The organism is Halovenus amylolytica (assembly GCA_004015825.1).
In the GTDB taxonomy this organism is placed as follows: Archaea; Halobacteriota; Halobacteria; order Halobacteriales; family Haloarculaceae; genus Halovenus; species Halovenus amylolytica.
The window spans coordinates 110,201-166,065 of the sequence record SAYS01000004.1; the positions used below are offsets into that span (position 1 = coordinate 110,201).

Consider the following 55,865-nt stretch of genomic DNA (forward strand, 5'->3'; position numbering starts at 1 on the left):
GGAGACGGAGCCGTCGCCCTGGGCGGAACACCCCAGGCCCGTCGGACTCGTGGTACGTCACGCTGTATCTCGAACCGGACGTCAACGACGACGAACGAAGCTACGAGGACAGAGCGAGCGCACAGGAAGCCGCCCTGAATCTCGCCGGACGGTTCGCTGCCGGTGAAATCGACTACCGGTCACTGTACCAGGTCCCACGGGAAGCGTACTTCGACCGCCTCGACGAACTGACCGAACAGGACTAGCTACTGCTGGCTGCCAGTCAGGCGGTGGACGACCCTGCGGCGGAGGCCGCCGGCGGCCTGTCGGAGACTCACCCGCCAGGGCGTGCGTTTGCCATCGGTCGCCGTTCGACCCGCTTTGATCTCTTCGAGTATCCCCTCGGCGGTCGGCTCCGGCGGATCGACTTTCGTGACCGCCTGACCGACCATCTCACAGATGTGCGCATCGCTGCCGGCGGTCATCGGTAGCCCGCGTCGGCTCGCGAACATCCGTGCCTGCCGGTTCGAAAAGCCAGTCAGCAGCCGTGAGTTGTAGACCTCGATCGCGTCTGCGGTCGTGAGTTCCTGTTTCGAGATGTTCGCGAGCACCCCACTGCGCGATTCCTGGAACGGGTGTGGCACGACGGCGATACCACCGTTGTCGCGGATCCGGTCGATCGTCTCGGCAAATGGGAGCCCCGACGGGATCAGGGCGTCAGTGCCAAGCGAGAGAACGTGCCCGTCCGCGCTCGACACTTCCATCCCCGGAATCGCGATCACGTCGTACTCCGGGGCGAGCGAGACGGCGTCTCGGCTGGCACTGATCTCGTCGTGGTCGGTGACCGCGATGGCGTCCAGCCCGACAGCGACGGCCTGATCGAGGAGGAGTTCGACGGAATCCCGGCCGTCGAAGGAGGCCTCGGAGTGGGTGTGCAGATCGATCGAGAGCACTATAGGCGTTGTTGGGGGAAGCAGTATAAGTGATCCCCGATATTCGGGCGCTAGCTCGCCTGCGGTCCCGGTCGACGCCGGTACAGCTCCCGGTACCGCCGAATCTTCCGGAACAGGAGCGAAAACCAGAAGCCGTGGTAGACGACGATGAACAGAACGAACGATCCCAGCGTGAACGGGAGTATCGAGACGAGCGTGTTGTACAGCCCGTGGATGAACGCCGCGATGAGCAGCCCTTTGACGACGATCGGCCCGCGTTTGCTCTGATTGAACTTCGCCAGGCCGAGATAGAAGCCGGCCCACGCCGAGAAGACGACGTGACCCGGCCCGACGAACGCTCGCTGTGTGGCGATTGCGATCGCGTCTTGTTCCAGCACGATGAGTCCGTTCGTCGTCGTTTCGGCCCCGAAAATGAGGATGTACGTCAGGTTCTCGATCGCCGCGAAACCGACACCGGCCATCGCCCCGTAGACGACACCGTCGATCACCGTCCCGAACGCGTCCGATCTGTAGGCGTACACCCTGACTGCGAGCCACTTGACTGTCTCTTCGATGGGGCCGACCACGAGGAAGTAAAACAGCGAGAGACCGACGATACCGAAGATATTGAAAAACGGTTCGGTGATTCCGTTCACGACCCCGGCGATGCCCGCGAACACGACCCCGAGCAAGAACGTGACTGCGAGGATAACAAGTGGCTCGCGCGTCGTCGGGTCACGGTACCAGATATAGCCCGCGAGCAGGAGCGCCGGGACGGCTGATAGTGCCGAAAGGTAGCCGAGAATCGGCGCTTCGAGGACGAGCGCACCGGCGACGAGGAGTTGCCCGCCGAACAGTGCGACTGCGACGACCAGGAGGAGCCACCGTCTCGTCGACTGGAGTGCGTTCGTCAGTCGGACGGCGAACCGATCGAGCCAGGTCCGGACCTCCCAGGTCGCGATCTCGTGAAGATCGACCTCACCGCGGAAGGACTCCTGGACTGGGTCTCCCCTCGGCTTCGATCCCTGCCGCCGGCCCGAGCCGGCGGACCGACGGGGTGGGCCAGGTGGATGGCCGGGCAGTCGCTCGTCTCGGACTGACTGGCCAGCTGCACGATCTGTGTCCGGGTCTGGCTGGTCTGTTCCCGTTTCGGACTGGTCATTCCCCGCTGTGTCGTCGGAAGCCCCCGTCTCGTCGTCCGAGTGAGGGACCGGTTCCCCGGGTCGATCGTTCGACGGTCGGTCTCTATGGTCGTCCTCACCCGGCTCTGTCATCAGCTATCCGTAGGGATTCAGGCGTGTAGAAAGTTCCTATACCGGTGGACAGAACACTTGATAATTCGAGCGATACCATCGTGCCCGTCTCATATGTATCAAGGCTTCTGTCCACCGGTATATCGGACCCCCAGGGTGGAACCGACTGTCGCTACACGAGCAGTTCCCAGCTTCCCAGCAGGACAGCGAGAAAGATGTGTTCGCTGTCGATGACGAACCCGTAGAAAAGCGGCGTCCGGTCTCTGGTCGCGACGAGGCTGTAGCCGATCATGTAGCAGATGAAGGGGAGCAGGAGGACGTACTGGCGGTTGAGAACACCCGTGAGGAGGAACACCACGACGATCACACCGAGGACAGCACTCGCCGCGACAGCGAACTGTCTCGTGCGGGCGGGCCCGGCGACGACCGGGACTGACTTGATCCCCTCGGCGCGGTCACCCGCGATATCCTTGATATCGAACACGACGGCGGCGATCGTCAGGGCCGCAGTGATGAAACCGAACATGAAGAGGATGTCGAAGCTCCCGAGTACGCCGTAGTAGACACCGACGCCGAGTGGGATCAGGCCCCAGGAGAGCCCCACAAGCAGATTTTTCACCAGGAGGATCCGCTTGAGCCCGACAACCGAGTACAGCACCGCAACAGCGAGCGGAACGATCATCGCCGGCGCGCCGGGAATCCCTCGGACGATGGCGACAGCCGTCGCGACGAGATAGAGGACAGCACCGAGCGCCAGCAGCCAGACACCGTACTGTCGGACGAACGAGGCACGCTCCGGGACGTTCCGTTCGTCTTCCGCGAGATCGGTGAGGCGGTTGAACGAGTAGACAAACAGCGTGACGGCGAAGACGATAAAGAGAGCAGCCGGGTCGACGGCGAGATCGGCGAGTAGCATCGTCGAGAGGGCGACGCTAGTCGCCGACAGCGAGATGAGCAGATTCGAGTGAACCAGGAACAGCACCGTGGCGGTGAGAACTGCTCGTGGGTTCGTCGTAGGTGCAGGCATTGTGTCTCCGCGGGAAACAGCAGCCGTGGCGAACTCCGGAGGCGTAATTCCCGTGACGGCCTCCGAACGTAACGATCCCTGTCAGAGAGACAGGGTACTACAGGGAAATCACGTTCGGATCGGAGTCGTGCAGTCTCGGCCCGGCCGATAGCTAGCCGATCTTCCGCCACTGTTCGCCACAGCCCGGGCAGTGTCGAACGATCCCGATCTCGTCGGGGTCGTTTTTCGTTCCCAGTTCATCGCCACACGACGAACAGGTCAACCGTTCGTAGGTGTCCTTTTCGATATCACCGGACCGGAGCCCCTTCCGAATTGAATCCATGCGCGAGTGTAAACAGGGAGACACCAAAAACCTGCGGCAACCGTATGCGCGAATCGCGCCCCTTTTTACTGGGCTCTCGTAACCGAGTGCGATGGAGTACACGCAGGAACGGTTCGCCACGTTCCACGACTACGGGGATGCACAGCCGCCCGCCCCTGTCGACGAGGCGACAGTCGTCGTCCCGCTCGCGGAGCGCGATCACGCGAGTCCGGCGGCCAACCGCGCCATGGAGAAACTCGAAGCGGTCGATCCCGGACGCGTGCTGATCGCGCTGCGGGCCGACAGCGACGCGGTCAGCCGGATCGTCGAGTGGGTCGACTCCTTCGAGTTCGATGGAACGGTACTGTGGTGTACGGCCCCGGCGATCAAGACCGCACTCGAAGCGAACGGAATCGACAGCGCCGCCGGGAAAGGACGTGACGTCTGGCTGGCAGTCGGTGTCGCGAGCAAGTCAGAGTACGTCGTCGTCCACGATGCCGATGCGACGACCTACGACACGGCCCACGTCCCGAAACTGCTCTTTCCGCTCGCGAACGGTTACGACTTCGCCAAGGGGTACTACGCCCGCGTCGAAAACCAGCAGCTGTACGGCAGACTGTTCCGGCTCTTCTACACCCCGCTCGTGCAGGTGCTCGAAGCCGAGCACCACCACCCGTTCGTCTCCTATCTCGATAGCTTCCGCTACGCACTCGCTGGGGAGTTTGCGATGACGGCCGAAACTGCACAGTCAGTTCGCTCACCCAGCGGCTGGGGGCTCGAAGTCGGGACGCTCGGTGACACGTTCGATATCGCGGGCTTCGAGGGGACCGCACAGGTCGATCTGGGTATCCACAAGCACGAACACCGGTCTGTCGAGGGGTCGGGCGGACTCGGACAGATGTGTGCCGAGGTCGGCGAGACACTGTTTACCGTCCTCGAAGAGCAGGGGCTCGAACTCGACTACGACCGGCTCCGCTCGCAGTACCACGACCGCGCGGACCAGATCGTCGAGCAGTACGCGGGCGATGCAGCGTTCAACGGCTTTGCGTTCGACGAGCAGCGCGAACACGACCAGGCCGCAACCTACGCCGAGGCGATCACACCGCCGACGACCGACGACAGACTGCCTGCCTGGCAGGAGATTGCTCTCGACCCCGCAGAGATCGAAGAACACTCAGCGGCGGCGATCGACCGGGTGACAGCGGATCGAGTCGCCGAGCGAGACTGACATATATTACCCAGCAGGAACAGTGTCGCATATGGAGTGTACTGGTGACGATCTCGCCGGCATTGTCGATCTGTTTGGAGGACTTTCACGCGATACTCTCGCGACTGCACTCGTGGAACTCGCCTTCAAACAGGGCGAGGACGCCGAACCGTCTGCGTTCGAAGTGGAGATCGATGCGGCACTCCGGGAGTACGAACTGGTCGAACTCGAACCGACCAGGGAAGAGACGCTCCTCGTTGCGGGGCCGGCAGCCTTTCCGATGCTCCCCGAGGAGGCCGAGGACCTCCACCACATTCTCGACGCCGAACAGCGGGAGATCGACCGGGCGGAGGCCGGCACTGCAGCGGCCGACAAACTCCACAGGGACGCTGTCGGTGCGATAAACGCCGGCGACAGCGCCGAGATGCAGCGGCTGATCGATCTGAGCTACGATATCGAGGCGTGGGCACCGGTCGATCTCTCGGAGACACGGGATCGACTCGACGACGAACTGTCGACGGAGTAGTTATTTTACTGGCGCCGGGGCTGAGAATCCCGGCCCCTCCTCGTCGGTGGCCGAGACGTCTTCGGGTGCCCGCTCGATGGTCTGATACAGCTGGATTAGCTGGTCTATCGTCTGGTGAATGTCGTACTGTTCGACTGCCGCTCTGGTGTCGCGATCCGTTTCGAGACAGCGCTCGATCGCAGCGACCATCGCGTCGAGATTGCCGTACTCGAACCGTTCGCCGTTGCCGGACTTGATCGTCCGCTCGAACGGCGGGACGTCAGCCGCAGCGACTGGTGTCCCGCAGGCGTTCGCTTCGAGTGTCGACAGCCCCAGCGTATCCGCCGTGGAGGCAGTGACGAAGGCATCGATCGAGGAGTAAAACATCGGGAGGTCCTCGCGGGGGAGAAAGTCACGAAACGTAACGTTGTCCGGGTGGTTCGCTCTGAGTTCGTCGTGGCAGGGGCCCTCACCGACGATGACGAACTCGTACTCGGGCAGGCGCTCTGCCGCCCGGAGAATCTCGTCGACGTTTTTTTCCGGACTCACCCGACCGCTGTAGCCGACGACCGTTTTGTCCGGATACCAGTCCTCCTCTGTCGGCTGGAAAAACGCCATATCGATCCCGACGGGGAGCGAGATGTGATCCACGTCCCGGTCGATCTGGTCCGTCGACGCCGTCACAGCGTCGAAACTCTGGAGGAAGTTGTTCTCCACGGGAAGATACAGTTTCGCGAGCGCATCCGCGAGTGACTGGCTTTTGACGCCCTGGTGAAAGTACTCCTCGACGGGCGTGTGGTGGGTGTAGATCGTCGGAAGGTCGTGTTTCCAGGCGTAGTAGCGGCCGAGAATGCTAACCGAGGCCGGTCCGTGACAGTGGACGATATCCAGCTCCGGCAGTGTCGAGGGTCGCCGGAACAGTGGAATCCGGTACCCTTCGTACACCGGGTTCGGGAGTGATCGGACCGGAATCTCGCGATCGCCGGGCTCGTAGTCGCCGTCTGGGTAGACGACGTACACCTCGTAGCCCTGCTGTTCGAGTCGCTCGCGCCAGAGTTTGATCGTATACGTCACACCGTCGATCTCGGGGAAGTAACTATCTGTAAAAAATCCGATCTTCATCGTGCCACCTCTCTGTACAGCTGTTCGTACTCGGCTGCGACAGCGTCCAGTGAGAACTCCTCGCTTCGCTTTTTGGCCTGCTCGCCGAGTTGTTGCCTGAGTTCGGGATCTTCGAGTCGTTCGAGTGCGCGTTCGAAGCCGTCGACGCCTGGCTCGGAGATCTTGATGGAATCGTCACCGTCTTCCAGCCAGGCGAACGTCTCGATATCACGAACGACGACGGGTTTCCCTGCCGCCATCGCTTCGAGCAATGCGATCCCCTCGTTTTCCTCGTGTGTGGGGAAACAGAAGATATCTCCCGCGGCGAACGCGCCGCGGATATCGTCGACGAAGCCGGTGAACGTACAGTTGTCGGGGGACTCTTCGATCAGGCGTGTCGTCTCCCGGCCTTTCAGCGAGAGATCCAGGTGGCCGAACCAGGCGAAGTCGAGCTCCGGCATGCGGCGGGCCAGTTCGACGAACGTTTCGAGTCCTTTCCGTTTGATGACGTGGCCGACGAGGAACACCGTCGGCGATTCGAGGTCGTAGCGCTCTCGATACTCGGATTCGAGTGATTCGAACCCGTCGAGTTTCTCCCGGTCGACGCCGTTCGAGATGACGCGTGTCGGCGTCTCGGTGTAGCGTTCGAGCAACTGCTGGTTGTACTCGGAGGGACAGACCAGCTGGTCTGCCAGACTGTATGCTCTCTCGAGATACGGCTTGAGCGGTTTCGCGAGCGCGTTCGTAAACCGAAAACTGTCCCCGAAGTCCTCGGCAGTCACGTGCGTATGTGCAACGACTGGGACTCCGTTCGCGTTCGCTCGCCGTGCGTACCAGACAGAACGTGGCCCCATCACGTTACAGTGAAAGATATCCGCGCTCAGGTCCGGTTCAGTCGTGTACTCCACACCGAGCAGGTCGAACATTTTCCGCTGTTGGCTCACCGACTGCCGGATTCCGCCTGTGACGTGATCGCCGAACTCGAAGTAGTGGCTGATTGCCACATCGATCGGCTCATCGAACGGCCGGGTCCGCCACTGTCGGGACCCTCCTGACTGCCCGCGGGAGATACTACTCGATTTCAAGCCACGGAACCTCCATAAGTGGCGGAATGTACGTCTCGATGTGATGTTCCCAGACGCCCTCCTCGCCGAAGGCTTCCCCGTGGTCAGCGGTCACGACGACGTCCCCATCTAGCTCGTCGACGATCTCCGCGACTTCTTCGAGTGCGATCCGAAGATTTTCTTCGTACAGTGCGAGCGCCGCCCCGCGGGTCCCGTTTTTGAGCACGTCCGTCGGGCCGAGTTCGAGCCAGAGCCCCGCCTTCTGTGCGAGTTCGCTGCCGTCGAGTTTCTCCTCGACTTTCGGGCGGAGCTTGTCGCTGAGCGAACTCAGCGTCCCGTCGTTCGCGACCTCCTCTGCGTCCTCCTGATTTCTGATCCCTTTCTGGATCTGTTTCAGCTTGCGGCCCTTCCCGCGTGAGAGATACGGGGCGTGGGGCTGCATGTAGTGGAGCACCGTCCGCTCTGTCCGGTCGTCGGTATCCGAATGCCGTTCGAGTGACTCGGCCAGGCTCTCCGGGGGCACCGTTCCCAGATCGTCGTCCCAGCCTTCCTTCCAGACGTCGATGACGTCGCTGATATGCTCCGTGGCGGTCCACTCGTAGTCACAGCTTGCCCCCCACTTGAGTTCGTTGAGTGGGATTCCGAGACTGTTGATAAACGGATTGCCGGAAAAATAGGCGATATCGTGCTCTTCGGTAAACGTTCGGTAGGCCCATTCGGGTGTCGAGGACCCGATACTCTCGCGTTTCTCCAGGGTCCCATCGAGATATTCGTCGTACACCTCCGCGAAGACATCGTATCTGCAGGCATCGAGTACCAAACAGTAATCCCACTCTGACTCGAGAAACTGCTGGTTATCCATCGTGTAGAGTCTACTTTTCTATTCATCTTATATATTCTTATTGGTTGGCGGAAAGCCACTCTTCACCCCGATTCGGCCGAATATATTGGATTATTTAGATCTACAGGTAAAGATTCAAACATATCAGCACAGATACCGAGTTAAAGCTTTTCTGGCCCATCGACGACTCTTCTGTACTCTTCGAGCGAACTCCTGGTGGTTCGACGGATTTTCGCCGGGGAACGTGTACAGTTCCGGGGTAACTCCATATCTGTGTCCGACCCCCTCCGAGAACTGTCACCCGCCGGGTTCCGTGGGCCAAAATCACAGAGAGACACGGGGGAGAGTCAGGCTGGAGACACTGTCTGGAACCGACTCATACTGCCGGCTGTACATTCGTAAAGATATGCGCCACCCCGGGTGGTGCAATTCTTCAGTTTTGTACAGCCGGCAGTATCAGCCTGCGGGAGACACTTTTTGTCTTCGAAACGTTGATAGCGTGGCCGCGGTAGCATCTGATAGAATGGGCGTCGAGTTCGGGGAACGGCTTGAGCTGGATACGTCGGTTCGGCGGCCGGAGCGGCTCGTGCTTCTGTTCGGTCTCCTGACCGGGCTGTTGGGTGTCGTCCTGGCTGCAAACGAACTGGCGAAGGGGACAGAGCTGGATTATCAGGCCTACTACTTTACTGGCCGAGCAGTCCTCCAGGGCGAACCCTTCGTCGGCTGGGCGATTACCGATATTTCCTTTTTAACGGAGAAAGCGTACGTGTACACACCGATCACGGCACCGATATTCGTCGTCTACGGGATCTTTCCACGGTGGGAGATCGGCTACGTCCTCAACATCGTCTTGCTGTTCGTCGTCTTCCTCCAGATCGGTCGGCTGACTCTCGACTTTCTCGAAAGCCACGGCGTGACACTCCAGCGCGTCGACAGAGTGTTGATCCTCGGCTTCTGTGTGTTCTCGGGCCACAGCATCCTGGGAATGTACCGGGGCAACGTCGATCCGATCATCCTGCTGGCACTCGCTGTCGGCCTGCTCGCGATGGAAAACGGCGAACAGATCAAGGGCGGGACGCTGTGGGCGACGACGGCACACTTCAAACTCTTCCCTGCATTTCTCGGTGTGTGGATGATATATCGGCGTGCGTACCGTGCGATCGCTGCAGCGATCGTCACCGGACTGGGACTGATCGTTCTTGGTGTCATCGTCTTCGGCATCGATGCCCACATCGAATTCGTCGAGTTCATCGTCAACGAGCGAAGTCGAGAGGGTGCCTTCCTCGGGGGTCTCGATCCGGAACTGCAGTGGATCACACTCCGTCGTCCGCTCTCCCAGTTCCTGCCGCTGACTGGAAACCAGCTCATCCTCCTTTCGACGGCGCTGATCGCTCCGTTCGTCTATCTGGTCTACCGCGACGCCGAGTCAGATCTCGACGCGGTTGTCGCCTTCTTCGCGACGATGGTCGCGATGTTGATCACGGTCGTCCCGTCGACGCTCAACTACGTCGTCTACCTCTACTTCCCGCTGCTCGCGCTGATCTATCTGACCGAAGAGAAGACCACGAAGTACCTGTTTCTGGCTGGGCTGGTGCTCGTCAACCTTCCGCTGTATCCACAGCACATCGAGTTGATCGTCGACGCACTGCCCCTTTCGGCCGGAATCGGTGACCTCATCGTCGGGGCTGCGCGGGCCGTTCTCACCTACACGTCGATCCCGCTGGTCGGCTTTCTCCTGGTCCTGGCCGGCTGTATCCGGTTCGTCCGCGTCCCCGATCCACTCGCGTCGACGCCCGAAAGAGAGCGACTCTAGCCCGACTCAGGAGCGGAGACTTCGGAGATGTCTGCGGATCTGTCGTCGACCGCGGGCGGACATCGCATTCCGGACGTGTCTGTCGGCCGACTGGCCGAGCCACAGGAGTTTGTAGAAGTCGTCGTGCGTCTCGAAGTCGGGTGGCAGCGGTCGGTGCTGCTGGTATCCACGGGCGAGCGCCCGGCGGAGCTGATTCTGGTCGGATCGGGGGAACCGAAACCAGTCGATGAATCGGAGTTCGGCGCGCGCGAGTGCGTAGCCAGCCGTGGTGACGTGTGCGTTCCCCCAGTCGAGAAACGCGGTCACCGATCCGTCGCTGTCGACGAGCAGGTTGTCAGGGAACAGGTCACCGTGGGTGAGTACCGGCTGCCAGTCCGTCTCACCGCCGAAGACCGTCAGCAACTCTCGACCACGCTCGGGGACGTGGAGCCCGTTCGGCGGACGGAGTTCGAGACTGTCACCGGCCCGTCCGAGCCCACCCGTGCGGTCGAACTGGTGGGTCGCATGGAGTGTCCCGAGCATCGAACCGACCGCTTCCAGGATCTGCACTCGCTCCGTCAGTTCTAGCGACGGAAACGGTGTCGGTGGGTCACCGTCACAGAACTCGTACAGCGCCCAGTACGTCCCTTTACCGTCACGAAGCCGCCCCGAGGCGAGCACTGTCGGACACGCGATATCGGTGGTCTCGTCGACCAGTCGAACGACGAGCGGTTCGATCACGTCACCGGTCCGGATACTGAGACCGCCGATCTTGCAGACCGCGCGTCGGGGTTCGCCATCGAGTTCGAGCAAGTGTGTCTCTGCGATCCGTCCACCGGTCGCCTGTTCGGAGTCGAGGACCGAACAGCCAACTGCCGCGTCGACGATCCGTTCGACCTGCTCCGGTGGTGTTGCCATCGCGACTCCCTTCTCGGCAGGATGGATTAGTCCCGTCGATTTCAGCGCCAGAAACAGACTCCGACACACTAAAACCAACCCTGCTCAAATCAGGGACAAACGAACTAATTCATAGCTCTACAGAATGTTAAGTAAAAAACAAGTAGCAGTCGGCATCCTTTTCTGGGCACTGATCGCCGGTGCCTTTGTCACACTCGCTGGTATCGGGGACTTTCTGGAAAGTCTCAATGCGATCTCCGGGTGGGAGCTGGTCCAGATCCTCACCGCAGTCGCCGTGGGCGTGGTCGCGATGGGGTCGTGTCTCCACGTTATCTCGCTGAATATCGGACTCGGGTCGGGCTGGATCGAGACGATCTTTCTGAACACGAGCGTAAGTCTCGCCCACAATCTCACGCCTTTCGGTCAGGCCGGTGGCGCACCGATCGGTGCGGTGATCCTCTCGAAACGGTTCGATGGCAACTACGAGGAGTGTCTGGCAGCGCTGTCGATCAAAGATATCGTGAGCTTCGTCCCGTCGATTCTCGTCTTCATCTTCGGCGGTGGCTATTTCCTCCTGTTCGGGGAGACGATCCCCAACCAGCTCCGCCCAATCTTCGGAGCCTTTGCGCTGTTCGTCGTCGTCGTCGTCGGATCGGTGCTGGCCGTCCGACAGTATCCGGAGTTCATGCTGCGAGTGCTGCACTATCTCGTCGGCGGTGTCAACCGACTGGCTGGCTGGCTCCCGTTCGTTCCAAGTCTCGACAAATCGGAGGTGAGCGAGCGAGTGACGAATTTCTCGGACTCCATCGCCGATATCGCATCCGACCGAAAGACCGTCGTCGTCGCGAGCGCGCTGGCGACCACGTCGTTTCTCGCACAGGGGACACTACTCTGGCTTACGCTCGGCGCCGTCGACGTCACCATCCCCCTCCCACTCGCGATATTCATCGTCCCCGCCTCGCTTCTGGCCTCCGGACTCCCGCTTCCCGGCGGCAGCGGTGGTGTCGAAAGTGTCCAGATCCTCATGATCCTGGCCACGACGAGTGCCGCCTCTTCACCGACGATTACGGCTGTCGTCCTGAGCCGTGGGCTGGTGTTCTGGACACCGATCGTCCTCGGCTCGTTCACGCTACTCGGACTACAGTTGCAGGGAACGTTCGATTGAGATCAGGAGTCCGTGTGTGTGGCACAGACCCGTCGTAGTCCTTCCTCGAAATCGATCTCTGGCTCCCAGCCCGTCGCCTCGTGGAACGTCGAGTAGTCCGCACAGGTGTGATAGACGTAGACGTGTTCGGGGACCTGACTCTCGATGTACTCGGGTTCGATATCCGTCCCGAGTTCCTCGTTGAGTTTGTCGACAAGTGTATTGAAAGAGTAGGAATCACCAGTTCCGACGTTGTAGACGCCGTCTAGCTGTTCGTCGGCAGCCAGTTCCAGTGCGCGTACGACATCGGAGACGTGGGTGAAATCCCGGGTCTGGGTGCCGTCGCCGTACAGTTTTGGTGGGATGCCGTTGGCGAGATCGTCGGCAAACTGTGCGATAACGTTCGCGTACTCGCCTTTGTGTGCTTCCGCCCCGCCGTAGCCCTGATAGACCGAGAAAAATCGAAGGCCGGCCATCGACAGCCCGTAATGATTCGAGAAGTACTCGCCGTACCGTTCGCGCGCCATCTTCGAGGCCTCGTAACCGGTGTCGACAGTGATATCCATATCCACCGGCGAGGGCTCGGTCTGGCTCCCGTAGATCGACGACGTCGACGCGTAGACGACAGTCTCACAGCCGTCGTTGCGAGCCTGTTCGACGACGTTGACGAACCCCTCCACGTTCACACGAGCGCCGCGTGTTGGGTCTTCCTCGTGCATCGCGTACGACGACAGCGCAGCGAGATGAAAGACGACGTCGACATCTGTCGGCAGATCGTCTTCGAGCACCGACCGTTCGTAAAAGGTGACGTCGTCGACGAGGTTCTCGGGCGTTCCCAGCGAGCAGTCGTCCACGACGACAACGTCGTTCGACTCCGCAAGATGGTTCGCAAGATTCGAGCCGATAAACCCGGCACCACCGGTTACCAGTACGCGTTTCGCTTCCATGCTGATCATTCGCCTCCGAACCGGCAAAAGTGATTTCATACTGACTCCGATCACCGTGCTCGAATGTTGCCCGAGGGCCAGGTAACCGAGAGACTAACAATCAGGGAGCACATATCGGTGTACGGATGGATTTCCAGCGGGTCCGGAGCCACGAGCCGAAAATAGTGCGGGACCAGCCACAGGAAGCGGCGGTCATCCTCCCGGTCATCTCCCCGGAGACGGACCCGAAAATCCTCTTTACGAAACGTGCGGACCACCTTTCGGATCACCCGGGACAGATGAGCTTTCCCGGTGGCGGTAAGGAACCTGAAGACGACTCGCTCGAAGAGACTGCGTTGAGAGAGGCCCACGAAGAGATCGGGTTAGAGCCATCAGAGCCATCCCTCGTCGGCCGACTCGACGATATCCGGACGGTGACCCACTACTCCGTGCGACCTTTCGTCGGGGAGATCCCCGACAGGGAGTACGAACCCTGTGACGGTGAAGTCGCCGAGATCGCGCGACTCCCGATCGCCGAACTGACCGACCGCAGAAATTATCACAGCGAGCGTCGCGACCACCCCCACTACGGCGATATCCGACTGCACTACTTCTACGTCGGCAGGTTTACCGTCTGGGGTGCGACGGCACGGATGTTCGTCCAGTTTCTCGAACTCGCCACCGACTGGGAGATGCCAGCCGAGGCCGACCAGGAGGTCGAACCCGACGCCGACTTTCCAGTCTGAGTATGAGTTCCCAGACAATCGGCGTCGTCGGTGGTGGCGCGGTGGGACTCACCGCGAGTCTCGAACTGGCGAGACGGGACGTGGCTGTGACGCTGTTCGAACAGGGCAGACTGGGCAGCGGCGCGACCGGCCGCGCGGCTGGAATCTGTTACGACGCCTACGTCGACCAGCGTGACGCGGAGATTGCAGCCCGATCGCTGGATCGGTTCCGCGAACTCGGAGTCCTGACCGAACAGCCCTACGTCTGGTTTGCCAGAGCAGATGACGAGGTTGCAGCAGCGATCGAGTCCCACGTCGATGGGATGCAACGGGCCGGACGAGACGTCTCGCTGGTCGAACCCGCTGCTGTCTCGGAGCGGTTTCCGGGGCTGGTGACAGACGACGTGACGACGGCCGCGATTGCCAGGAATGCTGGCTACGTCGACACGACGGAATACGTCGAACTCGTGGCAGCCCGAGCAGCAGATGCAGGTGTGAGTATCGAGACGCAGACTCCGGTAACAGTCACAGAGCAGGGGACGATCCAGACAGCCGACGGGTCACACTCTTTCGATGCTGTCCTCGTCACGGCAGGTGCAGGCACAGTGGACGTGCTCGAAGCGACCGAGTTCGATCCCGCAGTCAGATGCTACCGGACGCAGGTTCTGGTTGCGAACTCGGCCGAGAGCGGTACGATCGGCGGAGTGCCGATGTTCTACGATGCGTCAGAAGAGTGGTACGGGAGACCGACAGCGGATGGGGTTCTGGCCGGTGATGGCTCGGAGCTGTACGCCGGGCCGCCTGCCGACTACGAACGGGAGACTGATGCCAGTTTCCGAACGGAACGGATGGCAGCGCTCGAACAGCGAATCGACGGGCTTGTGGAGATAAGCGACGCCTGGGCCGGACTCTGTACTGCGACGCCGGACCGCGACCCACTGGTCGGGGAGTGTCTGCCTGGCCTCTACGTCGCGACCGGATTCTGTGGCCACGGCTTCATGCGGTCGCCAGCGATCGGGGCAGCGATCGCAGAGCAGATACTCGGTGGCGATCCGATCGCAGGATTCGAGCCGACCCGTTTCGACGGGACCGAATCGATAGAGCTCCCGGTCGGCGTGACAGAGAGTGACGCTGAACAACAGTTCGAGTAAGCCAGCTACAGTTTGCTTTCGGCGTCTTCGGCCAGCTCTTTCATCCGCTTGCCGACGCGGCCGGCATCCGAGAACTCGTCTTCGCTCATCGCGTTTGCGAGTGCGTTGCCGAGGACGAAGACGGCATGCTTGTGCTCACTTTTCGACATGTGGACGTCGTCGGGTGTCACACCGACCTCGTGATACTGATCGAACAGACTCTCGTCGACCTGTTCGAGATCCTTGAAATAGTCCATGATGAGAACCATCTGTTCGTGGAGTTCGAGAAGCTCGTCTTTGTGCATGAGTATATATTAGACCGATAGTACCATAAGTTTGTTTGGAAGCCAATTCACAGGCTGTTGTGGATAGATGGTCAGAAAACGTACTCGTCTTCGTGACCCATCATGCCGTCTTCTTCGTATCCCGGCTCTTCGTCCTCGTCGATCGGCCCGCTCGTCTTGTAGGCTTTGAGTCCGGTCGACAGGAGGTCTTCGATCGCCTCCTCTCTGTTGAGAAACTCGCCTTGTTCGACGAGCTGGGCGATCTGCATTTCGAGATGTTCGGGGATCGTGATCTCTACCTTGGGCATCGCTTCAAACGTGCTAACACAAAGAACTATTTAAATCTGACGGGAATATGTGCAACTTACCGAAAAAGATTTTTCATAATCAAAAACATGGCGGACAGGGCCGCGACTAGCTGGATGGATGCGAGCCGATGATAAAAGTAGGATGTACATACTGTGGATGATCCCCCAGTCGTTTGCGGATCGTCCGGAGTATTCAGACAGCTGTCGCCGGCTCCCGAGTCCACAGAGGAGCGGGAATAACCGACGGTATCAAGCCTCCGGAGTCCTAACTGGAGGTAGATGGAACGAACGGTCGACGGGCAGACGGGGACGGCCGGGCGCGAATCGGTGTCCGTTCGCAGTTGTCCGCTCGATTCGGCAGCTGCATTCGCGTTGTTGGACGCCTTCGACCGGCCGCGGTTCGCATGGGCGAGTGAGTCGACAGTTACCGTCGCGAGCGGAAACGCGGCGACGATCACAGCCGATGGCCCACAGCGATTCGACACTGTTCGGGCGGATGTCGAGTCCCTGTTCGACCGCCTGGCGACACCGTCCGAGACTCCCCACGCCGCAAGGCCCAGGCTGTTCGGAGGGTTTGCCTTTACCGATACACACCGTGATCCCGGAGATGGCTCGCCCTGGGCGGGGTATCCAGGCGCGTGGTTCACACTCCCTGCCGTCCAGCTGACAGTCACACAGTCGGGGAGCTGGCTGACGACAGCCGCGGCTGGTCCTGCAAGCGAGGAGACCGCACAGAGCCGGCTGGAGCGGTGGCGCGACCGGGCCGGGACAGTACCGAGCCCGACCGAGCAGGGAACACCCGGCGTGCTCTCGCGCAGCTACGCACCACCGCTTTCGGACTGGCAGCACGAAATTGCCGAGGCAACGGCGAAAATCGAGGCCGGCGAGCTCCGGAAAGTCGTGCTCGCACAGGCACTGACGACCGAACTCGAACGACCAGTCGACGCAACAGAGATGCTCTCCAGACTCGGGGACTCCTATCCGGACTGTTTCCGGTTCCTGTTCGAACCCGGGACAGGTGGTGCCTTCTTCGGGGCGACGCCGGAACAACTGGTCTCGGTCCGTGGCGAGACCGTCGAGACGGAGGCACTTGCTGGCTCGATCGGCCGTGGCGAGACGACCGAGGAAGACGAGTGGCTCGCAAGCCAGCTTCTGGAGAGTGAGAAGAACAACCACGAACACGACATCGTCGTCGACACGATCCGGGACCAGCTGGAGCCGCTGACATCGGCCGTGGAGCCTGGCGAGCGAACGATCAGGAAACTCGCGAACGTCCAGCATCTCCAGACTCCGATCCACGCGACGCTGTCGGAGGACCGCCACGTACTCGACCTCGTCGAGGCACTCCATCCCACGCCTGCTGTCGGTGGATTGCCACCGGAGCTTGCACTCCAGACGATCAGCGAGACGGAGGTCTTCGACCGTGGCTGGTACGCGGCACCCGTCGGCTGGATCGACGCCGACGGCAACGGCACCTTCGCGGTCGCGATCCGGTCGGCACTCGCGCGTGAGAAGACTGCCACGCTGTTTGCCGGCGCCGGTATCGTCGCGGACAGCGACCCAGACGAGGAGTGGGACGAACTCCAGCTCAAGTACAGACCGATTCTCGACGAACTCACATGACGGCGCCGAACCGGAACACACTCTGGGCCGAGAGCATCGTCTCCGAACTGGTCGCAAACGATGTCGAATCCGTCTGTGTCGCGCCGGGAAGCCGGTCGACACCGCTGACCGTCGCAGTCGCGAACCACCCGGAGATCGAGGTGTACTCCCACCTCGACGAGCGGTCGGCGGCATTTTTCGCGCTCGGTCGGGGGCGGCGTACCGGAGAGCCGACCGCACTGATCTGTACGTCCGGGACAGCGGCGGCGAACTTCCATCCGGCGGTGATGGAGGCAAACGAGGGACGGGTCCCGTTGCTCGTCCTGACTGCCGACCGGCCACCCGAGCTACACGACAGCGGTGCAAATCAGACGACAGACCAGCAACGACTGTACGGCAACGCGGTCCGGTACGACAGGACACTCCCCGAACCCGAGGCGAGCGCACGGAAACTCCGCTCACTCCGGGTGACGGTCTCGCGGGCTGTCGGAGCGACGACGGGAACACCACCGGGGCCAGTCCATCTGAACGTTCCGTTCCGGAAACCACTCGAACCGACCCCCGTCGAGGGCGATATTCCGGAAGACTTCGAGCAGCGGCATCCGCTGGCCGCAGATGGCCGGGACGGCCCCTTCGTCGAGCGAACGGTCGGCGAGTCACAGCTGTCCGACCAGCAGATCGACCCACTGGCGGCAGCAATCGACCGCGCTGATCGCGGGCTGATCGTCTGTGGGCCGGCGGCCCGTCCGACGCCAAGCCCAGACGCTCTCGCAGCGCTCGCAGAGCAGACCGGGTATCCCGTACTCGCAGATCCACTCTCGGGCCACCGGTTCGGCAGGCACACAGCATCGATCCCGATCTGTGGTGGCTACGACTCCTATCTCGACGGCTGCGAGTGGCCGGATCCGGATATCGTTCTCAGGTTTGGGGCGTCACCGACCTCGAAGAACCTCCGGAAGTATCTGGCGGGAACCGACACTCGCCAGCTCGTCGTCGATCCGGCGGGCGGCTGGCGCGAGGCGGAGTTTACCGCGACGGATCTCGTCGAGGCAGCACCCACGCCACTCGCGAGAGCGCTCGCCGGCCAGCCAGTCTCGTCCGGGCTGAACTCTTATAGGGAGCGATTTACCGGGACAGAACAGCGCTACTGGGAGACAGTAGAGAAGGCCTGTAAAAAGCAGTGGTTCGAGGGAGCTATCCTGAACCGCGTGGCGGACCTGTTGCCAGACCCCGCGACGTGCTTCGTCTCGAACAGTATGCCAGTCCGTGATCTGGACCGGTTCGGAAAACCGCAAGATGGCGAAATTACTGTTCTTGGAAACAGAGGCGTTAGCGGGATCGACGGAATCATTTCGACGGGACTCGGTGCCGGCAGCGCGACGACCGATCCGCTTGTGATCGTGCTCGGCGACCTGGCCCTGTATCACGATATGAACGGGTTGCTGGCGCTGCAACGCTGTGGCGTCGACGCGACGATCGTGCTGATCGACAACGATGGCGGTGGCATCTTCCACAAGCTACCGATCAGCCAGTTCGACCCGCCGTTCACCGATCAGTTTCTCACCCCGCACGGCCTCGACTTTGCGCCGGTCGCCGACCTGTACGAGTTCGAGTATGTGACAGCAGCCGACCTCGGGGAGTTCGCCGATCTGTTCGAGGCCTCGGTTGGCACTGCTGGGAGCCAGATTATATCCGTCCAGACCGACTCGGAGCAGAGCCACCAGATCCGCGAACAGCTACACGAGCAGATCCTCGACGAACGGTCAGCGTGACAGTCAGGGCTGTCGGCTCGGTTTGATCGCCAGCCAGGTCAGGACCGAGAGACCGAACGGGAACAGGACTGCCGAAACGGCGAGAACGCCGTACAGTGTGAAGGGACTGACACCGACGACTCCGAACAGTCCAATCGGCAACAGAACCGACCAGATACCGAAGACGACGATCCCCACCTGCGGGATACTCTGGAGATACGCGATGACCATGATCGTACAGAATGCGACAGTGAGTTTCGCCGCGGTCGGAAATGGAGGGAAGAGCGCGCCAGCGAGTAAGATCGGATAGATGACCAACGTCGTCCCGAGGAGGACGATCGTCTGCTGTGAGTCGAACAGCCGGCGCATCTCGAACATCTCGTGGCCATCCCCGACAGTGTAGGATCGGTCTGTACCCCAGGTTTCGTGGGCGCTCTCGGCACCTGTCCCATCGGTCGACTGACTCCAGTTGGGACCAGCGTGCTGGGATGCCCGTTGCTGGCGAGTTCGGCTGTGATCAGTGGTCCCACCATAGCCGGTGCTTGAGTTCCCTCCGGCACCGCTGCTCCCAGTGTGGGTGCGATCGCTGGCCCCCCGGTGGTCGCGTCCCGTCTGATCCCGGTCAGCATCGACGCCTGGCGTGTCGGCCACACTGACGAACTGTTCGTGACCCAGTCTATCGTACTGGCTCCGTGTTTCGGCGTCCGTCAGCACATCCTTGGCCTCGATGAGCTGTTTCGTCCGCTCGCTGGCCGATCTGTCGTCGCTTACATCCGGGTGGGTCTCCTTGATCCGGTCACGGTAGGCTGCTTTTATTTCGTTCGTCGAGGCATCCCGGGAGACACCGAGCAACTCGTAGTAATCCTCTGCCATCTATAGGACGGGCGTACCTGTGATAACGAGGAACAAAATATAAATCTGTAGGCAATTCAGGCCCGGTGCCAGACGGTGTACTGATACTGGTGGCTGTAAGAAATGAACGAATTTCGACCCGACGTGGGGTGAGTCGAACAGCGTGCAGCGATCCTCGTGAGCACTCGTTCTCACGGTGGTCGAATATTTGTCCGAATTGACAGCCACCAGTATGAACCAGCCTCAGCCACGATCTTCGACCTCGTCACCGACCACTGCGTCGACGACCTCCTCGGTGTCGGGATCGATGAGCAACCAGAGTTCGTCTTCGTCCATCTGTTTGGCACGCTCGCGGAACTCCCGCTGGATATCCTCGGCGGTCTCCCGGACGTCGCTCAGTGTGATCGGCTTCTCGACGCGCATGAGCAGTTCTTTCTCCGAAACATCGACAGAGTCCTCGTACCGGTCGCGCTTCGATGCGATGTAGCCACAGTTCGGACACGCCCACCCCGAGACGGCCTGCTTTAGCTCGGTCACGTAGATCACCTGCAGTCCAGTCCCGCAGTCCGGACACTCGATATCGGTCTGCTCTATCGTCATCGTCCCCTCCACATACCTCGGTGGATGGCTTCGAGTACCTCGAATCTGTCGCCTGCCCGGTCGAGCGAAACGTTGATTATGCGAGAGAATAACATACAAATGAAGCCCTGGTGCGTGGGGCTTCCGACGGGAACCACCGTCGCTCGGCTCCGGATATTGGCACCGCAGTCAAATCAGCGGGTCGCGGGGCTGACCGGCCGGCAGTTCCGCGACACTTTTTCGAATCAGGAGAGGCCGTCACTGCCTCCAGTTCACGGGGGCGGTCTTTTACGAACGCTTACGAACCCGAGACTCCTACCTGCAGAGAATGAGTACGAAAGACCTCGACACAGACGAGGTCGCAGAGATCTACGACGAACTGCTCAAGACCTACGAGACGGAGTGGGCCTACCGTGGCCACCGGAGTCTCCATCTGGCGTACTACGACGACGACCACGACGAACCCGGCTCGGCGGCGATGAACACGATGCGGCTTCTCTCCGAGGCTGCCGAGGTCGATAGCTCGGATCGGATTCTCAACATCGGCTGTGGTGCCGGCGAGGACTCCGTCTGGAACGCACAGGCCTACGGCACCCCGGTCATCGGCGTCAACATCAGCGAGAGCCAACTCGAATTCGCCAGAGAAAACGCGGAGGAACACGGCGTCGAGGAACTGACGACGTTCAACTACGACAACTTCCAGACACTGGAGACGGTGGACGACGACTCCGTCACACTCGTCTGGGGTCTCGAAGCACTCTCACACTCCCCCGACAGGACGCAAGCCCTCGACTCCGCGCGGCGTGTCCTGACAGAAGATGGCCGCGTTGCATTTACTGATCTCTTTTTGCGGACGCCAGTCGAGACGCTGTCGGAGAGTGATCGGAAGAAAATCGAATACATTGACGATGCCCTCGGGCTTCGGATCGGAGATATCGACGGCTTCGAGACGACTCTTCGAGAAACAGGATTCGAGAACATCGAAATCGAAGAGCTGACCGATGGGATCAAACCCTGTACGAAGCGCCGCCGGAAGTTCGCACGCGTCGCGTATCCGGTCGGACGGGTCATGGAAAAACTCGGACTTACCACGAAAATGCAGATTAACGGGCTCGCGGCTTCGTCGAAAATTCACAAACTCATCCAAGCAGGCGTGCTCGGCTACTACATGGTGACCGCAGACCGGGCCGAAACGACCAACTGAACCCCTTAGACGTCGATACTGGTCGATTCGTCGACCCGTTCGAAGACGACTTCGAGGACACCGTTGTTGTACGTCGCGTCCGCCGAGTGTTCGTCGACTCGACCCGGGAGCGAGATCCGTTCGTTGTACTGCCGATCAGACGCGTTCGCATCGAGATGGAGCATCTCCCCGTCGCATTGCAGGCCGATCGCATCCTTGTCGACACCCGGAATGTCTGCGATAACGCGGATCTCCTCGTCGTGTTCGTGGAGATCGAAGTGGATATCTGTCTCACTTTCGCCAGTGTTGTGCCCGGAGTTGTGTTCGAAATTAAAGTTTGCCTCCGGACCCATCATTTCGTTCATCATACGCTCGATCTCGTTGAAAAACTCGTCGAACGGGTCGTCCCTGTCGTCGTCTCTCATACCAGTTTATACGCCTATACAGTTGAAAAACCTTCGGCAAATACCCGATTTGTCTGTCAGGAACGCGCCCGCGACAGATATCCCGACGCCTTTTGTATCCGACCATCCTATCTCGGCCATGGACGATCCGTTACAGCGTGTTGCGATCCCCTGTCCGGCCTGTTCACCGGATAGCGAGACCGTACACGAGATACTCAAGCCCGGTGGGCAGGCGACAGTGCGATGTACAGCGTGTAGTCACGTACACAAAGAACAGCTGCCAGAACAGCAAACCGAAACGAAAGACGTCGTGGTCTCACAGGACGGCGAGTCGTTTTCCGCGTCGGTCGAGGTACCGACCGACGAGTCGCTCGCGGTCGGTGAAGAGTTCCTGCTCGAAACGGACGAGGCGATCATGACGGTCCGGATCACGAGTCTCGAAATCGACCAGGGTCGTGAGGAGGAAGCCCCGGCCGAGGAGGTTCAGACCATCTGGACACGCGGCGTCGGCAACGTCTCGGTCAACGTGACCGCTCACCCGAAAGGTGGCGGCCACGACGAGACCCGCAGTTTTTCACTGCAGGTTCCCGGCGACTACGAGTTCACGGTCGACGAGACGGAGGAACTCGGCGGCGAGGAGTTCACCGTCGAGGGAATCCTATTGCGGGACGACGCGACGGGCTACGAACACGAGAAGCTGGATTTCGAGGGCGATATGGCGATTGCGAAAGATATCAAACGCCTGTACGCCAGAGATCAGTCGACCAGCGCCTGGTCGGCCTGGTGAGAACCGGCGAAAGACGACCAGTATCAATCCAGACCGATGGACTTCGACAAAAAACGCGACCAACTCGTCGAACGGCTCGAAACACACAGAAATCTCGGCGACCGGACACTCGATGCGATCCGGGAAGTCCCGCGTCACGAGTTCGTCCCGGCGTCAAAACGGTCCGCTGCGTACAACGACGCGCCACTGCCGATCGGCGAGGGCCAGACGATCAGCGCGCCACACATGGTCGCGATCATGGCCGAACTGCTGGAGTTAAAGGCCGGCGACGAGGTGCTGGAAATTGGGACCGGCTGTGGCTACCACGCTGCCGTCACGGCCGAACTCGTCGGCCCGGAACACGTCTACAGTGTCGAGTACCACAGTTCACTTGCCGAACGAGCCAGGGAAACACTCCAGCGGACAGGGTACGGCGAGGTTTCCGTCCGAACTGGCGATGGCCGGGAGGGCTGGTCCGAGTGTGCACCCTATGACCGCTCGTATCTCACCTGCGCGGCAGACACGTTCCCCGAGTCACTGCGTGAGCAGGTCCGGACTGGTGGGATCATTCTCGGTCCGTTGCGCGACGGTGGACAGCGACTCGTCAAAGGAGTCGTCCAGTCCGATGGAACGCTCGAACGCGAGACCCACGGTCGCGTCCGGTTCGTGCCGCTGAAGTAGTTCTCCGAAACCGCCCGCGAGCGGTTAATTCATTACTACTCGGCGACAACCAGTCGACATGGACCCTGCGGTACTGCGTGACGATATGGTAGCCAGCCTGGAACACGACAGCAAGGGCTGTGTCCAGAGTGAGGCTATCTCGATTGCGATGCGGGCGGTCCCACGCCACGCGTTCGTCGAGGACGACCGTGCGGCGTACGCGGACCGACCGTTCGAGCGGTTCGGGACGAGAGTCCTCGCGCCGAGTACGGTCGCCCGGCTCCTCGAAGCGCTCGATCCAGGGGAAGACGACTCAGTCCTCGTCGTCGGCGCTGGCGTGGGCTACACGGTCGCTGTCCTGGCGGAGATCGTCGGTGGACGAAACGTCCAGGCGATCGATATCACGCGACGACTCGTCTACGAGGCCCGGGAGAATCTCGCCGAGGCCGGCTACGGCGAGGTGCTCGTCGACCGGGGCGACGGAGCCGACGGGCTTCCGGGCTACGCACCGTACGACCGCATCCTCCTCGAAGCCGCGGCAGTGCAGCCACCCCAGCGGCTCGTCGACCAGCTCGCAGACGACGGGAAACTCGTGATGCCGCTGGGTGCGAGCAACCAGTCCATCGCGGTCGTCTCGGGCGACGGTTCGATCGAACGGCTCGGCGGCTGTGCGTTCGATCCCATGCTGGTCGAGGGCGAACAGGCCGACACCGTCGAGCGAAACCGGACCCACCGTGAGGACCGCGAGTTCGCCGAGCGGGACGCCCGCCGCCGCAAGGGGTGGGAACTGGACTGGATCGACTGGGACTAGGCGTCGATCACCAGCAGCCCCGTATTTTCCCGCTCGTCGACGTACTCACCGTTCGGTGGGCGGATATCGAGTTCGATCCGCCCCTCGTCCTGGTTGGGTCGGAGTTCGGGTGCTACCTCCAGTGTCGCAACCCCATCGGGCCCCGTTTCTGCCCGTTCGAACGAGGGGAGTGTCGCAGTATCACCTTTCGCGATCACCGTCGCCGCCTCGATTGGCTCACCGTCCGGGTCGACCACAGTCACGTTGACTGTCGTCGTCTGCCCAGGTTCGACGATATCCGGATCGGGATCGGTGTCCAGTTCTGTGGTGTTCAAGCTATCGAGTCCACCGATGACGTTCATCATGACACCCAGGCAGGCAACGCCGACGACCAGGGCGATAACGAGCCTGACTGGAAGTCCCTCGATTGCACGCTCGTCTTGCCAGAAACTTCGTGCTGACATGGACAGGTATGGGTCCATGCTGGTATATAAACGTCCGGAGAGTGGACAGCTTGGAGGTTGGTATTATCAATGAATACAACAAAATTATATCCGTATCAGTCTGGTATTCCGTACTGTTCATGAGCTTCAGCGATCAGTTACTCGACGACGGTGCGGAGATCTGGGCGGCACAGAAAGCACACCCGTTCGTGACAGAGTTGGCAGCAGGGTCACTCGACAAATCTGCGTTTCGCCACTGGATCGAGCAAGATTACAGATATCTGCTGGATTACGCACGACTGTTCGCGATTGCGGGCGCGAAGGCCCGCGACGAGCAGACGATGACCGATCTGCTCTCGATTGCACACAGCACGCTCGACAACGAGATGGATCTCCACAGAGAGTTCGCCGCCGAATACGGGATTTCTCGTCCGGAACTGGAGCAAGTCGAGAAATCCCCGACCTGTGAGGCCTACACGAGTTTTCTGCTCCGGACCGCCTACGAGGGATCGATTGCCGAGATCAGTGCTGCACTCTACCCCTGTGGCCAGGGCTTTCTGGATATCGGTGAACGTGCTGCGGAGCTTGCGGAAGATGAACACCAGTACACGCCCTGGATCGAGACCTACACCAGCGAGGAGTTCCGCAACGTTGTCGAACTAATGCGAGATTTCGTCGACCGCTGTGGAGACCGATATCCCGGTGAACACGAGAAAATGCGGGACGCGTTCCTGACGAGCGCGCGCTTCGAGTACCAGTTCTGGGAGATGGCCTACACGCAAGAACAGTGGGAGGTATGATTTGAGCGATACAGCCGTTTTCAGTGGTCTCGGCGGCCTCGCCACCAGCTGATTAGCTGTCTGCACTCGGTAGTGTGATTTCTTCGTCGTCAGCGTACACTGTCGGCTCTGTGAGAATCCCATCGAGGTGGATCGGCGCTTCGACGGTACCGCCGATCCCGTGGTCGTCACCGATCGCGACGTGGACAGTGCCACCGGCTTTCTCGTCCAGGAGGACCGACCCGACGAGATCCGTGACGGCGATGTTCGTCCCGATGCCGAGTTCCGCGAGGTTGTAGGCGTCGTCCCCGACTGCTTCGGCAGCCTCCTCGACCTCTCCGCGCAGTCCGTCGTCGTCGATACTGGTGACTGTCCCGTCTTCGACGCTAAACTCGATCGTGTGACCGTCTTCGAGCTGTCCGTGTGGCATCATCGTCCCGTCGACCACGACCCTACCGTCGGCCGTTTCGGGGCTGACGAACACCTCTCCGGCCGGGAGATTCGAGAAGTCACCGGGCTCGTGGACGATACCGGTGTCTTCACGCCATCCCCGGATCCCGGGGACGAACGTGATATCTGTCCCCTGTGGCGAGGTGACCCGGATCTCTTCGGCATCTTCGACCTGTGCGAGTACGTCTGCACAGGCCTGGCGGATCTGGTCGTAATCGGCGTCCATCCCCATGAGAAAAACGCCGTCCGTGATCCCAGGGAGCGTCGCCATCCGGGCACCGGACTCGCAAGCCTCGACGCGGGCGGTGGTGTGACTCAGACTCTTCGTAGTCGGTGCGAGGACGACGTCTGCGTTGCGGATCGCGGCCGCAACTGGCTCCGGCGGCTCCTCGCCGTGCTGGTTGCCCGGCGGATACCGCAACATGACCGTGTCATCCGTGATATCACTGCCGACAGTGTAGAGGGCTTCTGCGATGGCCTTCCGTTCGTCGTCGGTGACGATGGCACACGACTCGTCGGGATCGAGATTCAGGCACTGTTCGACCGCCGTCTTGGCCGGCGCATGCAGCGAGGCGTTGCTCATACAGATGCATAGACGACGACCGGGATAGGCGTTTCTCTCGTAGGTACTGGACTGCCGTGGAGGCCGCCACCTGCCTCAGACAAGAACGCGCTCCAGTTCGACGACAGTCCCGGAATCGCTGTCGGGATCGCTGGCGAGGTCGCCGAGACAGACTGCCGATCCGTTCGGCGTGTAACAGGCCACGAGCTCACCCGGCTCGGGAACTGCATCACCCACTGTCGCTGGTTCGGCGTCGATCACACCAGGTCCGTACACCGGGGCACCCTCCGCGACCTCCTCGGCAGCGCTCGGTGCAATCGTGATCCTGGGCAGCGTGACAAGCGCCACCTCGGCTGGTTCGACGATCTCTCGAAGCAGTGTCTCGTCGCCGTCTTCCTGCCAGAACGCGAGTGCGTCTGTGAACGCTTCCATGGTGGACAGATCGGTGTCGTCGAACTCTCCGGTCTGTGTCCGGCGCAGGTCACCCATATGCGCCCCCGTCCCCAGCGCGAGCCCGATATCGTGACAGAGCTTTCGGATGTAGGTGCCGGCCTCACAGCGGATCCGCAGCAGTGCCTGTCTGTCCTCGCGTTCGAGAATTTCGAGCTCGTGGATCTCACGGACGCGAAGCTGTCGTTTGACGGCACTTTTCCGGGGTGGCTTCTGGAGCAGTTCACCCTCGAACTCGGCGACGATGGCCTCGAAATCCGACGGTGCTGGTCCCTGGAGTTCGAGCACGGCGATATACTCCTTCGTGCTGTCGGCGAACAACTGCGCCATGCGTGTCGCGTCACCGAGCAACATCGGCAGGCAGCCAGTCACTTTCGGATCGAGCGTTCCGGTGTGTGCCACGCGGTCGAGCAATTGTTCGTCGGTTGCATCGTTGGCCAGCCGTTTCACCCAGTCTGCGATCTGGTGGGAGGTCGGTCCGGGTGGTTTGTCGAGATTGAGTACGCCGAATTCGAGCAGCGATTCGACAGCCCGCTCGTCCGGTGGCGCTCGGAGCGTCATGCAGTAAAGTCGTAGTCGACCCCGGTCACTGGCTGTTTGCCCTCGTCGATTTCGGGGTCGTAGGCGTCGATCGCCTGGCTGGCAATCGAAAGCGTCCCCTCCACACTCCAGCGGCCAGTGTTGATGACGATGTCGTAGATCGTCATATCGTGGATATCGATACCATAGTACTCGTCGTATCGGAGTGCTTCACTCTCTGCGCGTGCCTCGGTTTCCTCACGCGCTCTGTCGACGGATTTGTCCTCCCGATCGGCGATCCGCTCGGCACGGACCGTCGGTGGCGCATCCAGCCAGATCCGCAGATCGGCGTGTTCGGCAGCCATCCAGCCCGCGAGGCGGGATTCCAGGATGAGATCGTCGCGCTCTGCGGCGATCGACCGGAGTCGACGATCCAGATCACGGTCGATCTGGTCTTCCTCCTCGGCGAGTTTGTTCAGTTCCAGTGGCGTCAGCTCGCGCTCGGCAGCAATCTCTCTGAAAATATCACCACCAGAAATGTGCTCGTAGGATAGCTTCTCCGCGAGGTTTGCAGCGAGCGTGCTCTTTCCACTGCCCGCTGGTCCGGAGACGGTAATCAACATACGCTATGTGATGGTGGAGCCCTAAAAGAGGTTGCGAGATTGAGTTGCCTACCCCGTCGGCGAGGTCTGAACGTTCAGTGCCTTCCGCATGATCTGGCTGAAACTGAGCGAACAGAGGAAATACCAGACGATCCACAGCTGCATCGGACCGACGACACTGGTCGTCCAGCTGTTCACTTCACCGGCGAGCGGAATCACCATCGCAGGACCGCTCTGCGAGACGCCGACGTCGAGGATCATGTAGTACATCCACAGGAACACAGGGATAGTAAGCAGCATGATCCAGACCATGGGTCGGAACTGCGCTTTGAAGACGCCGAGGTTGTCCGTCATCATCTCCATCTGCTCTTCCTGGATCTTCTCCAGTGCCTCGTCGTCACCGCGCTCTTTGGCCTTCTTCCGGCGCTCTTTCAACGCCTGGGTTTTCTCCTGGTAATCGCCCATGACCTCCGTGTTCATCAGGTTGTCCTGCATGATCGCAGAGAACAGACCAGTCAGGACCGCGAGCACCATGATGACCAGATAGAACGGCATCGTGGATTCGAGCGGGCCGAAGAACAGATCCATCGTTTCGCCGATTGCACTCCGCGCCGACGGGAGCGCGTAGCCGGCGAACATCCCCACGACGAGGAGCCCGGCCATCTTGTCGTATTTTGTCCAGGACGTGTCCTCGTCGGCCATCGAATCTGGATCCGCGTCTTCGAGTGCGTCCCGGACGCCGTCCGGATCGTCGACGACGAATCCCTCGCCGTCGGCATCGGTGAGAAAGCCCTTCTCGATGAGACGACCCCACTCGCCACTCGTGATGTCGTCACTGACGGCGCTCCAGGTAACCACACCCTCCTCTTCAGCCACCTCGAGAACCGTCACGAGGGCATCTGTCATATGTTCGCCCTCGTCGGCGAGTTCGTCTACTTTCTGTGCTGTGCGTGGCATTACTGGTAGATAAATCGGCCGAGGATTATCAAGCTTTTAGTCCGAGTCCGTAATTCCCGGTCGCTGGCTGTTCGATCAGCTACGAATGATCGTCGATTGTCGCCTTGATGTCTGCCCAGACCTCGTCGGGAGTCTGTTCACCATCGATGGCGACGAAGTCGTCCCGGTCCTCGTAGTACTCGATGACTGGCGCCGTCTGCTCGTGGAAGACGTCGAGGCGGTTTTTGACGGATTCTTCCTCGTCGTCGTCACGCTGGATCAGCTCACCGCCACACCCGTCACAGACGCCCTCCTCCTCGGGCTGGTCGAACTCGACGTGGTAGTTCGTCCCGCAGTCGTCACAGACGCGGCGCCCGGTCAGTCGGTCGATCAGTTCCTCGCGGGAGACGTCAAGCGAGAGGATGACATCGAGTTCGGTCATCCCTTCGAGCTCTTTAGCCTGGTCGAGATTCCGCGGGTAGCCATCCAGCACGAAGCCATCTGCTGTCGTAAGCGCTTCCTCGACGATGGCGTTGACGACGGCATCGGGGACGAGATCACCGGCTTCCATGTACGCACGCGGCGTGTCGTGTTCGGTGTCCATATCGCTGATGTCCATATCCTTGTTCGCACGGAGCGCGTCACCCGTCGTGATGTGCTCGACGCCGTACTCCGAGGCGATGTTACTGCTCTGTGTTCCTTTCCCTGCACCTGGCGGACCGATAATCAGAACGTGTGGGGCTGCCATGATATGATCTTCTCAGCCACCGGTTAAATGACTGTTCAAATTGGTGCGTTTGGGTGTGTCGATCTGTGACCGAATGGCGGTATCTCACCGGTAGGGAATATCAGAAGTCCTTAACTCCCCTCGGTCAAAGGGCCACACGATGGACCATCTCCTCGTCCGCGCTGCCCGCGGGGAACCGACCGAGCGCCCGCCAGTGTGGCTGATGCGACAGGCCGGCCGCCACATCCCCGAGTACCGCGAGCTGCGCGAGGAGTACAGCTTTCTGGAGGCGATCAAAACACCCGAAATCGCCGAGGAAATTACCCTCCTTCCCTGGGAGTACTACCGACCCGACGGCGTGGTGATGTTCTCGGATATTCTGACGGTGCTCGAACCGCTCGGCTTCTCCTACCATATCGAAAGCGGTGTCGGCCCCGTCGTCGAGAACCCCGTCTCGGGCCCGGACGACGTCGACCGAACCTTCGGCAACGTCGCTCACGAACTGGACTACGTCGGCGAGTTACTCGTCCGCCTGAACCAGCGCGTCGGTGACGAAACGGCAGTGATCGGATTCGCTGGGGGTCCCTTCACCCTGGCATCCTACGCAGTTGCCGGTGGCCCGAGCCGGACGAATATGCCGCTGCGAAAGCTCCGTGCTGCCCATCCCGAAGCGTTCCGGACCCTGCTCCAGTCATTTACCGACATCATCAAGGAGTACCTGGCGTTCCAGATCGGCAACGGTGCGGACGTCGTCCAGCTGTTCGACACCTACGCGGGGACGCTGACGCCCGAAGATTACCGCGAGTTCGTCCTCCCCCTGCACCAGGAGATCTTCGAGGATCTGAACGCACCATCGATCGTCTTCGTCCGGCGGATGAACGGTCGGCTCGATCTGTTGAAAGAGAGTGGTGCGGATGCTGTCGGACTCGACTGGACGGTCGACATCGGAGAGGCACGCGAGCAACTTGGAGACGTTCCCGTGCAGGGGAATCTCGATCCGTCGTATCTGTTCGGCGACCAGGAGTTCGTCCGAGAGAAGACGCGGGAAATTATCGAGAAAGCAGGTCCTGACGGACACATTTTGAATCTCGGGCACGGCGTCAACAAGGATACGCCGGTCGAATCGGTCGAGGCGTTCGTCGAAACCGCCAAAGAGATCTAACTCAGTCGTCGCCGGTCGCTCTCGTTGGAGTGCCGTCAGCTGCCGAGGGCGATGGTGACTCTGATTCGTGTTGCGCTTCGAGTTTCGTCGCGATTTTGCTGGCCTCTCGGACTCGGCTCGGAACCCCCATCCGCGCAGTATAGTTCGTCGCGAGATCGATCCCCTCCGGTGTTTCCAGCTCTTCGAGTGTCCACCAGGACTGATCCCACGCCGGGAAGCCGACATCGAGGCGTGCGATATCGATGACTGACGCCTCGGCACCGACAACCCCCTCGAACTCCTCGCGGGCGATCTCGCCGAGACGCTCGTCGGAGCGCTCGACGAGCTCCGGTTCGTGCATGCCGCCGAGGAAGACGGTGTGGACGCCGTCCCGATCGAACATGCTCGCGTTCCAGGAGACGCCGAGTGTGTGTAGATCCTCGCCGTAGCCCACCTGATAGCCGAAGCCCTCCAGGTCTGGGTCCGCATCGAGGTAGACCAGTGCGAGCGGGTTGTACCGCAGTTCGTCGAGTTCCTCGGCTCCGGTCACGATGTTGCCGAGTAGCGCTGCGGTCACGTCTGCCGGCGTCGTGACCACGAGGTGATCCACGAACTCGGTGCCATTCGACGTTGTGAGTTCGTATCCACCGTCTTTTTCGGCGATGTCGATGACTGGGGTTTCCATCTCGATCCGGTCGCTGTACACTTCGGCGAGAGCGTTCGGCAACTGCTGCATCCCCTGTCGGAACGATACTGGTGGTGATTTCTGTCCACTGCCGACGCGCTTGCGGAACGCTTGCAGAAAGCTACCCGCCTCCTGTTCCCGTTCCATGAGACTGTCCAGCGCGTACGCGGCCGGCATCTCCGCGGGATCGGAGCCGTAGATTCCACCGTACAGCGGCCCGATAAACTTCTCGTAGGCTTCCTGGCCGAACTTGCGGACGAACAGATCCCGGGCGGTCTCCTGTTCCATGCCCGGCCGGGTCAAGGGTTCGGCGAGCAGACGAAGTTTGCCGCGCCAGGAGAGCAGATCGGTCTCGAAGAACTCTTCGGTGGACAGCGGCGCTCTCCCGAGTTCGCCGTCAGCGTAGACGAACAGCTGTTCTTCGCTGGCTTCGACGAATTCGTCTTCGATGCCGGCTGCAGTGGCCAGTTCCTCGATTCCGGGTGTCTTGCGCATCCGCTGTGGGCCGGCTTCGAGTACTTTCCCGTCGGTGTGTCGGGTGTTTATTACGCCGCCAGCCTCGTCACTGGCCTCGAAGGCCACGGAGTCGATCCCTGCCGCTGCGAGGTAGTGTGTCAGCGCGAGCCCTGTGATCCCAGCGCCGACGATTCCTACACGCATGGTTACTCTCGCGGGGCGTTCAGACACATCGTCCCTGGTTTGTCGCGGCACTGACACTGGCGGTACTGGTAGTACTCCGGTTCGAAATCCGCGATAAAGGGTTCGACGAGGTCGGCGAACAGTTCGCCCATCCGCTCGTCGTCGTGGGGGATCGGCACGCGGTAGAAGTCCAGCCCGGCCTCTTCTGCTTCCGCTTTCAGTTCCACGTCGAGTTCGGAGAGTGTCTCGCTCTGTTCGTGGAGGAAGCTGATCGGCTCGACGACGACGCGCTCGGCGTCGAGTTCCTCGATCAGATCCTCGACTTCGGGTTCGGTCCACGGAATGTCGCGGTTCTCGTGGTTCTGGAAACCGATGTGGTACTCCTGGATGCCGAGCACTGCACTGATGACCTCGCAGAACTCCTCGACGTAGATGTCGTATCGGCTGCCCTCGTTCAGGTAGTGCTGGGGCGTGCCGTGTGCCGAGTAGACGACCACCGTCTCCTCGTCGTGCAGGTCGAGGTCGTGTTCCTCGGCGAAGTCGGCGATATTTTCGGAACGGACGCGGTTGTAGGTCGGGTGTTTGTGCCAGCCAGTGATCGCCTCCTGTTCGACGTCCCAGCCCAGTTCTTCGACGGCATCGTCGAGTTCGTCCAGGGCGATGACGTTCGTCGAGGGGCCACAGAGTGGGTAGATCGGTAGTCCGACGAGTTTGTCGACGTCGTCGGCCATCGCCTGCGTTGCTGCATCCTCGATGAAGGGTTCGGTGTACTGCGTGCCGATATAGGTCGTGACGTCGTACCCACGGTCACGAAGCACTGTTTCGGCCATCTCGGCCTGGTGTTGTGCCTGCCCGTTGAGTGGCGAGCCGCCGATCTCCTCGTACTCCTCGATCAGGCCGGGTGCCCGTCGCTGTGCGAGTTTTCGGGAGCGTTCCCGTGCTGCCTCCTCGGAGTCGGCTTCCTCCAGGTCCGCGTTCGCGTAGAAGATCCGTTCGAGATAGTCGACGACGCGGTCCCGTTCCGGTTCAGCCGGTTCTCCGAAGTTCAGCAGGACGACACCAGTGCTCATAGCTGAGCCTTTGACCTTGGAAAGGTATGTCTGTCGTTTGCGGTGGATGGCGTCTAGGTGGGATTGACGGTGTGCTTGGGAATGCAGTGACAGGCTGGAGGAGGCTCGATGACACTAGGAATATGAATCTTCCTACGAACAGCAAGAAAGCCCCCGCGCGTTCGCCGGTTCCGACTCGCTGCGCGCTTCCCTCACTTCGTTCGGTACAGTGCTTACGTCGTCTCACTCGGCGAACGCACGGCCCCTTTCATAGTGTTTGTTGCGAGTCTTTACCGCCGTAGTGTAACAAGACATCGGTTACATGGCGTGAAACACCGATATTTGTAACGTGGTCACGAAAATTACCGCAACAAACACTATCAGTCCCACCCGACATAGCTTGGTTAGTCAGCTGATACGGGTGAGACTGGAAGGGGCGAGGGGCTTTCTTGCTGTCTCTAGGGCCCATTTTCACTCAGCTCGGCCAAATAACACGTATATCACATTAACAACAATTCGAAAAAGAGGCATACAGTATAAGAGAGTCGAGACAGAATCCGGCTTACGACCAGCCCTGACGCCATTTCCCCGCTCAAACCTGGTCCGGAGCATACGATGACCCAGGAGTCCACAATTTCAGACGCAGAACAGACCGCAGGCAGTGTCCTCGATGCAGTCCAGCGAGCAGTGATCAGCGACCGGGCGTTTCTCGAGACCGTGTTGCTCGGCCTGCTCGCCCGGGGGCACGTCCTGCTCGAAGACGTCCCCGGCACGGGGAAGACGCTCACCGCACGGAGTATGGCGACCGCACTCGGACTCTCCTTCTCGCGGATCCAGTTCACACCGGATCTGCTGCCGGCGGACGTGACCGGTACACACGTCTTCGACGAACAGGAGCAGCGCTTCGAGTTCAGAGAGGGGCCGATCTTCAGCAACGTCGTCCTCGCCGACGAGATCAATCGGGCGCCACCGAAAACCCAGAGCGCGCTGCTGGAGGCGATGGAAGAGCGCCAGGTAACAGTCGAGGGCGAGACGAGGGAACTCCCGACCCCGTTTTTCGTCATCGCAACCCAGAACCCCGTCGAACAGGAGGGCACGTTCGCCCTGCCAGAGGCACAGGTCGACCGGTTCATGATCAAGACGAGTCTGGGCTATCCGGAGTTCGAGGGCGAACTGACACTGATGAAACGGCGCGCAGACCGGAGGACTCGCAGCCCGACAGTCGAGTCGGTCCTCTCGACCGAGGAAGTCCGGCGTCTCCAGGAGACCGCCGAAACGGTTCGCGTCGACGAGGATATCATGCGCTATGCTCTCGAAATCACGCGGGCCACGCGGTCGGATTACCGCGTCCAGATCGGCGTCTCCCCGCGTGGCTCACAGCGCCTCTTCGAGGCGATTCGAGCCCGGGCGATCGTCGACGGCCGGGAGTACGCGACGCCAGATACGGTCAAGAAGATCGCAGAACCGGTTCTGGCCCACCGGCTCGTACTCACGCCCGACGCACAGGTAAAAGGTGTCGAGAAAGCAGAGATCATCCGGGATGTGCTGACAGAAACGCCAGTCCCGACGATCGAGTAACCCAATCTCGACTATCGAGTAATCGAGTGAGCCAATCCTCCACTATCGAGTGCGTTACTCCGACGGGATCGGTTCTCTGCGAAGCGCCGCAAACAACACCAGGACTGCGAGGAGAACGAAAAACAGTGCCGAGAGTGGCTGCCCACCCGCTCCGGCCAGATAGATCAGATAGCCGGCAACCCCCGTGAACACACCGACGGCTACACTCGTTGCCAGCCCGAACAGTTCGAGGGCGCTCGTGTCCGCGTCGCGCCCGAGTTGCTCGCCGATATCGATCGCTCGCTGGCCGACATCCCAGGCGAGCACCGTCGCGACGAGACCGAGGAGCGTCAGCAGGACGGGGGCACCATTGACCGCCCCGGCGACAGTGCCGAGAAGGAGGCCGCCCGCACCACCGGAGACGGCCGAGCGGATGCCTCGCAGGAGCCCCACGGCCAACAGCGCGAATCCGACGACACAGAGACCGAGCGCGATCCCGGAGAATGGCCCCAGCGCGGCCAGCACCACCAGCCCCAGCGCTGTGGCAGCGACACTGCTCACGATTGCAGGGGATCTGTCGATCGGTTTCATCGTCTCACCGCCCGGTTCGTGAGTACCGTCTCCAGGGGCTGGGTCCACGCCCAGTCGAAGACCGGAATGCCTGACTGCCGCAGGTCAGTCACAGTGACCGATCGCCTGAGTCGCGCCAGACGCTGGGAGGCCGTCCGCTCGGCCGTCGGCTCGGGACTGATGACAGTGACACTGTGGCCGTGCGCCTCGAACTGCTGGAGGTCGTACAGGGTCCGGGGCTCGGACAGCGGCGTAAAGACGAGAATCTGTGCGGTCTCCGGCAGCCGACGACCGAGTTCGTGGTTCCAGAGCGGTGTTTCCGAGTTATCGATTGTTCCATCGCTCTCGAAGAGCGGAACCGTACCCAGCAGCCCAGTCCCCTCGTGGCGGTGGCTGGGGCCCGTTCCCGGTGCCAACCAGCGATCCGCAACTCCGACCGTCGCGATCCCGACCTGATTCCCATCCGCGAGCAGTCGGGTAAAGGTCCGCTCCGCGCCGGAGACGGCCTGCTCGACTGCAGTCGTGGCGGTTTCGGTCGGCCCGACGTACGCAGATCGCCGGCAATCGACGAGGATCACGACCGTCGCTGCCCGTTCCTCCCTGAACTCGACTGTCGTCAACTCACCTGTTCGCGCGCGGCGGTTCCAGTCGATCCGCGTGAGCGAATCCCCCGGATGATACTCCCGGACGGACTGGAATTCGACACCCGTCCCACCGTTGTCGGTCTCGACCTGCCCGGTGTACGGCGTCGCCTGGTTCCGGAGCGGAACTGACTCCTGGAGTGGCTGGATCGTCGGACGGCACGTGATCGTCGTGGGATCGGAGAGATACAGCTCCTGTTCGACGGAGCCGGGCAGATTTCTGACGAGTGCCAGCGCCGGCCCGAACTCGTGGGTCCCGCGCCGGGCCGTGATCGTATACGACAGCGTGACAGCCTCACCGCCTCGCAGTACCGTTCCGCGGCGGGGCGAGCCCTCGGAGACTGCCAGCGACTCGGGGACACCATCGACGATGCGCAGATCTGAGAGGAGCCGCGAGCCCTCGTTGTGGACTGTGAGCGTAACCTCGACCGTCTCGCCGGGCTGTGGCTCTGTCTGACTGATCGAGCGCTCGATTGCGAGGTCGACGGTCCCGACCGGTGTCGACCGGGCGTAGGCAGCGTAGCCGACCCCGACGATTGCCCCGAGCAAAATCCCCGGATTTCGGGTGAGTGTCCCGACGCCGAGACAGACGAGAACGACGAATCCGATACCGACCCAGTGGTTCGTCTCGCGGCGGTCGCCCGGCGTCAGCCCGGGCTCCTGGTGGGATTCGGCCGGATCGATCGCTGTCTGCTCGACACCGTCGGGGATCTGTGGGGGAGATCCAGCTGGGGCAGTGCCAGAACTGTGTTCTTCGGCGCCAGGAGCGACGTTCGACACAGCGACGATTGCCTCGGTGGTCCGGTCGATAAGTTGTTCTCTGTGCGTTCTATCCGCTGGCTTGTCGCTCCCAGATCCGGACGCCGGGTCACGCAAGAACTCGCCAGCGTCTCGATCAGTCGTCCAGCTTCCGTCGGCCACGCTTTGGCGGGCTTCGGACTCGGAATAGCCGCCGTACCGTGTCAGAACTGTCACTGCAGCCTGCCGGAGTCCCGATCTGATCGAGGAGAGACTGGTGGGTTCGACGGCGTCGACTCCGGGAAAGGTTTCGAGGACAGCATCGAGTCGGTCGCCGGGGACGGCCGTCAGGTTGGGCAGTTCGACATCCGGGGTCTCCGAGAGGCGCGGTCCCTGGCTGCGGCGTTTCTGGACGACGAGATACGCGTAGCCGAACACGCCGACCGAGAAGAGGACGAGGATCCCGTCTGTTACTGGGATTGGAAGGCTCCCGGGAGCGGTCAGTTCGACCACTCCCAGACCGAAGAGAGCGAAGCCACCGATCAGTAACAGGCGTCTGTCGATCATCTGTACGATCGTTCGATCCGTCGGAGCACGTCGACTGCGCGTTCTTCGCGTTCGGTCGTCGGGCTGTAGCCACCGTATCTAACGTCTTCGAACAGCTCTGTGAGTTCAGTCACGTCCTCGTCGGAGAGGCCGGTCTGGGCTGCCGCCCGGGCGAACTCCCGTGGTGTCGTCGACTCGTCGTCTGGGGGATCCAGCCGTTCGGTCATCTCCTCCCAGGCGCGGTAGACCTCGTTGTCGATTACCTCGTCACGAGGTTCGCGCTGTTCGATCCGGTCGGCTGCCCGGCCGGCGATCTGTCCGACCGCTTCGATCTGTGGTTGGTCGGTCGACTGCTGGGAGTCAGGCTCTGTCTCGGCCTGGTTCGGCTCGTCCGACTGTCGAAACGCGATTGCGACCCCCAGGATCAGCAGGCCGAAGATTCCGAGCAGGACGACCATCGTCGAGACGGCAGTCGTTGCAGTCTCACCGGCGCTCTCTCCGAATCCCGGTAATCCGCTGCCGAACAGGGGAAGATCCCCCAGATCGAACAGGAGCGCCACGACCTGAACGAACAGGAAGACGAGGACGGCGAATCCAAGCAGATAGGCGACGATCTCGGCGGTTTTGTTTCCATTGGAGCGGAGATATGCGAGAATACCGACGACCCCACCTCCCAGAAGGACGAGTACTATCCGTGCGACACCGGCAGGCACACCCCCGCCATCCTCGGGGAGAGTCACGTCGATTAAGCCACCGTCGTACCCACCATCTCCGCCCGCTCCGGGCTGGACAGTCTCGGCGACCGTCGCAGCGGCGAGGCCGATCGCAAGCACCGAGATGACCGCGATCACGACGACGGTGACGGTGTGTCGGTCCACATCGGCTATCGAGGCCAGGTCCTCAAATGCATTGTGCACCGTCACAGTGTGTGAAACGACCGAAACGTGTCTGTCGCTCGTCTGACGGAGAGTTATACGAAGCGGTTCGGTGAGTTACGTATATGGCTGAAACGGAACGGATTACTGTTGCCGAAGCGAGTGACGGCTTCGGTGGGTCGGAAGAACCCGGGACGGAGGTCTCACTGCCGGTCGTCGAACTGTTGACCGGCCGTGGCTTCGTGACGGGCAAATCTGGCAGTGGCAAATCGAACTCGGCGAGCGTCATCGCCGAAAAACTGCTCGACAACGGCTTCGGCCTCCTGATCGTCGATATCGACGGCGAGTACTACGGCCTCAAAGAGGAGTACGAGATACTCCACGCTGGCGGCGACGAGGAGTGTGACATCCAGGTGACGGCCGACCACGCCGAAAAGATCGCCACACTCGCACTCGAACAGAACGTCCCGATCATTCTCGATGTCTCTAGCTATCTCGACGAGAGCGAAGCACAGGAAATCCTGACCGCCGTCTCCCGGAGTCTCTTCGCGAAGGCAAAGAAGCAGAAACAGCCGTTTCTCATGCTCGTCGAGGAGGTCCACGAGTACATCCCGGAAAACGGCTCCGTCGGCGAGTGTGGCAAGATGCTGATCAAGATCGGCAAACGCGGGCGCAAACACGGACTGGGCATCTGTGGCATCAGCCAGCGACCGGCAGACGTCAAGAAAGATTTCATCACGCAGTGTGACTGGCTGCTCTGGCACCGGCTGACCTGGAACAACGATACGAAGGTCGTCCGCCGGATTCTCGACGGGGATTACGCGACGGCAGTCGAGAACCTCGACGACGGTGAAGGCTTTCTGATGACAGACTGGGCCGAGATGGTTCAGCGTGTGCAGTTCTATCGCAAGCAGACCTTCGACGCCGGTGCGACGCCTGGACTCGACGACTTCGAGCGCCCGGAGCTCAAAAGCGTCAGCGACGATCTCGTCTCCGAGCTGCAGGAGATCAGCGAGGAACAGAAACAGACTGAAAACCGCATCGCAGAGCTTCGCGAGCAACTCGACGAGAAAAACTCCCGGATCGCGGAGCTGGAAACAGAACTCAGGGATGCACGGGATCTCAGCAGGATGGCGGAGCAGTTCGTCGACGCGCTCGTCACGGAGGTCAACGGGCCACAGCCTGGCAAGACCGAGCGTGAGCGAATGCGTGAATCCCCGCTCGACGATAGCCGACCGAGAGACGAGTTCGTAGCAGGAACAGGTTCGGCGGACGACGCACAGTCGAACGGACCACAGGAAGGGAGCGATCAGGAGAACGACGAAAGCGGGACATCAGACGAGTTCTTCACTGCGCTGGCCGACGGTGACAGAGACGGGAGCGACACCGGATTCGAATTCTTCGGTGACCAGTCAGGTGAGGGTCAGTCCGAAGACGACTCCGGAACCGAAGACAGTGTGCCAGCCACGGAGATCGATGGCTGGTCCGAGGAAGAGATCGCGACAACCGATGGCGGACAGAAGGCACAGACCAACGGCAACGCCTCGTATTCGAGTGAGTTCAGTGCTGAGGCGATCCGGGACGCGTTAAACTCTGCATCGAAGAAGACGCTCGACGAACTGCGCGGCGAGGAGTACACCTCGAAAACGGCCCGGGAGCAGATCGAACACTCGAAAGATCCAGAGACGGAGTTTGTCGGCACGAACAGAGACACCGTCGAGCCGGAAGCGAACGCCGAAGTGGAACCGAAATCGGACGCTGACGCAGACGACTCGGCTACCGAGTTCCCGTCGTGGGACGACGAATCAGGGGGATCGGCTGAATCAAACAGCGAACCGCTCGATCTTCCGGATCCGACAAAGGAAGACGAGGAGCCACTGACAGTCCGGGAACTCAAAGCGGAGATTGCCGGGTGGCCGACCAAGACGCGAAAGATGCTCGCGGTCTATCTCCAGGAAGGACCCGAGACGCCGCTCAACGCCCACTTTTCGGCGGGTGGTGACGGGAGTCGAACGGACGCGTACGCCCACAACAGGCGGATGCGCACGCGCGGCGTCATCGAACACGTCGGGCGGGGGAACTACGACAGTTGCCTCGAGGAGTTGCTCGCGGATGAACTCCCGGAGTCGTTCGATGCCTCTGAGGTCGGCGAGTACGCGACACGGATCGAAAACTCAGTGATCGAGTCCTGATTACAGCGGTTCGACGAGGTCTTCGAGCGCGCCAGCCGGATCGTCGGCTTTCGCGACACCGCTTGCGAGCAAGACACCGTCAGCACCGAGTTCTTCTGCGGCGACGACGTCCTCCCCTGTCGAGATACCGGCACCACAGTAGACGTCGACCGACGGATCGACCGATTCGGCTGCCTCGACGGCATCGCGGACGATATCAGGGTCGGCCTGGCTGACCGGCGTGCCGGAGCCGATGAGTTCCGGTGGTTCGACGGCGACAGAGTCCGGGCCGAGCGCGGCGGCCGCGGCGATCTGCTCCGGATTGTTCGCACAGACGCAGGTGTCCAGCCCTGTGCGCTCGGCAGCGTCGAGGCTGCCGTCGATATCGGCGAGTTTGAGTCGGTTTTCGGAGTGGTTCAGCAGTGTCCCCTCCGCGCCGGCGTCAGTCGCTGCTTCGGCGAGTGTGCTGCCGGTGTGGCTACCGTGTTCGTTGGGGCTGACGTGTTGTGCCCACGTCTGGACACCGGTCTCCGAGACCCGGTCGAGGTGGGCAGCCTGGGGTGCGATTGCGATCTCTGCTTCGTCGCTACTTACTGACGCCGCTGCCTCTGCGACCGCGACCGGGTCACAGGGGTACGCTTTCAGGTTTACAAGCACGAACATACCCTGGACTGCGGACGGATCTGTGAAATAGATTGTGTTACCTGGTGTGGGACAGGAGACCAACGCACACAGATGTCCCCGCGGGGCGTGCGGAATTCGTAACCTTCAATTATCCCTGCGCGGTATCGATAGATGAGTCGGGGTTCGTGGTCTAGATCGGTTATGACACCTCCTTGACATGGAGGAGGCCGGCGGTTCAAATCCGCCCGAACCCACTACAATTTTTGCGAGAGATAGCGAGCAATAATTTCGTATCGTGGGGTGGATCTGAACCCTGCCAGTCGCGCGCAACGGAGTGAGCACGTCTGGCTCCGGTTCAAATCCGCCCGAACCCACTTTCTGACGGCCCAACCGAAAAGCGATCGCGATGATAGTTCGATAATCGTCAAAGAGTCAGACAAATCACGGGAAATAGTTCAAGACCCGCAAGGACTCGACGAATGTAGACGTATTCTACGAGAAACAAAAGAATTGTAGGTCGGCCCCATAGCTAACGGGCTATTTTTGATCGGTACACCGCACTGAAAACGTATAATGGTATGGGACGGTCCCATACTTCGGTAATAATCGCCGACACCTCATGGGTTGGTTCCCTATGATTACCCGAGATGGCACCAAATGGTACCTCGGCCGACAGAGCCAGACTCGACACGCGGAGTACGGAGTTGCTTCGTGCTCGGCTCGCGATAGACGTGCATCCGGACTCCCACTTCGGAGTCGTCAGCGAGTCAGGTGACGCCGAGGTCCTGAACCACCAGCTGAAACTCGATCCGTCGGCTGGGGAGCCGTCAGGAAATCTCGCTACAGACGGCGAGTGTCACTCTGTGCTGTTCTACCCCGAGACAGACAGACAAGAGTACGTCGTGACTCGTGCGACCGACCACTGTATCTCGACTGTATTCGCCACCGAACACTGTCTGGCGGAGCCAAAATCCGTCTCGGATGGGGTGGTGACCGTTCGGGTCGTCGCTCCCAGAAAGCAGACGTTCAAACGGGTACTGGGGCTGTTAGCGGACTGCGGGGCAGAGGTCTCCGTCAAGTGGCTCTTGAACGGCAAGCAGGGGCGACTGCCGGTCAAAACGGATGTGGCACAGATAACGGACAAACAGCGGGAGGCGATCGAGACAGCACTCGAAAAAGGGTACTACGAGAACCCCCGGCAGGCGAGTTTGAGCGATCTGGCCGAAGAACTCGGCGTGACGGACTCGGCAGTCTCCCAGCGACTCGGAGCCGCCGAGACGAAACTCGTCAAATCACTGTTCGAGCCTTAGAGTTCGCCGTTCATCGCGTCGAAAAGCCGTTCTACGAGTTCGTCCCGGGTGAGTCCTTCTCCCGGGCCGAGCCCGTGCATGTGATCGATCGGGATCTGGCCACCCCCCATCCGGGCGTGGCCGCCACCGTCGGCCATCGGCACTTCCGAGACGGCAGTTTCGAGGACTTTTCCCATGTGTACCCGGTCGTCTTTCGACCGGCCGGAGAGTTTGATTCGGTTGTCGACGTCGCCGAGGACCACGACGGCGTTGATTCCTTCGAGTCGCCGGAGTTCGTCGGCCGCCTGCGGGATCGCATCGATATTCGAGATCGAACCCACGTCGCTGATCGCGAACGGTCCACGAACCTCCCGGTCGGTGATCGCCTCGGCTTTCACTTCGAGCGATTCCGCGTCCATGTCGGGGTTGGCGATCCGGTCGAGTTTGTCCTCGTCGATCCCGTTGTAGAGGAAGGAAGCCGCAGTGAACTCGTCACTCGAACAGCCGTTGGTGAGATGTTTCGTATCGGACTGGATCCCGTAGATCAGCCCGGTCGCGATCCGGGGTGGGATGGTATCGCCGCCGAAACCGTTGTGTTCGTACCGATCTGGATCGACGGTCTCGTAGCCCAGATTGTCGAAATACTCGCTGAATATCGTCGCACAGGCCCCGTTTACCGGCCGGATGTCGGTGAACCGTTCGCCGGTACCCTCTCCGGGATGGTGATCGACGACTGCGACCGGTTCGGTCGTTTCCCCCCCTTCGAATCCCCTGGCCTCGTTGTGATCGACAAGCACAATGTCGTTTTCTTCGATCTCGTCTGCACTTTCGATACACTCAAAATCGACGTCGAGTACGGTCTCGAACGCACGGTTCTCGTGGTGCCTGATCTGTCCCGAGTAATAGATCGTCGCGTCTGTATCGCGTCTGTCGGCGATTAGCTGTGTCGCGAGTGCACAGGCCATCGCGTCCGGATCCGGGTTCGGATGCATCACGATCGCAATCTCGTTGTAGTCCCCGATAACAGCCGCAAACCGCTCGCCGGGCGATCGCAGTAGTCGCGCGAAAACGAACCAGCCTGCAATCCCGAGCAACACGACGAGCAGACCACCGATCACGACCTGTGGAGGCCCGGGAATAACCGACGGGAGATCGGTTTGGGCGACCGTCCCGGCTACTGGCATACCCAAACTGGGTTCGGCCGACTACTAAGTACTATTGCTTTCCGGTACAACAGACGGGAGTTACTGCCCGTCGCGACGGTAGGCCTCGATCCGCTCCCGGTACCCCGCCCGGAAGGTCGGGTAGGAAAACTCGTAGCCCAATTCACGGAGTTTGCCGTTGTCACACCGTTTGCTCGTGAGAATTCGACGTCGTGCTGCCTCCGACAGCCCGTCGTCGAGACGCTGTTCTTTCGTCTGTTTGGGCGGGCTCTCCACCCCACACTCCGCGGCGAGCCAGTCGGCAAACTCCCACTTCGAAACCGGTTCGTCGTCGGTGACGAGCACTGTCTCACCACGTGCCAGGTCCTCCGCGAGCAAGTAGGCGACCGAACCGGCTGCGTCCTCCTGGTGGACCATATTCAGATAGCCCTCCGTGACTGGCCCCTCGATGTAGCGGTGGAGTCGGTATCTGTCGGGACCGTAGAGTCCGGAAAACCGTGCGACCGTGCCATCGATGCCGTAACTCCCGGCATCGTCGATCGCGACTCGTTCGGCCTCGGCCAGTACCTGCGTTTTTTCGGTCGTGGGTTCGATCGGTGTCTCCTCGTCGACCCAGTCGCCGTCGTGGTCACCGTAGACGCCGGTGCTGGAGGTGTAGACGTACCGATCTGGTGGATTCTCGCGGCTGGCGAACTGCTCCAGGACCTGCTGCTGGGCGTCGACGTAGATCTCGCGTGCCGCGTCGGCCCCGCGCCCGCCCGAACTGGCTGCGAAGACGAGTGTCTCGGCATCCGGGATTCGTTCGAGTGCGTCGGGATCGGTGAGGTCAGCCTGTACGCCGGTGAATCCGGCCGCTTCGATCTGTTCGATCCCCTCGTCAGATCGGCGGACGCCGACGACCTCACTGCTGTCGAGGTCGTGGGAACCGTCCGGATCGACGAGCTGTCGACCGAGTTCGATCCCGATGTAGCCACAGCCGAGAACGACGACCGTCATCGTTTCTCACTCTCGATGTACTGGTGGAGTGTGGCGTACTCGGCGAGCGTGATCGGGTACCGCCCTTCGACTTTCTGCTGGATCTCCTTTGGCTCCATCTCGTCGTCGATGCCCGAAGCGAGTGCTTCCACGTCGAGGACGGCCATCGACATCCCCATCAGGAGGATATCGCGGGCTTCGGCCATGATGGTCTCCTTATCGAGCCCGTCCGGCTCGGTCGCGAGAATGTCGGCTGCCTCGTCGAGCGTCAGTTCGGGAGAGTCGCCATCGACCAGCGCCTGAACCGTCTCCTGATCGATCTCCGTCTCTGCCGCCACAGTCTCGACCCCAACATCGTCGACCGTCTCGATCAGCCGGCGTTCGTACTCCGTCCGAAGCTCCGCAGGGGAGAACTCGCCCGCAGAGTCGAAAGCTCCTCTAAGCATACGTCCGGGTATGAGATCCCAATATAAGTGTGTGTCCACCCAGCTTATACAGCCGGCAGTATTACAGACGGGGAGAAGACGGATCGGTAACAATTACGTATATCTGCGGGGACTAATCCAAACGATGACAGCAACAACACGTTCACTCGAACTGTTCGTGCGGTCGCTGGCACCGGAGGGGACGGGGGACGAACAGGTCGCTGTCGTCACCCAGCTCGACAGACTCCAGGAATCGGGGCAGATCGCGGAGTACTCCGTGACAGTCTGGGGGAACGCTGTCACCCACGACAGTCCACTGGCACAGACCGAGGCCGGAGACCGGGTACTCGGGCGCGTGGCCGAGTTCGAACAGTGGGCAGCCGACGAAGGGCTCTCGCTGGACCGGTTCATCCAGCGCGACGAGGTTCACTCGACGATCCGGGACACGACCCAGACCGTGATCCGCCTGCCAGCCATGATGATCGCCGAGTACGAAAACGGGAAACTCCAGACCGTGACACCACACGAGCACGACGACGGAGTGGTGACGGTTCAGGATCGGCTGGACAGCCTCGAAGACAGCGAATAGCAGGTCAAAAGCAAGGTAGCCGACCAATCGCTCGAAGCGTTACGTCTCCGGTGCGCTTACAGTGGTCGGCCGTCATCCTCAACGCATGACCGACGCCGAGGAATTCGCAGACAGGATACAGTCGGGGGAGTTGCGACTGTACGAACTCGAAGACCACACAGACGCCGAGACCGCCGCCGAGGCACGACGCGTCCTCGTCAAACGGGAGACGGACGCCGACCTGAATGCAGTCGGAGACTACACCTTCGACGCCGGGGATGCCGATGCGAACATCGAGAACATGGTCGGTGCAGCCCAGATTCCGCTGGGGATCGCTGGCCCCGTCAACGTCGACGGCGGCGCTGCCGACGGGGAGTACTACCTCCCGCTCGCGACGACGGAGGGTGCTCTCGTCGCGAGTGTCAACCGTGGGCTCTCGGCGATCAGGGACAGCGGCGGCGGAACCGCTCGCGTCACCGACTCGGGGATGACACGCGCCCCGGTCTTCCAGGTGGCAGGGATAGCCGAAGCCGAAGAGGTCGTCGAGTGGGTCGACGACAACACTGACCAGCTTCGGGAGGCTGCCGAATCGACGACGAGTCACGGTGAACTGCTGGCTGTCAACCCCTACGTCGTCGGCGACAACGTCTTCCTGCGTTTCGTCTACGACACCAAAGACGCGATGGGGATGAACATGGCGACGATCGCCACCCGAGAGGCGACAGAGGTCGTCGAGGCCGAGACACCGGCCAGACTCGTCGCGCTGTCGGGCAACCTCTGTAGCGACAAGAAACCTGCAGCGATCAACGCAATCGAGGGCCGCGGACGGTCGGTAACCGCCGACGTGACGATTCCCCGGGAACTGGTCGAAGACCGGCTCAACACGACACCGGAGGCGATGGCCGAGGGGAACACCAGGAAGAATCTGATCGGCAGTGCGAAGGCTGCCAGTCTGGGGTTCAACGCACACGCGGCAAACACTGTCGCAGCCGTCTTTCTCGCCACGGGACAGGACGCAGCGCAGGTCGTCGAGGGTGCAAACGCGATCACGACGATGGAGGCCCGCGAGGACGAACTGTACGCGAGCATCTCCTTTGCCTCGCTCGAACTCGGAACCGTCGGCGGTGGGACCAAACTCGATACGCAACAGGAGGGCCTCGAAATTCTCGGTATCGCCGGCGGCGGTGACCCCGCCGGAGCGAACGCCGATGCACTCGCAGAACTCATCGCAGTCGGTGCACTCGCCGGTGAACTCTCACTCGTCGCCGCATTCTGTTCCCGGCATCTCTCCAGTGCGCACGAAGAACTCGGTCGGTAACTGCGTCATCAAAAATCAGGAAGCAGGGACGACCGCGAGTCAGGCGAACTCGATCTCGTCGAGTTCGTTGACTTCCCCGAACAGCCAGCCGGCGTGATCGAGTGCGTACTCCCGGTCGTCTTCCTCGATGAAGCCGATCGCATCCTCGACGAGAACTGGGCGGTAATCCCGCAGTCCGGCGCTGCCCGCAGTGTGGAGAACGCAGACGTTCGCCAGCGTCCCGCCGAAGACGAGGTTGTCGATCCCGTGTGCGTCGAGCCAGCCTTCGAGTTCCGTCTGGTAGAACGCGTCGTAGGTGTGTTTGACGACGACGAGATCCTCTTTTGCAACGTCGAGTTCGTCGACGATCTCTGTCTCCCAGGAGCCCTCGACGACGTGTTCGCCCCATCGATCGAACTCGTCGTAGTAGTGTGCGTCCTCGAACTGCCCGGGCGGGTGTACGTCGCGAGTGTAGACGACCGCCGCACCGGCGTCGTGGGCGCGTGCTACCAGGCTGGCACACGGCTCGATTGCGTTCTCGCTGCCGGGCGCGTAGAGACTCCCGTCGGGGTGACAGAAGCCGTTTTGCATGTCGACAACAACGACCGCTGTAGACTCTGGGTCGAGGTTCATGCCAGCCTGTTATCGCTGCTCTCACAGAAAATTTGCGCTCGGGCTGGCGGTGGGCCGGTCAATCGTCGCTGAACAGGCGATTTTTGGTAGTCGAGACCGAAGACAGACCAACATCCAACTTCCATGAAACGTCTCCTCCTCGTCGTGGTCGTCGTCGTGCTGGCTGGCTGTGGCAGTTCCGTTCCCGGCGGGCCGGGGTCGGCCCCGGAAGACGGTCTCGGCGAGGTCGGGAATGTGACGTCCACTAGCGACCTCGCTGTCGATCCATCCGACGGCTTCACCGAGGCGGAACTCGAACAGTTCGTCAACCGGTCGATGGCCCGGATCGAAGTAGTCCGTGATCTGGAGTACAGGCAACCGGTCGACGTGACGATCGTCAACCGATCAGAGTACCGCGAGCAGTACGTCGACCGCGTCACAGGCCCAACCCGCCCCGACTGGGAAAACCAGATCTGGCGTGGACTCTTTATCGTCGGGCAGGACCGGGACGCCACGGACGTACTCGACGAGGCCTTCGGCGGCTCCGTCCAGGGCTTTTACGAGCCCGGACAGAACAGTATCGTCATCGTCAGTGACTCCGAGACACCCACAGTCAGAAAGAATACCCTCGTCCACGAACTGACCCACGCACTCCAGGACCAGCGGTTCGGCCTCGCCTTCGGCCAGGAGACCCGTGACCGGCAGGCTGCCTACGATACACTCATCGAGGGCGAGGCCGAACTCGTCCCGAAGCTGTATCTGGATCGCTGTGGCAGTGAGTGGTCCTGCATCCGCCCGGAGGTGGACGCGAGTCAGGCGACCCCCCTCGACCCTGGTATCGCACAGATAATCACACAGCCGTACAGACAGGGAGTCGGTTTCGTCGAACAGCTCAAAGCGGATGGCGGCTGGGAGGCGGTCAACGAGGCCCACGAGAACCCGCCAGAGAGCACGGCACAGACGATCGATCCGGAGCGGTATCCCGGTGATACGCCGCAGAATGTCACCATTCCCGACCGTTCGTCCGGTGAGTGGGATCGGTTCGACCAGCATCCAGAGGGTGACACAGTGGGTGTGGTCTCGATTTTCGCGATGTTCGAATCCAACGGCATCATCCAGCCGGATCGGTCGGGGACGTACGAACACCCGGTGACGACCGGCTGGGAGGGTGACCGGTTCGTCCCGTACCGAACCGACGGGGAGTTTGGCTACGTCTGGGAGATTGCCTGGGATTCGAACAGCAACGCAGCGCAGTTTGCCGACGCCTATCGCGAACTACTCGACGAACACGGTGGACTAGAGAGAGGAATAGACAGGTTCGTCATCGAGGACGGCCCGTACGCCGGCGCGTACCGGCTCACTGTGGACGGGGATACCGTCCGGATCGTCTCGGGACCGTCGACGAACTCACTGTCGGCGATTCACGGCACCTGAGATCGGGGCCGTATCCTGCCCCGCGTCAGGGCGTGACTGCTGGTCGGTAAGCAGAGCTGGTATTGGTGACTGGGGAGTTACGCGTCCGTAGCGTTCTCGCCAGTCGTGTTTCCGTCGGTCTCGTTGCCGACACCATCATCAGTCTCGTTTCCGATACCGCCGTCGGTTTCGTTCCCGACCTCACCGTCTTCCGTCTGGTTTTGGAACTCTTCGATACTGATCTCCGGAGTTCCCTGGTCCTCGTCCTCGTCTTCGTCTTCCGCCGCAGGTTCCTCGGGCTCGAACTCTTCGATATTAGTGACGAACTGACCCGCAAGCTCCAGAACCTCGGATCGGGATCGGGCCTGATCGAACGTATTCGGGAACGACGTCTGGCCCATCAGCGACCGGACGTACGCTGCGTGGCGGCCTTCGACACTGTGGATGCTGAGTGCGGGGGCGACCAGGTCGTCGTTCTGGATGAACGGCGCGGCACCTGCGTAGGCCGAGACACCGATATCTTCGAGCTGGATCGCCGTTCCGAGGAACTCCATGGGATCTTCCACGGCCGAGCCGAACTCTACCTCCGGCTCCGGTGCGACGTCACCGCCCCCTTCCTCGATGACAGTTTCGAGCGTTTCGACGTGCTCTTCTTCCTGGGCCAGGATCGTCTGAAGTTCACCGTAGGGCTCTTCGGCTTCCTCGGTCTCCTCACCGGCGGCCTGATCGGTGTCCGCACCGCTCTCGCCGTCGCTGGTCCCGTCCGTATCTTCACCCATCCCGTCGTCTTCGGTCTCGTTACCGACCTGATCGTCCGACGTTTCGTTGCCGACCTCACTGTCTGCTGTCTCGTTGCCAACTGCACCGTCTTCTGTTTCGTTGCCGACCTCGCTATCTTCTGTCTCGTTGCCAACTGCACCGTCTTCTGTTTCGTTGCCGACCTCGCTATCTTCTGTCTCGTTGCCAACTGCATCGTCTTCTGTCTCGTTGCCGACCTCACTGTCTTCTGTTTCCTCGTCGAGATCCTCACTGGCCCCCTCACTGGGAGGGAAATCCGACTCGTCGAAATTTTCGAGCCCCTGTCGATAGAACTCGGCTTCGAGACGTTCCAGTGTCAGCGCGAAGTTGAGAAGATCTGTGTCGTCTTCGAACTCGTTCTGAATCGGTTCCGGAGGTGTCTCATCAGCATCCTGGGCGAGGGACGGAACAGTCAGTCCTGTTCCGACTGCGATCCCACCGAGGGCAACAGAGCCCGCAACGAACTGGCGGCGGGTGTTGTTAAATAGACCATTCTCCGTTGAGTCACTGTCGTCCGCGTTGTTATCTACCACGTGCGCTATACCGACGCGGAGGGGAATTGTTATAAACCATCTTGAATTTAGTTGTACGATCTTAGAGGCGAAATATAAAGATAAAGTTGGATTTAAGAGAGGTTACGCAGCCGCGCAGTCTGGCTTATTTGATTCATTTCTGCAGTAAGTATAGGCTGACATACATACGCTAGATAATAACACGGTCGCAAAACAGACAGAATCACCAGCGGACAGTTCAACACAATCTTTTCAACAGAACAGAGAGAACGGTAGGGTATGACGGAGTTCGATATTGTTTCACCGGAGGCGATCGCGTCGGGACGGGCAACAGATGCGTACTTCGACCGCACGGTCGAGACGCTGGAACATGCCGGAAAGAATCCCCACGTCGTCGCCGACGTCACTGCCTCCCAGTTTCCCAGTGGCGACTGGCATCTCTTCGCCGGCATCGAGGATGCAGCAACCCTGCTCGAAGGGCGGGAGATCGACGTCCACGCACTCCGTGAGGGGCAGCTGTTCGACGGCGGGCCGGTGATGCGAATCGAGGGGCCGTATCTCGAATTCTGTCGACTCGAAACCCCACTGCTCGGATTTCTCTCCCACGCGACCGGGATGGCGACAGCAGCACTGGAAACACGCGTTGCAGCGCCCGACTCGACGGTGTTTAGTTTCGGCAGCCGACACGTCCACCCATCGATGGCCGCGATGCTCGAACGGGCGGCGCTCGTCGGTGGCCTCGATGGCTTCTCGAACGTCGCTGCAGGCGACGTGATCGGCCGTGAGGCCGGCGGGACGATGCCCCACGCACTGGTCATCTGCTTCGGTCGTACCAATCAGGAGGCGGCCTGGCAGGCCTTCGACGAGGCTGTCGATTCGGCAGTCCCCCGAGTCGCACTTTGTGACACCTACTCTGACGAGGTCGAAGAGTCGATCCGTGCCATCGAAGCAGTCGAGGACCTCGACAGTGTGAGGATCGACACGACCTCCTCGCGGCGGGGCGACTTCCGACAGATTCTCGACGAGTTGCGCTGGAAACTCGACGCCCGGGGACACGAGGATGTCGGCCTCTTCGCCAGTGGCGGTATCGATCCCGAGAGCATCCGGAATCTCCGTCACGTCGCCGAAGGGTTCGGTGTCGGGAGTTACGTGAGCAACGCAGACCCACTCGACTTTGCTCTCGATATCGTCGAACTCGAGGGTGAACACGCCGCAAAACGCGGGAAACTGGACGGAAAAAAACAGGTGTACCGGACACCGGACGGGACACACCACATCGGGCTCGCCGACCGGGACGGACCGGAAAACGGTGAACCCCTCCTCGAACCCCTGATCGAAGGCGGCGAAGTCGTCCGGGCGTTCGATATCGACGAGGCAGCAAAGCGGGCGCTAGACGACGCAGAGCGCGTCGGATTCGGTGAGTAGAGAGATAGTTCCAGTCTCGGCAACAGGCCGATAGCACTCAAACGCTGTCTCTCAGATCCTGTCAATTTCGTCCCGCTTTCTGAGGTAGTACACCCCCCCAATTCCTCCGAAGATAACGAGCATTGACAGAGTCAGTATGATCGGAACCATGCTCGTCGACTCGCTATCGTCGTCTGTCTCGGTCGTCCCGTCCTGGGGTTGCCGAATGAGTTCGATAGAGCCTGCCTCTATTCCCTGGATGGTGATTTCACCCTCCGCGGCCTCGAACTTCACAGCCATTTCACGGCGTTCGCCGGAGTCGAGAGTGACGGTCTTTGCCCCGACCGGTTCGCTGCCGGCCGTAACGTTGATCGATCGGGTTACCGTCCAGTTACTGGGGTTTTCGACGACGAACTCCGCCGTGGTCTGTTCACCCGGAGCGACCAGATCGGCGGGGATCGAGACGTTTCGAATCTCGAACTCCGGTCGCTCCGCTACGGCGACGGTTCCAGCCCGAGTCCCATTGACGGCGAGGTCGTACTCCCCGGGTTCGTCGAACGTTGTGGTGTACGTTCTCGATTCACTCGACGAGCCACTGATCGTCAACTCGTGTCCAGCCACTGTCTCACCGTTCGCCGTGAGTCCAGCCGTGTAATTACCCTCTCGATCACCGACATTCGAGACAGTCAAATTGACTGCTATGGGGTTCAGCGCTATCGTCTGGCTCCTGTTGACAGTTGCATCGTCGATCTCGAACGTGGCGGGCTGGTCGACGCGCAACTCTCCAGCCGAGCTGTCGTCGATGCTGATATCGTAGTTTCCGGAAGTGTCGAAACGCTCCTGAAACGAGACTGTCGTCGACTCGTCCGGACCGAGTTCCACCCGCTGTGTTCCTGTGTCCTGTCCATCGACGGTCAACTCGGTACTGTGGCCACCACTCCGGTCACCGACGTTCGTCACCGTCCCGGAGATCGTGACCGTGTCACCTTCGAGGATTACGGAGTTGGAAATCGACGACTCGGAGACCTCGAACGTCGCTGGCTGGTCGACTGTCACAGTCGCTGTTTCGGAGTCAGGGACCTGAATACGGTACTCGCCGGCCTCGTCGAAACTCGGATCGAAGCTGACATCTGTCGACTCACCGCCACCGACAGTGACCGAGTTCGACGTGGCAGTCTCGCCGTCGATCTGGAGTACGGCATCGAAGGTCCCCTCCCGGTCCCCCGTATTCTCCACGGTTGCAGTAATCCCGACGGAGTCGCCCGCGACGACCTCGTCACTCGCGAGTGAGAGATCTGTCACGGTGAACGATGCAGGCTCTTCGACGGTAACTGTGGCAGTCTCGGAACCGGAGACCTGAACGCTGTACTCACCCGCCTCGGCGAAACTCCGCTCGAAACTCACCTGTTCCGAGGATTCGCCGTCGACGGTAGCTGTTTGCGTCTCTTCAGTGGAGCCACCGACTTGGAGTTCGGCCTCGAACTCACCGGTCGCCTCCCCATCGTTGTCCAGCGTCGCCACGATATCGACAGTTTCCCCCTCGAGTGCTGGATTTGGCGTCGCCTCCAGCGTCGTCGCCTCGATATCAGGCGGAGTGAGTACATCGAGGGTGCCAGCGTCCACTCCGCCGATACTCACATCGAAATTTCCCGCTTCCGAGAAACTCCGATCGAAGGAGACTGCTTCGGACTCTCCGCCGGCAACTGTGACCGACTGCGAGTCGACCGTCTGACCATCGACCTCCAGTTCGGCATCGAAACTCCCCTCCAGATCGCCCGTATTCTCCACGGTTGCAGTGGCCTCTGCAGCGTCTCCTCTGACAATCTCGGCGCTCGCGAGGGACGCGTCAGTCACCTCGAAGGAGGCGGGTTCCAGGACAGTTACCGTCCCGGCTGTTTCGCCGCTGACGCTGACATCGTAACTGCCGGCATCGGAAAAGCTCCGGTCGAACGAGACTGTCGTCGACTCACCACCGTCGACTGTGACTGGCTCGGAATCAACTGTCTGACCATCGACCTCCAGTTCGGCATCGAAACTCCCCTCCAGATCGCCCGTGTTCTCGATGGTCGCAGTCGTCTCGACGGATTCTCCCGGGGTAATCTCGTCCGTGTCGAGTGACGCGTCAGTCACATCGAACGAGGCAGGCTCCCCCACAGTTACCGTCCCGGCCGTTTCGCCGCTGACGCTGACATCGTAACTGCCGATATCCGAAAAGCTCCGGTCGAACGAGACTGTCGTCGACTCACCACCGTCGACTGTGACTGGCTCGGAATCAACTGTCTGACCATCGACCTCCAGTTCGGCATCGAAACTCCCCTCCAGATCGCCCGTGTTCTCGATGGTCGCAGTCGTCTCGACGGATTCTCCCGGGGCAATCTCGTCCGTACCGAGTGACGCGTCGGTCACATCGAACGAGGCAGGCTCCCCCACAGTTACCGTCCCACCGGAGACACCGTTGACGCTGATACTGTACTCCCCGGGCGAAGAGAACGTCTCCTCGAAGGTCACCTCTGTCGTACTGTAACCCGAAATGAAGACATTCGTCGACTGTACCGTACTCCCGTCGACCTCCAGTTGCACCGAGAAGGTATCGGAAAAGACTCCCGTGTTCTCTACCTCTGCAGTGATCTCCGTCGAGTCACCCTCCTGTAACGTGTCCTCACTGATCGAAACACTGTTGACCTCTAGATTTGACTGGTTTGCACTAGCAGTGCCAGCGATAGTCGGGGCGCCAACAAACGATAATGCAGCAAATACAGTACCGACTGCAAGCAAGACGGCGACTGCTTTCGTCCTATCCATGCAATAGCTCCATTTCGCAGCAAAATTGTTAGATAGATCAAATACTGAGTAAGCTGGGCTCAATTGTCGACTGTTGGGTAGCAGGTAATCGGGAGGCGGAGACAGTTTGATCGTCTGTAACTGGGGGTAAGTTACAGCTATCGCTCGATCCGGCACCACCTGAATCTTAGCAGACTGGCTTGGGGTTCATTCCGAGCTCTTCGAGCGTTTCGAAGTATTCGTCGTAGGCAGCTTCCACGACCGCTGTCGCTGCCGAAACCGCGCGGTCCCACTCTTCCTCTGAATCGCAGACAGCTTCGAGTGCCGAAAGTGCCTCCTCGCGCGTTGTCTCGTATGCGTCACCGAACGATCGGAAGATGCTGGCGGTCTGTGGCTTGGCCTGGCCAGTGAAAAAGCCACTCGACTGGGTGCTCTTTCGTTCCATGACGAGTGTCCAGCCGACGGTCGCTCCCAGCCGTTCGGGTGTGGACTGTGCCTCTCGGAGACTCACAGCGGCAGCTGGTGGCTCGCCCGGCTCGTGGTCGTCGAGTTCGCCGACGATCTCGTCGTACTGGTCGGCGACTCGGCTGTTCGCATCTGTGAATAGATCCTGCTCGGTACTCCCGGCCCACTGCGCGAAGGTGTCACTGGCGTGGGCAGCGGCGTTCGCGGCGGCGGTCAGCACAGCCTCGGGCTCCATCTCGCCAACAGTGTCTGCGTACAGTGATTTCGACGAGCCGAGTCGTGATAGTTCCGTCTGCAGATCCGATTCGATTCGATCCACAAAGTCGGGTCCGTCCATACTCCATCATCGACCGCAGGGGCGTAGTCTCTTTCGCTCTATGCCGAAACACCCACAAAGCCACCCATCATATCGCTTGGTATGGATATCACCGGGACCAAAAACAAGATCCAACGCGTCATCAAAGTCGCCGAGGAGAGTTACAAGAAGATCAACGAAGTGATCGAAAAGATCGAGAAACTACAGACGGATCTCGCCACGACAAGCGATCAGGTCGATCACATCGAGATGGAACTGGCCGAACAGCGCGCCCTCATCGAACGGCTGGCCGAGGAACAGGGGCTCGACATCGAGGCGATTCTCGCGGATGTCGAGTACCCGGAGCGGTTACTCGGAGACGAAGCGGACGGGACAGATCCGGAGAGCAACGATGTAGCGACAAGTCGTCCATCTGCAACAGGGTCTGACGAGCAGTAACGTGTCTATCGAGTCTCGGCCCGAACCGCCCGCCGGAACGGAGTGGGTGTTTCTCGCGACGACCAACAGGGATCTTGAAGCGGTGGCGATCGACGAGATCGAAGCCCTCACCGGCGCAGACGCTACAGTAACCCACCCCGGGATGGTCCGTTTTACCGCCGACATCGCGGCTGTGTACACACTCCACGCGCGTGCCAGGTCGCTCCACCGGATCATGCTCGAACTCGTCAGGACCCCCTTCGAGACACTGGACGATCTCACGGCCCTGATCGGACGACTGGCTATACCGGCCTACCTCGGTAGCGAGCAATCCTTTGCAGTCAGGGCGAAACGCCGTGGTGAGCACTCGTTTGGGAGTCCGGACGTCGAACGGGAACTCGGACAGGCGATTATCGACCGGTATCGGAGCCAGGGTCAACCACGCCCGGCGGTCGATCTCGACGATCCGGATCTGATCTTCCGGATAATCGTCAGAGGCAACACTGTAACGGTCGCGATCGATGCGACCGGACAGCGTTCACTCCACAGGCGCTGGTACCGCGTTCGGGAGCACGAGGCTTCACTCCGCCCGACGATCGCCTACGCAATGTGCCAGTACGCGGGCTACCAGCCGGGAGACCGACTTCTCGACCCCATGTGTGGCTGTGGCACTATCCCGATCGAGGCAGCACTCACCTCGCTGGATCTGTCGCCAACACTGAA

57 protein-coding genes and 1 tRNA gene (2 of these 58 running past the window's edge) are annotated in these 55,865 nt (G+C 60.8%); 25 read left to right on the plus strand and 33 right to left on the minus strand.

Annotated elements, in window-relative coordinates:
• Positions 1-245 carry the 3' portion of a DUF5820 family protein gene (locus EOW68_RS04155; RefSeq protein WP_128223927.1) on the plus strand. It extends 139 nt beyond the left edge of the window, so 245 of the gene's 384 nt are visible here — the last part of the coding sequence; its start codon lies off the left edge, out of view; it ends in the stop codon at positions 243-245.
• Here the strand turns inward: EOW68_RS04155 and EOW68_RS04160 are convergent, their stop codons facing one another.
• From EOW68_RS04160 to EOW68_RS18455, 4 genes are all read right to left on the minus strand, one after another.
• On the minus strand, positions 246-932 hold the full coding sequence (locus tag EOW68_RS04160) for a CehA/McbA family metallohydrolase (RefSeq protein ID WP_128223928.1): 687 nt from the start codon (positions 930-932) through the stop codon (positions 246-248). It abuts the gene before it with no gap.
• Between the two features lie 50 nt (positions 933-982).
• Positions 983-2,185 carry a PrsW family intramembrane metalloprotease gene (locus tag EOW68_RS04165; protein ID WP_128223929.1) on the minus strand — a complete coding sequence of 401 codons (1,203 nt, stop codon included), beginning with the start codon at positions 2,183-2,185 and terminating at the stop codon, positions 983-985.
• A gap of 151 nt (positions 2,186-2,336) precedes the next feature.
• The gene (locus EOW68_RS04170; RefSeq protein WP_128223930.1) at positions 2,337-3,191 is read right to left on the minus strand and encodes a UbiA family prenyltransferase; all 855 of its coding nucleotides are present in this window, start codon (positions 3,189-3,191) and stop codon (positions 2,337-2,339) included.
• 151 nt (positions 3,192-3,342) lie between these two features.
• On the minus strand, positions 3,343-3,513 hold the full coding sequence (locus tag EOW68_RS18455; RefSeq protein ID WP_431358736.1) for an HVO_0758 family zinc finger protein: 171 nt from the start codon (positions 3,511-3,513) through the stop codon (positions 3,343-3,345).
• Positions 3,514-3,604: 91 nt separating this feature from the next.
• Between EOW68_RS18455 and EOW68_RS04175 the strand changes: the two genes are divergently transcribed.
• Positions 3,605-4,720 carry a glycosyltransferase family protein gene (locus EOW68_RS04175; RefSeq protein ID WP_128223931.1) on the plus strand — a complete coding sequence of 372 codons (1,116 nt, stop codon included), beginning with the start codon at positions 3,605-3,607 and terminating at the stop codon, positions 4,718-4,720.
• A 31-nt stretch (positions 4,721-4,751) separates the two neighbouring features.
• Positions 4,752-5,225, plus strand: a complete 474-nt coding sequence (locus EOW68_RS04180) for a DUF7109 family protein (RefSeq protein ID WP_128223932.1) — start codon at positions 4,752-4,754, stop codon at positions 5,223-5,225.
• Here EOW68_RS04180 and EOW68_RS04185 read toward each other — a convergent pair whose 3' ends face one another.
• The 3 genes from EOW68_RS04185 to EOW68_RS04195 form a co-directional block, all read right to left on the minus strand.
• Positions 5,226-6,326 (minus strand): glycosyltransferase, encoded by a 1,101-nt coding sequence (locus tag EOW68_RS04185; RefSeq protein WP_128223933.1) that lies wholly within the window; start codon positions 6,324-6,326, stop codon positions 5,226-5,228.
• Entirely contained in the window at positions 6,323-7,309 is a 987-nt protein-coding gene (locus EOW68_RS04190; protein WP_128224032.1) for a glycosyltransferase family 4 protein, read from the minus strand. Before EOW68_RS04190 ends, EOW68_RS04185 begins: the two co-directional genes overlap by 4 nt.
• A 67-nt stretch (positions 7,310-7,376) precedes the next feature.
• Positions 7,377-8,231, minus strand: coding sequence for a hypothetical protein (locus tag EOW68_RS04195; protein WP_128223934.1), 855 nt, complete (start codon positions 8,229-8,231; stop codon positions 7,377-7,379).
• Between the two features lie 502 nt (positions 8,232-8,733).
• On the opposite strand from EOW68_RS04195, the gene EOW68_RS04200 reads away from it, so the two are divergent.
• On the plus strand, positions 8,734-10,023 hold the full coding sequence (locus EOW68_RS04200) for a glycosyltransferase 87 family protein (protein WP_431358737.1): 1,290 nt from the start codon (positions 8,734-8,736) through the stop codon (positions 10,021-10,023).
• 6 nt (positions 10,024-10,029) lie between these two features.
• On the opposite strand, the gene EOW68_RS04205 is transcribed toward EOW68_RS04200, so the two are convergent.
• A complete protein-coding gene (locus EOW68_RS04205; protein ID WP_128223936.1) occupies positions 10,030-10,920 on the minus strand; it encodes a phosphotransferase enzyme family protein in 891 nt (296 codons plus the stop codon).
• A 124-nt stretch (positions 10,921-11,044) separates the two neighbouring features.
• Between EOW68_RS04205 and EOW68_RS04210 the strand changes: the two genes are divergently transcribed.
• Positions 11,045-12,064, plus strand: a complete 1,020-nt coding sequence (locus tag EOW68_RS04210; protein WP_128223937.1) for a flippase-like domain-containing protein — start codon at positions 11,045-11,047, stop codon at positions 12,062-12,064.
• A 2-nt stretch (positions 12,065-12,066) separates the two neighbouring features.
• Here EOW68_RS04210 and EOW68_RS04215 read toward each other — a convergent pair whose 3' ends face one another.
• The gene (locus EOW68_RS04215; RefSeq protein ID WP_128223938.1) at positions 12,067-12,990 is read right to left on the minus strand and encodes an NAD-dependent epimerase/dehydratase family protein; all 924 of its coding nucleotides are present in this window, start codon (positions 12,988-12,990) and stop codon (positions 12,067-12,069) included.
• A gap of 125 nt (positions 12,991-13,115) precedes the next feature.
• On the opposite strand from EOW68_RS04215, the gene EOW68_RS04220 reads away from it, so the two are divergent.
• Together EOW68_RS04220 and EOW68_RS04225 are read left to right on the plus strand one after the other, a co-directional pair.
• Positions 13,116-13,715: an NUDIX hydrolase gene (locus EOW68_RS04220; RefSeq protein ID WP_128223939.1), complete on the plus strand. Its 600-nt coding sequence runs from the start codon at positions 13,116-13,118 to the stop codon at positions 13,713-13,715.
• A 2-nt stretch (positions 13,716-13,717) separates the two neighbouring features.
• Positions 13,718-14,845 carry an NAD(P)/FAD-dependent oxidoreductase gene (locus tag EOW68_RS04225; protein ID WP_128223940.1) on the plus strand — a complete coding sequence of 376 codons (1,128 nt, stop codon included), beginning with the start codon at positions 13,718-13,720 and terminating at the stop codon, positions 14,843-14,845.
• A gap of 5 nt (positions 14,846-14,850) precedes the next feature.
• On the opposite strand, the gene EOW68_RS04230 is transcribed toward EOW68_RS04225, so the two are convergent.
• A complete protein-coding gene (locus EOW68_RS04230) occupies positions 14,851-15,129 on the minus strand; it encodes a UPF0058 family protein (RefSeq protein ID WP_128223941.1) in 279 nt (92 codons plus the stop codon).
• A 71-nt stretch (positions 15,130-15,200) separates the two neighbouring features.
• Entirely contained in the window at positions 15,201-15,416 is a 216-nt protein-coding gene (locus tag EOW68_RS04235) for a ribbon-helix-helix domain-containing protein (protein ID WP_128223942.1), read from the minus strand.
• Between the two features lie 279 nt (positions 15,417-15,695).
• On the opposite strand from EOW68_RS04235, the gene EOW68_RS04240 reads away from it, so the two are divergent.
• Positions 15,696-17,039 (plus strand): isochorismate synthase, encoded by a 1,344-nt coding sequence (locus EOW68_RS04240; RefSeq protein ID WP_128223943.1) that lies wholly within the window; start codon positions 15,696-15,698, stop codon positions 17,037-17,039.
• The gene (gene menD, locus EOW68_RS04245; RefSeq protein ID WP_128223944.1) at positions 17,036-18,790 is read left to right on the plus strand and encodes a 2-succinyl-5-enolpyruvyl-6-hydroxy-3-cyclohexene-1-carboxylic-acid synthase; all 1,755 of its coding nucleotides are present in this window, start codon (positions 17,036-17,038) and stop codon (positions 18,788-18,790) included. Before EOW68_RS04240 ends, menD begins: the two co-directional genes overlap by 4 nt.
• A gap of 3 nt (positions 18,791-18,793) precedes the next feature.
• On the opposite strand, the gene EOW68_RS04250 is transcribed toward menD, so the two are convergent.
• Both EOW68_RS04250 and EOW68_RS04255 read right to left on the minus strand, forming a co-directional pair.
• On the minus strand, positions 18,794-19,642 hold the full coding sequence (locus EOW68_RS04250; RefSeq protein ID WP_128223945.1) for a J domain-containing protein: 849 nt from the start codon (positions 19,640-19,642) through the stop codon (positions 18,794-18,796).
• Between the two features lie 222 nt (positions 19,643-19,864).
• Positions 19,865-20,221, minus strand: a complete 357-nt coding sequence (locus EOW68_RS04255) for a hypothetical protein (protein WP_128223946.1) — start codon at positions 20,219-20,221, stop codon at positions 19,865-19,867.
• A 307-nt stretch (positions 20,222-20,528) separates the two neighbouring features.
• Between EOW68_RS04255 and EOW68_RS04260 the strand changes: the two genes are divergently transcribed.
• The gene (locus EOW68_RS04260; protein ID WP_128223947.1) at positions 20,529-21,404 is read left to right on the plus strand and encodes an SAM-dependent methyltransferase; all 876 of its coding nucleotides are present in this window, start codon (positions 20,529-20,531) and stop codon (positions 21,402-21,404) included.
• Between the two features lie 5 nt (positions 21,405-21,409).
• On the opposite strand, the gene EOW68_RS04265 is transcribed toward EOW68_RS04260, so the two are convergent.
• A complete protein-coding gene (locus tag EOW68_RS04265) occupies positions 21,410-21,808 on the minus strand; it encodes an Hsp20/alpha crystallin family protein (protein ID WP_128223948.1) in 399 nt (132 codons plus the stop codon).
• Between the two features lie 118 nt (positions 21,809-21,926).
• Here EOW68_RS04265 and EOW68_RS04270 point away from each other — a divergent pair, with 118 nt between their 5' ends.
• From EOW68_RS04270 to EOW68_RS04280, 3 genes are read left to right on the plus strand one after another with little or no spacing between them, the layout of a single operon-like run.
• Positions 21,927-22,574 (plus strand): HVO_0476 family zinc finger protein, encoded by a 648-nt coding sequence (locus EOW68_RS04270; RefSeq protein WP_128223949.1) that lies wholly within the window; start codon positions 21,927-21,929, stop codon positions 22,572-22,574.
• A gap of 36 nt (positions 22,575-22,610) precedes the next feature.
• Complete coding sequence (locus tag EOW68_RS04275) at positions 22,611-23,234, plus strand: protein-L-isoaspartate(D-aspartate) O-methyltransferase (RefSeq protein ID WP_128223950.1); 624 nt, start codon at positions 22,611-22,613, stop codon at positions 23,232-23,234.
• 58 nt (positions 23,235-23,292) lie between these two features.
• Positions 23,293-24,024 (plus strand): protein-L-isoaspartate O-methyltransferase family protein, encoded by a 732-nt coding sequence (locus tag EOW68_RS04280; RefSeq protein WP_128223951.1) that lies wholly within the window; start codon positions 23,293-23,295, stop codon positions 24,022-24,024.
• Here EOW68_RS04280 and EOW68_RS04285 read toward each other — a convergent pair.
• Positions 24,021-24,467 (minus strand): DUF7382 domain-containing protein, encoded by a 447-nt coding sequence (locus tag EOW68_RS04285; protein ID WP_128223952.1) that lies wholly within the window; start codon positions 24,465-24,467, stop codon positions 24,021-24,023. The genes EOW68_RS04280 and EOW68_RS04285 overlap by 4 nt on opposite strands.
• A gap of 119 nt (positions 24,468-24,586) precedes the next feature.
• Here EOW68_RS04285 and tenA point away from each other — a divergent pair, with 119 nt between their 5' ends.
• The gene (gene tenA, locus EOW68_RS04290) at positions 24,587-25,246 is read left to right on the plus strand and encodes a thiaminase II (RefSeq protein WP_128223953.1); all 660 of its coding nucleotides are present in this window, start codon (positions 24,587-24,589) and stop codon (positions 25,244-25,246) included.
• 52 nt (positions 25,247-25,298) lie between these two features.
• Here tenA and EOW68_RS04295 read toward each other — a convergent pair whose 3' ends face one another.
• The 5 genes from EOW68_RS04295 to EOW68_RS04315 form a co-directional block, all read right to left on the minus strand.
• On the minus strand, positions 25,299-26,258 hold the full coding sequence (locus EOW68_RS04295) for an aminopeptidase (RefSeq protein ID WP_128223954.1): 960 nt from the start codon (positions 26,256-26,258) through the stop codon (positions 25,299-25,301).
• Between the two features lie 75 nt (positions 26,259-26,333).
• The gene (locus EOW68_RS04300) at positions 26,334-27,248 is read right to left on the minus strand and encodes an RNA-guided pseudouridylation complex pseudouridine synthase subunit Cbf5 (RefSeq protein ID WP_128223955.1); all 915 of its coding nucleotides are present in this window, start codon (positions 27,246-27,248) and stop codon (positions 26,334-26,336) included.
• Positions 27,245-27,829, minus strand: coding sequence for a (d)CMP kinase (cmk, locus tag EOW68_RS04305; protein WP_128223956.1), 585 nt, complete (start codon positions 27,827-27,829; stop codon positions 27,245-27,247). The genes EOW68_RS04300 and cmk overlap by 4 nt, the downstream gene beginning before the upstream one ends.
• Positions 27,830-27,877: 48 nt before the next feature.
• The gene (locus EOW68_RS04310) at positions 27,878-28,765 is read right to left on the minus strand and encodes a DUF106 domain-containing protein (RefSeq protein ID WP_128223957.1); all 888 of its coding nucleotides are present in this window, start codon (positions 28,763-28,765) and stop codon (positions 27,878-27,880) included.
• 79 nt (positions 28,766-28,844) lie between these two features.
• The gene (locus tag EOW68_RS04315; RefSeq protein WP_128223958.1) at positions 28,845-29,492 is read right to left on the minus strand and encodes an adenylate kinase; all 648 of its coding nucleotides are present in this window, start codon (positions 29,490-29,492) and stop codon (positions 28,845-28,847) included.
• 139 nt (positions 29,493-29,631) lie between these two features.
• Here EOW68_RS04315 and hemE point away from each other — a divergent pair, with 139 nt between their 5' ends.
• Positions 29,632-30,633 (plus strand): uroporphyrinogen decarboxylase, encoded by a 1,002-nt coding sequence (gene hemE, locus EOW68_RS04320; RefSeq protein ID WP_128223959.1) that lies wholly within the window; start codon positions 29,632-29,634, stop codon positions 30,631-30,633.
• A 1-nt stretch (position 30,634) separates the two neighbouring features.
• Here hemE and hemG read toward each other — a convergent pair whose 3' ends face one another.
• On the minus strand, positions 30,635-31,957 hold the full coding sequence (hemG, locus tag EOW68_RS04325; protein ID WP_128223960.1) for a protoporphyrinogen oxidase: 1,323 nt from the start codon (positions 31,955-31,957) through the stop codon (positions 30,635-30,637).
• 2 nt (positions 31,958-31,959) lie between these two features.
• Positions 31,960-33,006 carry a ferrochelatase gene (gene hemH / locus EOW68_RS04330; protein ID WP_128223961.1) on the minus strand — a complete coding sequence of 349 codons (1,047 nt, stop codon included), beginning with the start codon at positions 33,004-33,006 and terminating at the stop codon, positions 31,960-31,962.
• A 594-nt stretch (positions 33,007-33,600) separates the two neighbouring features.
• Here hemH and EOW68_RS04335 point away from each other — a divergent pair.
• Positions 33,601-34,563 carry an AAA family ATPase gene (locus EOW68_RS04335; RefSeq protein WP_128223962.1) on the plus strand — a complete coding sequence of 321 codons (963 nt, stop codon included), beginning with the start codon at positions 33,601-33,603 and terminating at the stop codon, positions 34,561-34,563.
• Positions 34,564-34,617: 54 nt separating this feature from the next.
• On the opposite strand, the gene EOW68_RS04340 is transcribed toward EOW68_RS04335, so the two are convergent.
• From EOW68_RS04340 to EOW68_RS04350, 3 genes are read right to left on the minus strand one after another with little or no spacing between them, the layout of a single operon-like run.
• Positions 34,618-35,133, minus strand: a complete 516-nt coding sequence (locus tag EOW68_RS04340) for a DUF7519 family protein (RefSeq protein WP_128223963.1) — start codon at positions 35,131-35,133, stop codon at positions 34,618-34,620.
• Positions 35,130-37,058 (minus strand): DUF58 domain-containing protein, encoded by a 1,929-nt coding sequence (locus tag EOW68_RS04345; protein ID WP_128223964.1) that lies wholly within the window; start codon positions 37,056-37,058, stop codon positions 35,130-35,132. Before EOW68_RS04345 ends, EOW68_RS04340 begins: the two co-directional genes overlap by 4 nt.
• Positions 37,055-37,915 (minus strand): DUF4129 domain-containing protein, encoded by an 861-nt coding sequence (locus tag EOW68_RS04350; protein WP_128223965.1) that lies wholly within the window; start codon positions 37,913-37,915, stop codon positions 37,055-37,057. The genes EOW68_RS04345 and EOW68_RS04350 overlap by 4 nt, the downstream gene beginning before the upstream one ends.
• 122 nt (positions 37,916-38,037) lie before the next feature.
• Between EOW68_RS04350 and EOW68_RS04355 the strand changes: the two genes are divergently transcribed.
• A complete protein-coding gene (locus tag EOW68_RS04355) occupies positions 38,038-40,104 on the plus strand; it encodes an ATP-binding protein (protein WP_128223966.1) in 2,067 nt (688 codons plus the stop codon).
• Here EOW68_RS04355 and tpiA read toward each other — a convergent pair whose 3' ends face one another.
• Entirely contained in the window at positions 40,105-40,746 is a 642-nt protein-coding gene (gene tpiA / locus EOW68_RS04360) for a triose-phosphate isomerase (protein WP_128223967.1), read from the minus strand.
• A gap of 140 nt (positions 40,747-40,886) precedes the next feature.
• Between tpiA and EOW68_RS04365 the strand changes: the two genes are divergently transcribed.
• Positions 40,887-40,961: transfer RNA gene (locus EOW68_RS04365), tRNA-Val, on the plus strand.
• Positions 40,962-41,354: 393 nt separating this feature from the next.
• Positions 41,355-42,017 (plus strand): helix-turn-helix domain-containing protein, encoded by a 663-nt coding sequence (locus EOW68_RS04370; RefSeq protein WP_128223968.1) that lies wholly within the window; start codon positions 41,355-41,357, stop codon positions 42,015-42,017.
• On the opposite strand, the gene EOW68_RS04375 is transcribed toward EOW68_RS04370, so the two are convergent.
• The 3 genes from EOW68_RS04375 to EOW68_RS04385 are packed head-to-tail and all read right to left on the minus strand — an operon-like array spanning position 42,014 to position 44,580.
• Positions 42,014-43,180, minus strand: a complete 1,167-nt coding sequence (locus EOW68_RS04375) for a DHH family phosphoesterase (RefSeq protein ID WP_128223969.1) — start codon at positions 43,178-43,180, stop codon at positions 42,014-42,016. The genes EOW68_RS04370 and EOW68_RS04375 overlap by 4 nt on opposite strands.
• Positions 43,181-43,240: 60 nt before the next feature.
• A complete protein-coding gene (locus EOW68_RS04380) occupies positions 43,241-44,155 on the minus strand; it encodes an NAD-dependent epimerase/dehydratase family protein (RefSeq protein WP_128223970.1) in 915 nt (304 codons plus the stop codon).
• Positions 44,152-44,580: a DUF5791 family protein gene (locus tag EOW68_RS04385; protein ID WP_128223971.1), complete on the minus strand. Its 429-nt coding sequence runs from the start codon at positions 44,578-44,580 to the stop codon at positions 44,152-44,154. The genes EOW68_RS04380 and EOW68_RS04385 overlap by 4 nt, the downstream gene beginning before the upstream one ends.
• Before the next feature lie 124 nt (positions 44,581-44,704).
• On the opposite strand from EOW68_RS04385, the gene EOW68_RS04390 reads away from it, so the two are divergent.
• Both EOW68_RS04390 and hmgA read left to right on the plus strand, forming a co-directional pair.
• A complete protein-coding gene (locus EOW68_RS04390) occupies positions 44,705-45,148 on the plus strand; it encodes an HTH domain-containing protein (RefSeq protein WP_128223972.1) in 444 nt (147 codons plus the stop codon).
• A gap of 85 nt (positions 45,149-45,233) precedes the next feature.
• Positions 45,234-46,445, plus strand: coding sequence for a hydroxymethylglutaryl-CoA reductase (NADPH) (gene hmgA / locus EOW68_RS04395; RefSeq protein WP_128223973.1), 1,212 nt, complete (start codon positions 45,234-45,236; stop codon positions 46,443-46,445).
• 39 nt (positions 46,446-46,484) lie between these two features.
• Here hmgA and EOW68_RS04400 read toward each other — a convergent pair whose 3' ends face one another.
• Positions 46,485-47,057, minus strand: coding sequence for a cysteine hydrolase family protein (locus EOW68_RS04400; protein WP_128223974.1), 573 nt, complete (start codon positions 47,055-47,057; stop codon positions 46,485-46,487).
• A gap of 123 nt (positions 47,058-47,180) precedes the next feature.
• On the opposite strand from EOW68_RS04400, the gene EOW68_RS04405 reads away from it, so the two are divergent.
• Positions 47,181-48,470, plus strand: coding sequence for an Hvo_1808 family surface protein (locus EOW68_RS04405; protein ID WP_128223975.1), 1,290 nt, complete (start codon positions 47,181-47,183; stop codon positions 48,468-48,470).
• A gap of 77 nt (positions 48,471-48,547) precedes the next feature.
• Here EOW68_RS04405 and EOW68_RS18460 read toward each other — a convergent pair whose 3' ends face one another.
• Positions 48,548-49,780 carry a ferritin-like domain-containing protein gene (locus EOW68_RS18460; RefSeq protein ID WP_431358738.1) on the minus strand — a complete coding sequence of 411 codons (1,233 nt, stop codon included), beginning with the start codon at positions 49,778-49,780 and terminating at the stop codon, positions 48,548-48,550.
• A gap of 258 nt (positions 49,781-50,038) precedes the next feature.
• On the opposite strand from EOW68_RS18460, the gene EOW68_RS04420 reads away from it, so the two are divergent.
• A complete protein-coding gene (locus EOW68_RS04420; protein ID WP_128223976.1) occupies positions 50,039-51,184 on the plus strand; it encodes a nicotinate phosphoribosyltransferase in 1,146 nt (381 codons plus the stop codon).
• Positions 51,185-51,235: 51 nt separating this feature from the next.
• On the opposite strand, the gene EOW68_RS04425 is transcribed toward EOW68_RS04420, so the two are convergent.
• Both EOW68_RS04425 and EOW68_RS04430 read right to left on the minus strand, forming a co-directional pair.
• Positions 51,236-53,965 (minus strand): CARDB domain-containing protein, encoded by a 2,730-nt coding sequence (locus EOW68_RS04425; protein WP_128223977.1) that lies wholly within the window; start codon positions 53,963-53,965, stop codon positions 51,236-51,238.
• 166 nt (positions 53,966-54,131) lie between these two features.
• Positions 54,132-54,746 (minus strand): rubrerythrin family protein, encoded by a 615-nt coding sequence (locus EOW68_RS04430; RefSeq protein ID WP_128223978.1) that lies wholly within the window; start codon positions 54,744-54,746, stop codon positions 54,132-54,134.
• An 81-nt stretch (positions 54,747-54,827) separates the two neighbouring features.
• On the opposite strand from EOW68_RS04430, the gene EOW68_RS04435 reads away from it, so the two are divergent.
• A complete protein-coding gene (locus EOW68_RS04435; RefSeq protein WP_431358739.1) occupies positions 54,828-55,163 on the plus strand; it encodes a DUF5798 family protein in 336 nt (111 codons plus the stop codon).
• Position 55,164: 1 nt separating this feature from the next.
• Positions 55,165-55,865, plus strand: partial view of a THUMP domain-containing class I SAM-dependent RNA methyltransferase gene (locus EOW68_RS04440; RefSeq protein WP_128223979.1) — the 5' portion only. Its footprint extends 424 nt past the window's final position; the window shows 701 of its 1,125 coding nt (coding positions 1-701); its start codon is at positions 55,165-55,167; its stop codon lies beyond the right edge, outside the window.

Coding starts and splice junctions, on each gene's coding strand:
- EOW68_RS04425 (WP_128223977.1), bottom strand. CDS start 53,965: ATGGATAGGACGAAAGCAGTCGCCGTCTTGCTTGCAGTCGGTACTGTA.
- EOW68_RS04210 (WP_128223937.1), top strand. CDS start 11,045: ATGTTAAGTAAAAAACAAGTAGCAGTCGGCATCCTTTTCTGGGCACTG.
- EOW68_RS04310 (WP_128223957.1), bottom strand. CDS start 28,765: ATGCCACGCACAGCACAGAAAGTAGACGAACTCGCCGACGAGGGCGAA.
- EOW68_RS04215 (WP_128223938.1), bottom strand. CDS start 12,990: ATGGAAGCGAAACGCGTACTGGTAACCGGTGGTGCCGGGTTTATCGGC.
- EOW68_RS04340 (WP_128223963.1), bottom strand. CDS start 35,133: ATGAAACCGATCGACAGATCCCCTGCAATCGTGAGCAGTGTCGCTGCC.
- EOW68_RS04375 (WP_128223969.1), bottom strand. CDS start 43,180: ATGCCAGTAGCCGGGACGGTCGCCCAAACCGATCTCCCGTCGGTTATT.
- EOW68_RS04435 (WP_431358739.1), top strand. CDS start 54,828: ATGGATATCACCGGGACCAAAAACAAGATCCAACGCGTCATCAAAGTC.
- hemH (WP_128223961.1), bottom strand. CDS start 33,006: ATGAGCACTGGTGTCGTCCTGCTGAACTTCGGAGAACCGGCTGAACCG.
- EOW68_RS04205 (WP_128223936.1), bottom strand. CDS start 10,920: ATGGCAACACCACCGGAGCAGGTCGAACGGATCGTCGACGCGGCAGTT.
- EOW68_RS04385 (WP_128223971.1), bottom strand. CDS start 44,580: ATGCTTAGAGGAGCTTTCGACTCTGCGGGCGAGTTCTCCCCTGCGGAG.
- EOW68_RS04265 (WP_128223948.1), bottom strand. CDS start 21,808: ATGAGAGACGACGACAGGGACGACCCGTTCGACGAGTTTTTCAACGAG.
- hemE (WP_128223959.1), top strand. CDS start 29,632: ATGGACCATCTCCTCGTCCGCGCTGCCCGCGGGGAACCGACCGAGCGC.
- EOW68_RS04300 (WP_128223955.1), bottom strand. CDS start 27,248: ATGACGCTCCGAGCGCCACCGGACGAGCGGGCTGTCGAATCGCTGCTC.
- EOW68_RS04390 (WP_128223972.1), top strand. CDS start 44,705: ATGACAGCAACAACACGTTCACTCGAACTGTTCGTGCGGTCGCTGGCA.
- EOW68_RS18455 (WP_431358736.1), bottom strand. CDS start 3,513: ATGGATTCAATTCGGAAGGGGCTCCGGTCCGGTGATATCGAAAAGGAC.
- EOW68_RS04270 (WP_128223949.1), top strand. CDS start 21,927: ATGGACGATCCGTTACAGCGTGTTGCGATCCCCTGTCCGGCCTGTTCA.
- menD (WP_128223944.1), top strand. CDS start 17,036: ATGACGGCGCCGAACCGGAACACACTCTGGGCCGAGAGCATCGTCTCC.
- EOW68_RS04180 (WP_128223932.1), top strand. CDS start 4,752: ATGGAGTGTACTGGTGACGATCTCGCCGGCATTGTCGATCTGTTTGGA.
- EOW68_RS04420 (WP_128223976.1), top strand. CDS start 50,039: ATGACGGAGTTCGATATTGTTTCACCGGAGGCGATCGCGTCGGGACGG.
- tenA (WP_128223953.1), top strand. CDS start 24,587: ATGAGCTTCAGCGATCAGTTACTCGACGACGGTGCGGAGATCTGGGCG.
- EOW68_RS04240 (WP_128223943.1), top strand. CDS start 15,696: ATGGAACGAACGGTCGACGGGCAGACGGGGACGGCCGGGCGCGAATCG.
- EOW68_RS04195 (WP_128223934.1), bottom strand. CDS start 8,231: ATGGATAACCAGCAGTTTCTCGAGTCAGAGTGGGATTACTGTTTGGTA.
- EOW68_RS04355 (WP_128223966.1), top strand. CDS start 38,038: ATGGCTGAAACGGAACGGATTACTGTTGCCGAAGCGAGTGACGGCTTC.
- EOW68_RS04175 (WP_128223931.1), top strand. CDS start 3,605: ATGGAGTACACGCAGGAACGGTTCGCCACGTTCCACGACTACGGGGAT.
- EOW68_RS04185 (WP_128223933.1), bottom strand. CDS start 6,326: ATGAAGATCGGATTTTTTACAGATAGTTACTTCCCCGAGATCGACGGT.
- EOW68_RS04400 (WP_128223974.1), bottom strand. CDS start 47,057: ATGAACCTCGACCCAGAGTCTACAGCGGTCGTTGTTGTCGACATGCAA.
- EOW68_RS04250 (WP_128223945.1), bottom strand. CDS start 19,642: ATGGCAGAGGATTACTACGAGTTGCTCGGTGTCTCCCGGGATGCCTCG.
- EOW68_RS04295 (WP_128223954.1), bottom strand. CDS start 26,258: ATGAGCAACGCCTCGCTGCATGCGCCGGCCAAGACGGCGGTCGAACAG.
- EOW68_RS04165 (WP_128223929.1), bottom strand. CDS start 2,185: ATGACAGAGCCGGGTGAGGACGACCATAGAGACCGACCGTCGAACGAT.
- EOW68_RS04335 (WP_128223962.1), top strand. CDS start 33,601: ATGACCCAGGAGTCCACAATTTCAGACGCAGAACAGACCGCAGGCAGT.
- EOW68_RS04430 (WP_128223978.1), bottom strand. CDS start 54,746: ATGGACGGACCCGACTTTGTGGATCGAATCGAATCGGATCTGCAGACG.
- EOW68_RS04225 (WP_128223940.1), top strand. CDS start 13,718: ATGAGTTCCCAGACAATCGGCGTCGTCGGTGGTGGCGCGGTGGGACTC.
- EOW68_RS04275 (WP_128223950.1), top strand. CDS start 22,611: ATGGACTTCGACAAAAAACGCGACCAACTCGTCGAACGGCTCGAAACA.
- EOW68_RS04260 (WP_128223947.1), top strand. CDS start 20,529: ATGAGTACGAAAGACCTCGACACAGACGAGGTCGCAGAGATCTACGAC.
- EOW68_RS04380 (WP_128223970.1), bottom strand. CDS start 44,155: ATGACGGTCGTCGTTCTCGGCTGTGGCTACATCGGGATCGAACTCGGT.
- cmk (WP_128223956.1), bottom strand. CDS start 27,829: ATGTTGATTACCGTCTCCGGACCAGCGGGCAGTGGAAAGAGCACGCTC.
- EOW68_RS04220 (WP_128223939.1), top strand. CDS start 13,116: ATGGATTTCCAGCGGGTCCGGAGCCACGAGCCGAAAATAGTGCGGGAC.
- hemG (WP_128223960.1), bottom strand. CDS start 31,957: ATGCGTGTAGGAATCGTCGGCGCTGGGATCACAGGGCTCGCGCTGACA.
- tpiA (WP_128223967.1), bottom strand. CDS start 40,746: ATGTTCGTGCTTGTAAACCTGAAAGCGTACCCCTGTGACCCGGTCGCG.
- EOW68_RS04370 (WP_128223968.1), top strand. CDS start 41,355: ATGGCACCAAATGGTACCTCGGCCGACAGAGCCAGACTCGACACGCGG.
- EOW68_RS04170 (WP_128223930.1), bottom strand. CDS start 3,191: ATGCCTGCACCTACGACGAACCCACGAGCAGTTCTCACCGCCACGGTG.
- hmgA (WP_128223973.1), top strand. CDS start 45,234: ATGACCGACGCCGAGGAATTCGCAGACAGGATACAGTCGGGGGAGTTG.
- EOW68_RS04405 (WP_128223975.1), top strand. CDS start 47,181: ATGAAACGTCTCCTCCTCGTCGTGGTCGTCGTCGTGCTGGCTGGCTGT.
- EOW68_RS04280 (WP_128223951.1), top strand. CDS start 23,293: ATGGACCCTGCGGTACTGCGTGACGATATGGTAGCCAGCCTGGAACAC.
- EOW68_RS04315 (WP_128223958.1), bottom strand. CDS start 29,492: ATGGCAGCCCCACACGTTCTGATTATCGGTCCGCCAGGTGCAGGGAAA.
- EOW68_RS04200 (WP_431358737.1), top strand. CDS start 8,734: ATGGGCGTCGAGTTCGGGGAACGGCTTGAGCTGGATACGTCGGTTCGG.
- EOW68_RS04285 (WP_128223952.1), bottom strand. CDS start 24,467: ATGTCAGCACGAAGTTTCTGGCAAGACGAGCGTGCAATCGAGGGACTT.
- EOW68_RS04235 (WP_128223942.1), bottom strand. CDS start 15,416: ATGCCCAAGGTAGAGATCACGATCCCCGAACATCTCGAAATGCAGATC.
- EOW68_RS04230 (WP_128223941.1), bottom strand. CDS start 15,129: ATGCACAAAGACGAGCTTCTCGAACTCCACGAACAGATGGTTCTCATC.
- EOW68_RS04255 (WP_128223946.1), bottom strand. CDS start 20,221: ATGACGATAGAGCAGACCGATATCGAGTGTCCGGACTGCGGGACTGGA.
- EOW68_RS04345 (WP_128223964.1), bottom strand. CDS start 37,058: ATGATCGACAGACGCCTGTTACTGATCGGTGGCTTCGCTCTCTTCGGT.